Raw genomic sequence first — 46,434 nt, 5'->3', positions numbered from 1 at the left:
CAGCGACTCGTGGCGGTCCAACGAGAGCCCGCTGCTGTTCGACGGCGGCGGCAACAAGAAGGCCGCGTACACCTCGGTCCTCAACGCCCTCAACGGCCCTGGCCCCGGCCCCACCTCACCCACCGGCGGGCAGTCCTCGTCGTCCACCACTCCGCCGCCCAGCGGCGCGAAGCGGATCGTCGGTGCCCAGTCCGGCCGGTGCATCGACGTGCCGAACTCCTCCCGCACCAACGGCACGCGCGTGCAGCTGTACGACTGCCACGGCCAGACCAACCAGCAGTGGACGTACACGTCGAGCCGCCAGCTGACCGTGTACGGCAACATGTGCCTGGACGCCGCCGGGTCCGGCAACGGCTCGGCCGTGCAGATCTACAGCTGCAACGGCCAGGCCAACCAGCAGTGGAACGTCAACAGCAACGGCACCATCAGCGGCGTGCAGTCCGGCCGCTGCCTCGACGTCTGGGGCACCGCCAACGGCCAGCAGGTCCAGATCTACGACTGCAACGGCCAGGCCAACCAGCGGTTCAGTCTCAGCTAGTTTCTTTCGGTGAACGGTGGCCGTGCGGCTTTCCGCACGGCCACCTCTGCTGAGGAGGTCCGCATGCTGCTCGCGAGCGTCACCGTCGACCGGGCCTTCGTCGTCGGGCCGGTGCGCCGGCGGACGTTCGGCTCGTTCGTCGAGCACCTCGGCCGGTGCGTCTACACCGGCCTGCACGACCCGGGGCACCCGACCGCCGACGCGGACGGCTTCCGCGGCGACGTCGTCGAGCTGGTCCGCGAGCTCGGCGTCAGCATCGTGCGCTACCCGGGCGGGAACTTCGTGTCCGGGTACCGGTGGGAGGACGGCATCGGCCCGCGGCCGCAGCGTCCGGCCCGGCTCGACCTGGCCTGGCACTCGACCGAGCCGAACACCGTCGGTGTCGACGAGTTCGTCCGCTGGGCGCGCAAGGCGGGCGTCGAACCGATGATGGCGGTCAACCTTGGCACCCGGGGCATCCAGGAGGCGCTGGACCTCCTCGAGTACTGCAACATCCGCGGCGGCACGGCGTGGTCGGACCGGCGGCGGGCGAACGGCGCCGAGGAGCCGCACGGCATCCGGATGTGGTGCCTGGGCAACGAGATGGACGGCCCTTGGCAGACCGGGCACAAGACGGCCCACGAGTACGGGCGGCTCGCCGCCGAGACCGCGCGCGCCATGCGGCAGATCCAGCCCGACCTGGAACTGATCGTGTGCGGTTCGTCAGGCTCCGGCATGCCCACGTTCGGCGAGTGGGAACGCGTCGTGCTCAGCGAAACGTACGACGTCGTCGACCTGGTCTCGGCGCACGCCTACTACTGCGAGGAGGACGGCGACCTCGCCTCGTTCCTCGCCTCCGCCGTCGACATGGACCACTTCATCGACTCGGTCGTCGCCACCGCCGACGCGGTCCGTGCCGCCCGCAAGGCCACCAGGCGCATCCACCTCTCGTTCGACGAGTGGAACGTCTGGTACGTCGACCGCGCCGAGTCCCGCCCGCCGACCGGCGACGACTGGCCGGTCGCCCCGGTGCTGCTGGAGGACCGCTACAACGTCGCCGACGCCGTCGTCGTCGGCAGCCTGCTCATCTCGCTGCTGCGGCACACCGACCGCGTCCACGCGGCGTCGCTCGCCCAGCTCGTGAACGTCATCGCCCCGATCATGACCGAGCCCGGCGGCCGGTCCTGGCGGCAGACCACGTTCCACCCGTTCGCCCTGACCGCCCGGCACGCCGCCGGCGAGGTCCTCCGGGCCGCGATCGACGCCCCGGTCCACGACACGACCCGTTTCGGCCCGGTCCCTGCCGTCGACGCCGTCGCCACGTATGAGCCTTCGGCAGGCGGCCTGGTCCTGTTCGCCGTCAACCGGTCGGTGTCGGAGCCGGTCGCGCTGACCCTCCATCCGCGCGGCTTCCGCAGCCTGCGGGTCGTGGAGGCGCTGACCCTGTCCGACCCCGACCACACCCGGTCCGCGACGGCCGACGACCCGACGCCGGTCCTGCCGCACCCGAACCCCTCGGCGGCGGCCGACGACGACGGCGTACGGATCACCCTGCCACCGGTCTCCTGGACCGTCCTGCGCCTGCAGGCTGCCTGAGCTTTGCCGCGTGTACGAAGGACCGGACGACGTGGACCGGTCGTCGATGCGGCACGCGTACGGCCCGGCCCGCGAAGTCACCCAGGCCAGGACGTCACCCGGCGTTCCGGGGTGGTGACGGTCCTCGATACCAGCTGTCGAGCGCGGCGGGCGCCCTCGTGCTGTAGTGTCGGTTTGGCGGTCATGTCCTTCAACCACGTGGGAGCAGTCGCCGACGTCACCGCGAGGGGGCTTCCCCGGATGGACGATCAGCGCGCACCCACCACGTTCGTCTCCGCCTCCGACCACCTGCACGTGCAGGTCGTCGCCGCGGCGCCCGGTGAGCGGTGCCACCGGCTGCTGGTCGCCGGTGACCTGGACACGCCGACGGCGGTGTCGCTGCTGATCGCGGGCGCCGACACGTTGAGGCTCGCCCCGCAGGCCGACGTCGCCGTCGACATCGCCGAGGTGCGGCTGCTCGGCTCGCAGGGCATCCGCTGCCTGCTGATGTTCCGCCAGTACGTGGAGCGCCACGGCGGCCGGATGCTCGTCGTCGGCCCGACGCAGATCGTGCGGCAGGTCCTGGAGATCACCGGGCTGCTCGACCTGCTCGAGGTGCCGGCCGAGGCCGAGCGGGACGGGATCAGACCAGGAGACTGAGCAACGCCCCGGGCCGGGGCCGGACGGGGGTCAGGCGGCGGCGTCGAGGGTGACGACGAACACGGACCCGCCGGCGGGGTTGGGCTCGTGGTGGACGTTGCCGCCGTTGGCGTGCACGAGGCTGTGCACGATGTAGAGGCCCAGGCCGGTGCCCTTGACCCGGCTGGCGTCGCGGTCGGCGCGGGCGAGCCGCCCGAACAGCCGGTCGCGGAACTCCTCGGGCACGCCCGGCCCCTCGTCCTCCACCCGGACCTGGACGCGCCCGCCGCCGGGGTCGACGACGCGCACGGCGGTGGCACCGCCGCCGTACTTGCCGGCGTTGGAGATCAGGTTGGTGAGGATGTGCTGGAGGTGACCGGCGTTGACCAGCGCGCCGACGGAAGGCCCGAGGACCGGGATGTCGGTGCCGGCGACGGTGAGCGCGGTCTGGATCTGCTCGTGCAGCCGCACCGGCTCGCGGTGGGCGTGGATGGCGCCGGCGTCGATGCGCACCATCGTGAGGACCTCCTGCACGATGTCGTCGAGGCGGTGCGCCTGCCGCGAGATCCCGGTGATGATCTTCGCCTTGCGGGCGTCGTCGAGGGCGGCCCAGTCGTCGGTGAAGATCTCGGTGTAGCCGAGGATCGCGGCGAGCGGGTTGCCGATCTCGTGCCCGAGCATGCCGATGAGGTCGAGCTTGAGCCGGTTGGCGTCCTCCAGCTCGGTGTTGCGGTCGGCGAGCTCGGTGGCGGCGGCGTCCCGGGCCCGTTCGGCGGCGCGGCGGCGGGTGGTGTCGGTGACGACGCCGATGAAGTGGTCCGGCCGGCCGTCGGGGTCGCGGACGAGCGTGATGGTGGCCTCGATGTCGACCCAGTGCCCGGCGGCGTGCCGGAGCCGGCCTTCCATCGTGAACGCGCCGGCCCGGCCCGCGAGAAGGTCCTCGATGGCGGCGGCCGCGGTCGGCAGGTCGTCCGGGTGCAGCTTGTGCATGCTGCTGGTGCCGATGAGCTGCCCCGGGGCGTAGCCGAGCATGGCGGCGTAGGCCGGGTTGACGTCGGCGAGGCTGCCGTCGAGGTTGCGCACGATCTGGCCGACGGCGGAGTTGTGGAACTGGGCCCGGAAGCGGGCCTCGCTCGCGGCGAGAGCGTCCTCGGCGGCGCGTTCGGCGGTGACGTCGGTGTTGACCTCCAGCACGGTCCCGGCGAGTCCTGGCTGGTCGTCGTGCTGCAGGATCTGCCGGCTGAGGACGATGACGGTACGGCCGGCCGCGGTCACGTGCTCGAGCTGGCCCTCCCAGCGGCCCTCCCGCAGCAGGGCGGCGGTCTGGTCGGCCTCGGTGCCGCCGTCGGGGAAGCCGGTCGCCAGCAGGTCGTGGGTGACCTCGCCGGTGGCGGCGGTGAGGGGCCACCCGTAGAGGTCCTCCGCGCCCTGGTTCCACCACAGGATGCGCCCGTCGAGGCCGCGCACGATGACGGCCGCGGGGATCAGCTGCAGCAGCGTCGCCTGGCGGTGCAGCTGGGCGAGCTCGGCCCGGCGCTGGGTGATGTCCTCGACCTGGTTGACCAGGTAGCGCGGCGTGCCGTCCTCGCGGACGATCGCGACGTGCACGTTGGCCCAGATGGTGTGGCCGTCCTTGTGCCGGTACCGGCGTTCGACCATGAGCGTCTCGCGCTCGCCGGACATCAGCTGGGCGGTGAGCCCGTCCGTGCTGGCCAGGTCGTCAGGGTGCTGCAGGTCCCGGAACGTCATCGTCATCAGCTCGGCGGTGCTGTAGCCGGTGATGGCGGCCATGGCCGCGTTGGCGTGCAGGTACCGGCCGACCTGGCCGGGGTCGAGGCTGGCCAGGACGACGCCGAGCGGGGAGTTGTCGAACGCGAGCTTGAACCGGGTCTCGCTGGCCTCCAGCGCGGCGAGGGCGCGGGTGCGTTCGGCGAGCAGGTCCGCGCTGTGCGCGGCGTCGTCCGCGTGGCGCAGCGCCGAACTGAGACTGTCAGCGAGCAGCGCCAGCTGCTGCTCGTCGGTGTCGTCGAAGGCGCCCGGGCGGGTCGCGGCGACCTTCAGCGCGCCGATGACCGTGTCGCCGGCGAGCAGCGGTGCGATGAGCATGGAGGCGATGCCGAGCCGGGCGCACGTGTCCCGGTTGACCCGCGGGTCGTCGCTGGTGTCGGCGCACGCGGCGGGGGCGCCGGTGGCCAGGACGGTGCCGCTGAGCGAGCCGACGACCGGCACCCGGGTGCCCAGCGACCGGTGGAGCGTGCCGGAGGCCGCGGCGTAGTACAGCGCGTCACCGTCGAGAAGCTCGACGACCGCGCCGTCCGCGGCCGGGAACAACTGGACCGCGCGGTCCGCGACGACCCGGATCGCGCCGTCGCGGTCGGCGGCGGCCGCGGTCACCTCCCGCTGCACGAGCAGCGTGTCACGCAGGCGCTGGAACTCCCGTTCCGTCGCGCGTGCCGCGGCCCGGTCGGCGCTGACGTCGAGCATCTGCAGCACCGCGGACACCGGCCCGCGGGCGTCGGTGATGACCGACGTGTGCGTGGCGACATCGACCCGGTGTCCGTCGCGGTGGCGCAGGACCGACTGGCGCACGGTGCGGCTCGCCCGGCCGTCGGCGAGCGCCGTCAGCGCCTGTTCGAGGGCCGCCGAAGGTTCGGCGAGCAGGTCGATGACCGTCAGCGCGGCGGCCTCGTCGGCGGTGTACCCGAGCAGCCGCGCGAACGCCGGGTTGGCCAGGGTGATCCGGCCGCGGTCCGCGCCGCGCAGCGCGACGACGACCTTCGCGACCGGGCTGTGGTCGAACACGTCGGCGAAGCGCCGCTCGCTGTGCTCGAGCCGTTCCACGGCGGCGAGGGCCTCCCCGCGCTGCGCCTGCAGCTGCGCGTTCGCGGCGGTCGTCGCGCGCAGCAGCGCCTGGTTGCGTGCCGCGTCGTCGGCATGGCGCAGCGCCCCGGTGAGCGCGTCGGCGAGCAGGGTCAGCTGCTGCTCGTCGGCGTCGTTGAACGCCCCGGGCGCCGGGCTGCTCACCACCAGCGCCCCGAGCGGGCCGGAGACGCCGAGCAGCGGCGCCACAATCAGCGACCGGACGCCGACGGCCACGCCCACCGCGGGCGTGATCCGCTCGTCGGCGCGGGTGTCGTCGCAGCGCAGCGTCGACCCGGTCAGGATCGCCAGCCCGGACAGCGACCCGTTCACCGGCATCCGCGGCTCGTCGGCGCCGGCCGTGCCGGTCGCGGCCGCGACCTGCAGCGCCGCCCCGTCGGCGTCGAGCAGCGCGACGACGGCGGCGTCGCCGCCGGGGATCACCTGCAGTGTCCGTTCCGCCATCAGCCGCAGCACGGTGGCCCGGTCGTCGGCGGCGGCGGTCACCTCCCGCTGCACGGCGATCGTCGTGCGCAGCCGCGCCGTCTCCCGCTCGGCGCGCCGCTGCGCCTCGACGGCCGCGGTCACGTCCCGGGCGATGCCGACGACGAGATCCTGGCCGGGCAGCTCGGCACCGTTCCACTGCAGCCACAGGTAGTCGCCGCCGCGGGTCCGGTAGCGGTTGCGCAACCCGGCGGCGGGCCTGCCGCCGGCCGCGGCCGCCTGGGCCGCCGCCACGCCGGAGGCGACGTCGTCCGGGTGGATCAGTGTGGTGACGTCCATGCCCTGCAGGTCGGCCTCGCTCCAGCCGAACAGCCGCTCCCACGAGGCGTTCGCCCGCACCACCCGCCCCTCGGGCGTGCTCACCAGCAACAGGTCGGGGGTGGCGGACACGATCGCGTCGAGCAGCGCCTCGCTGTGACCGCCGGGAGCAGGGGTTGCGGTGGCCGTTGCCGTGGCCGGTGTGGTTCGTGCGGCGAACTCGGCGGCCACGTGCGGCCCGCCGAGCGCGTCATGGATCACCGTGGCCCGGATCGTGACCGGCACCCGCCCGCCGTCCTGCCTGCGCAGCTGCCCGTCGAGCACCAGGTCACGCAGCTCGTGCCGGGCCAGGGCCGCCAGCGCCTCCACGACCGGCGGCCGGTCCGCGGCGCCGAACAGGACGGTGCAGGACCGTCCGAGCAGCTCGTCGCGGCCGTATCCGACGAGGTCGCACAGGGCGGCGTTCACCTCGACCAGGTCGCCCAGCGCACCCTCGTCGAGCGCGGCGACCGCCTTCGCCGCCATGCCGCGTTCGAACGCCTGAGCGAGCAGCCGCAACCGCGCCTGCTCACCGAGCCGCCCCAGCACGCCGACCCCCACTTTGACGTCATCGGCGTGCGAGCGGCCGACCTGAGCAGGTCGGGCCCGGTGTCAGCGCCGGTGTCAGGGCGGGAGCGCTCAGGCCGGGCCGCCGGTGCGGGCGGTGCCGGCCGAACCGGCGACCTTGACGACCCGCTCGGCGATCGCGGTGAGCCGGACCAGGTCCTCGGGGTCCAGCTGGTCGAACAGGACCCGCCGGACCGTCTCCACGTGCCCGGGCGCGGCGGCGTTGATCATCGCGCGCCCCTGCTCGGTGAGCCTGACCATCGTGCCGCGCCCGTCGGTGCGGCACTCGGACCGTGCGACGAGGCCGCGCTGCTCCATCCGCCGCAGGTGGTGGGCGATCCGGCTGCGGTCCCAGCCGATGCCCGCGGCCAGGTCCCGCACGCGCAGCGCCTGCCCGTCGCTCTCGGACAGCGGCGCGAGCACGTCATAGTCGGCGGCGGACAGGCCCGCCTCGGCGAGCTGCCCGTCGATCGCCACGTCGAGCGTCCGGCGCATCCGCAGGAACGCCAGCCACATGCGCTCCTCGTCCCGGTCCAGCCACCGCGGTTCGGTCATATGTCACATCGTACCGATGGATGCTGACACGTCAGCAAAACCGGGCTACGGTTGCTGACACGTCAGCAAAGTGACCGAGGGAGAACCGTGCACACCCTGCAGATCATCATCGCCAGCACCCGCCCGGGGCGGGTCGGCCTGCCGGTCGCCGAGTGGATCCACACGGCGGCGGTCAAGCACGGCGGCTTCGAGCAGGTGGAGCTCGTCGACCTCGCCGAGCTGAACCTGCCGCCCATGGACGAGCCAAACCACCCGCGGCTGCGCCGCTACGAACACCAGCACACCCTCGACTGGAGCGCGACCGTCGACCGGGCCGACGCCTTCGTGATCGTCATGCCCGAGTACAACCACGGCTACACCGCGCCGCTGAAGAACGCGATCGACTACCTCTCCCAGGAGTGGGCCCACAAGCCTGTCGGCCTGGTCAGCTACGGCGGCGTCGCGGCCGGCACCCGCGCCGTGCAGGCGCTGAAGCCGGTGCTGACCGTCCTGAAGATGATGCCGGTCCCCGAGGGCGTGCAGATCCCGTTCGTCGCCCAGTTCGTGGACGAGGACGGCACGTTGCGCCCCAACGAGGTCATGGAGACCAGCGCCGCCGCGATGCTCGACGAGCTGGTGCGCTGGACGGGTGCGCTGGCCCCGCTGCGCGGCCGCACGGCCGGGTGATCCGCTGATACCGGTCGCGGGGCGCCGGGTTCCCGGCGGCCGACCGCTGGGGGAGTGTCCGTGCGCGATCCGCTCGGCCCGCCGTGGCGGCGGTCAGACGCTCGTCAGGGTCGGCTCCGGCTCGGCGAGCCTCGGCTCGGCGAGCTTCGGCGCGGCCTCGGCCGGCATGAGGATCCACAGGATCGGGTAGGCGAGGATCTGCGTGCCGGGAATCGCCAGCAGGACCAGCCCGAACAGCAGCCGGGCCGGCCACGGGTCGATGCCGAAGCGCCGCCCCAGCCCGGCGCAGACACCGCCGAGCACCCGTCCCTGCACCGGCCGCACCAGGTCGTGCTGACGCATCGTGCCGTGAACGGTCTCCATCTCGTTTCTCCTTCGCTCGTGTTCGACCGTTCAACTGTCGCGTCCTGGAGGGTGTCCGGGCATCGGGGAGCGCCCCGGGCAGCCCCCGGATCCGGACCACCTACGGGTCGCCCGGATGGCCGGGCGTGCGGCACGGAAGGCCTATTTCCGGCATTTAGGGCATTGCCGGAGAGGGGTCCGTGGTGTCCTCGGGTGGAGGAGGCGTCGACGGCGACGCCGGACACGGGGGAGACACCATGGGACGCATCGCCCGCAACACCATCGTGACGCTGGTCGCGGCCTGCGGGGTCGCGGCGCTCGCACCGGCCGCGCCCGCCGCGGCCGCACCGGTGCCGTTCGGCTCCGTCACCAAGATCGTGCTGGACCGGTCGGGCGGCTTCGCGGGGCAGCAGGACTCGTTCGTCGTGGACCGCACGACGGTCGGCGGCAGGCCCGTGCTGCGGATGGCCGGGAGCTGGAAGTTCAGGTGGCTGCGCAACTCGTACCAGCCGCAGAACCCCTGCTGCGACCGTTACAGCTACCGGGTGACGGTGTCCTACCGCGGCAGCCACCGCAAGACGGTCACGACCGTCCAGGGCGCGAAGGCCCCGCGCATCCTGTGGGACGTCATCAACGAGACGGAGCGGGTCGGCGTGCGGCCGTTGTCGCCGGCACCCGCGGCCTGACGGCGGTGCGGCCGGACCGTCGCCGGGCCGGCCGCACCACCGCTGTCACTACTGCGGCAGGACCCACTGCTGGGCGGTGTTGCCGGCACAGTCCCAGATCTGCAGGGCGGTGCCGTTGGCCGTGTTGCCGTTGGGCAGGTCCAGGCAGCGGCCCGAGACCGGGTTGATCAGGGTGTTGTTCGGGCCGAGCTGCCAGATCTGGTTGGCGGTGCCGTTGCAGGTGTAGAGCCACACCTTGGAGCCGTTGGTGGTGCCGTAGCCGCTGATGTCCAGGCACATCGAGGTGGCGTTGCGCAGCATGCCGTCGGGGAACAGCTTCCAGACCTGGGGCAGCGGCGCGCCGTGGCAGTCGAAGATCTGCACGGCGTTGCCGTTGGTGGCGGCGCCGCCGGCGTTGTCCAGGCACTTGCCGGCGTAGCCAGAGCGGACGATGCCGATGCCGGTGCCGTCGAGGGTCCAGGACTGGTTGGCGCCGCCGTTGCAGTCCCACAGCTGCATCACGGCGTCCGGTGCCGTCAGCGACGTGTCGAGGCAGCGCCCGGAGACCGGGTTGACCAGGCTGTTGTTCGGGCCCGGCTGCCAGATCTGGTTGGCGGTGAGGTTGCAGTCGTAGAGCCACACCTGGCTGCCGTTGGTGGTGCCGTAGCTGGACACGTCGGCGCACTTGCCCAGGATGCGCAGCGTGCCGTCGCCGGGGACGGTCCACAGCTGGGTGTTCGCGCCGAGGTTGCAGGCGTACGACGTCAGCTTGTTGGTGTTGGCGCTGTTGCCGAACGAGTTGTCCAGGCACTTGCCGGCCAGCCCGGAGTGCAGCAGGCCGGTGCTCCCGGCGGTGTTGGCCACCGGCGCGGCGAACGCACCGGAGCCGGTGTTGAGGTTGGCGTTGATGGCGGCGCGCCGCACGTCGCTCCACAGGTCCGGCCTGCCGTCGCGGTTGATGTCCGCGCCGGTGACGACCGGGTACGTCGCCGCGGGGAACCCGGTGGCGGAGTAGGTGGCGGTCGTGCTGCCGGTCGCACCGGCGTAGACGCCGTTGCCGGTATCGCCGGTGACGAGGTCGACCTTGCCGGTGGCGTCGGTGCGGACGAACAGCGCCGGTTCGGTGCCGTTGAGCGCCGCGGTGATCGTCTTGCCGGTCCAGTCGGTGCTCAGCAGGATCGGGCTCTCGAAGGCGCCGGGCGGGAAGCCGGGCGGGTAGACGTACAGCGCGTCGCCGACGATCGCGTACAGGTCGGGCAGCGGCGAGCCGGTGATGCTCGGCAGCACCGAGGCGGCGATCTGGTCGACGACCTGGTTGCCCTGCCCGCCGTCGATCCTCGGCAGCAGCAGCTTGATGCGCTCCGCGGGGGCGAAGACGGCACCGTCGCCGTACGCGGGGATGACCTCGACGTTGCCGTCGGCGTCACTGCGGGGCAGCCTGACCAGCAGGTCCTGGGCGCCGTCGCCGGTCAGGTCGAGGGCGCCGACGCTGCTGCCGGTCCAGTCCGCGACGGTGCCGACGCTGCCCGCGCCGCCGGTGCCGAGGCCGCCGGCCTGGACCGGCGCGCCGAGGTGGCCGGCGTTGTCGGTCCCGGAGTAGAGCCAGGCACCCGGCCGTGAGGTCGTGCCGACCGAGATCACGTCAGGCTTGCCGTCGCCGGTGAAGTCGCCGAACGCGGCTGGTTGGGCGGGCGCGTCGGTCGTGAAGCGGTAGGCGGTCACCGGGCTCGCGTTGCCCGCGCCGTTGATCGCGTACACGTAGAGCACGTTGGGGCCGAAGCGCCGCGGCGTGAGGCTCACGCTCGTCGGTGCCGTCCCGCCGGCCGCGGGCAGCAGTGTGCCGCCGCGGAACGGCCCGTAGCTGCCAGGGATGACCGCCGGCGGCTCGACGGTGAAGCTGTAGATGTAGCTGATCGGCGGGTCGGTGCCGGCCGGCGGGGTGAACGTGAACGTGCCCGCGGTCCCGACCGCGGCGCCGGTGCCATTGGCCGGGAACGTGGCGGACGTGACCACCGGCGCGACCGGCGTGTTCTTGTTGACGCTGAACCAGCAGGTCGGCGAGACCGGCCCCAGGTCGTGCCCGTCGCTGGCGCGGACGTTCCACGAGTACACGTGGCCGTGCGTGAAGCTGCTGGCCGGCAGCGTGACCGACGCCGTCTGGTTGTTGCTGACCGTCACCACCGGCGTCGCGACCGTGGTGCCCGCGGTGCTGTCGGCGATGGTGAACCCGGCGTCGAGCAGCCCCTGCGCGCCGTCCGGGTCGCTGACCGTCGCCGAGAACGTGACGGCGGTGTTGCCGATCTGGCCACCGCCGCCGCACGGCACGGATGGGCTGGTGCCGTAGTTCGCGGGCGTGTTGGGCACCGCGTTGTACTGGATCGCGATCGTCGGGTTGTTCTCGAACTTGCGCCAGGCGTCACGGTTGGTCTCGGTCGAGTTGTACAGCCCGAGCGTGGCGGTCGACCAGTGCCCGGCGGCAGCGGCGACGATCTCGCTCTTGACGTCGAAGTCGTGCTGCATCGGGTTCGTGCTGCCGTCGCTGCGCCAGTTGCCGGGCAGGTTCGCGCTCGCCACGAGGTTGCCCTGGCACGGCTGCGCGCTCCAGCTGGTCTGGTTGCTGATCCCGCACGTGTGGTAGATGCCGAAGCTGTACACGTTGTTGGTCGCCGACCACACCGATTTCAGCTGCAGCGTCGCCTTCGTGATGTTGGTGCCCCAGATGTTGGTCGGGATGCCGAACTGGAAGAACGAGCGGGCCTTGTAGTACGGGGTCTCCCACCCGGCGTAGCCCGCGCGGGCCCAGTCGGAGCTGTTCCAGTATTTGGTGGTGCTGTAGTTGCTGTTGACGTACGTCCAGGCGTTGCGCGACGCGGCCGCCGGGCTCGGGTTCCACGACGGGTCCACGTACAGCGGGTACGTGATCGACGGGTCCTTCAGCATCGCCGGGTCGGGGGTGATGACCACGGCGTCGCCGGCGACGCTCACCCCGACGCGGTGCTGCCGGGCGACGGCGCCCGGCCCGCGGACCGTGGAGCGGGTCGGCTCCCCGTTGAGGAACGGCGGCTCCGGCGCAGCCGAGCGCAGGCCCGCCTTCGTCGCGGGCGTGGCGGAGTCCCAGGCGACGGGCGCCGGTGCGGTGAACGCGGGCCGCCCGTTGCGGTCCACGGCGGTGAGGTCGCCGTCCTTGCCGGCCTCGACGGTGACGCCCGACGCGACGGTCTCCAGGCGCAGCGCCTTCAGCGCCGGGTTGGCGGCGGCGGTGGCGTCGTGGATGACGAGCACGTGGGAGAACCCGCCCTGTTCGGTGGCGGTGACCGCGAGGTCGACGCCGGGCAGGACCCCGGCGTAGGTGGCGGTGGGCCCGCTGACCGCCGGCGCGGGCAGGTTACCCGGCCACTTGAGGCCGAGCTGCCCGCCGTCGCCGCGCATGGTGGCGAACGCGCCGCTGCCGCCGCCGGAGATGACCAGCGGCGCCGCGGCGGCGGCCGGGCTGTAGCTGCCGTCGGCGTTGCGGCGCAGGGACGCGTCGAGCCCGACCCAGGCGCCGTCGCGCTTGGTGCGCACCGGCCGCGCGTTGAGGTTGGTGGTGAAGGTGCCGTCCGGGTTGGCGAAGGTCTGCTGCGTCGCCGAGGTCGACGACGCCACCTCGACCGGCCGCCCCGTCGCGCGCGCCCGCGCCGCGGCGTCCTCGACCGGCCGGACGACACGCTGCGGTGCCGCCGGCGCGGCGTTCGCCGGGGCGACGGGTGGGGCGAGGACAGCGAATCCGGCGCCGGCGGTGGCGGTGGCGGCGGTGATGACGATGGACAGGCCGCGACGAGCGCGCGGCATGGCTAACCGTGCCTTGGGCATGGTTTCGTTCCCCCGATGCGATAGATGCGTATGCGCCTCTTCGATCGCGGACGGTACGGGATAGGGCGACCCGGATCCAGGGACAGCGATATTGGCGGCCGTTGTTGTACGCTCCGGTTCCCGCCCTGCCGCCGGTATCGTTGTCCCGATGTCGAAGATCCTGATCACCGGCATGTCGGGCACGGGCAAGTCGTCAGCGCTCGGCGAACTCGGCCGCCGCGGCTATCGCGTCGTGGACACCGATGATCCGGGCTGGCGCGAGTATCGCGAGTATGCCGAGTTCTCCGACGAGGTGCACCGCGGGGAATGGCTCTGGGTCGAGGAGAGGATCACCGGGCTGCTGGACTCCGATGATGACCGCTCACTCTTCGTTCAAGGATGCGTGAGGAACCAGTCGAGGTTCTACGACCGTTTCGACGCGGTCGTCCTGCTCAGTGCCCCCGCTGACGTGATCCTCGACCGGGTCGCGCGCAGAACGACGAACGACTACGGGAAGTCTCCGGTGGAACGAGCGATGATCCTGGACGACCTCGCCACGGTCGAGCCACTGCTCAGAGCGACCTGCACACATGAACTGGACGCCGGCCGGCCGCTCGACGCAGTCGTCGCCGACCTGATCGCGATCGCGTCACACCCACACCCCGAACGACACAGCGAGGCAACCGGTTGGCAGTGATGGCGGACGAGCCGCGATACGCGTTCCGGATCGATGAGACCGGGGACGGTGCTCGACGGACGGGACGTGGTCGACCTGGCGAGCTTCTTCTGTGCGCTGGGCGAGGCGGTGGAGGGCCGGTCTCGTCGACGACCCCGGCTGCCGGCGTCGCCGCGCCTGACCCGCGCTACCGCGGCTGGACCGGCTGCCGCCAGGAGCGGCCCGCCACCAGCGCGAGGATGCCGGCGGCGGCGAGTCCGCCGAGCCACTGGAACCACCAGGCACCTTCATCGGAGCCGTCGTAGAGGCCGACGACGACGGCTCCGCCGAGCAGCCCACAGCCCGGCGCCATGACCAGGGCTCTGGTCAAGCGGTCGAGCGTGGCCGGGCCGGGCCGGGTCATGCGGTAGCCGCGGAGTGCGGCGGCGGCGAGCAGCAGGACCGCGGACACCTGCTGGACGGACTCCACGGGCTGGTCCGGCGGCAGGGCGAACGCCACGACCGCGGCGATCAGCGCCGAGACGAGACCGACGACCTCGGCGGGCCGGGGCGCGAGCTTCGGCAGGGTCGTGGGTGGGTGCACCGGTGCGGGCCGGGCCGAGCGGACCGTCCACACGACGACGGCGCCGGTCGCGGCGACGGCGGCAGCGGCGGAAGCGACCTCGTACGACGTCAGGCCGGCGGCCATCAGATCACCCCGCAATGTCCTGGACGGTGTACACGATCAGCAGGAGAGCGCCGGCCGCCGCCGCGGAGAACGCCAGCCAGTCGACGCTTCGCGGGCCGGGACGGCGCAGGCGCCAGCCGCGCCACAGCAGTGCGGCCGTGAGCAGGCCGCCGCTGATGAGCCAGTACCCGTTGCCGCTGGCCTGCAGGTACGCCACGAGCAGGACAAGCACGGCGAAGCCGGCGGCCACGAGTCCGAACAGCTCACCGGACCCGGCCCCGATCCCGGCCGCGGGCCGGGGCGTGGGCGGTGCGGGCGCGGTGAGGGGCGCCAGCGGCGGCCAGGACGGCTCGTCGACCGGCGCCGCGGTGGCGGTCGTGGCCGAGACGACCGGCTCCGGGGGCGGGGCGGCGTCCTGCGTCGGCGTGGCAACGGGCGGCGCGGCGACCGGAGGCGCTCCGAAGGCCGCGGGCGCGGCGGCGGGTGGGGCGGCCGCGGCCAGGGCGGCCAGCTGGAGGGCGCCCTCGGCCACCACCAGCTGCGGCTCCTCCAGGACCGTCGGTGCCACCCCGGTCGCCCGGTGCAGCATCGTCGCGATGAGCGGGGTGCGGGTGCCGCCGCCGACGAGGAACCAGCCGGCGACCGCGTCGGGCCGCACGCGGGCCTCCTTCAGCGTCGTCAGGGCCAGGTCGACGGTGCGGCGCAGCAGCGGCTCGGCGGCCGTCTCGAACTGCTGCCGGGTCAGCAGCACCTCCTCGTCGGCCGCCGGGATGAACAGGCTGGCCGACGACTCCCGCGACAGCGCCTCACGCAGGTGCTTCGCGTCGGTCCACAGCATGGTCGTGTGGCGCAGGTCGGCGGCGGACGACGGCGCCGCCAGCCGCTGCCACAGCTCAGGCGCGCGGGGTTCGACGACCGTCCGCGCGTGGGCGACGACCAGCGCGTCGAGGTCGATGCCGCCGACGTCGTCCAGGCCGCGGCAGGACAGGTCGCGGAACCCGTCGGCGGTGCGCTGCACGACGCTCGCGTCGAACGTGCCGGCGCCCAGGTCGTACACGACGACGCACTGCCCAGGTGCCACCGCGTGGCCGAGGACCGCGGCGAAGTAGGTGGCGGCGGCGACGGGCTCGGCCACCAGCGCCGGCACCGGGAGCCCGGCGAGACGGGCGGCGTCCAGGAGCACCTGCCGGCGGGCGGTGCCCCAGGTCGTGGGGCACGTCATGGTCAACGTCGCCGGTGGGCCGCCGAGGGTACGCAGGGCCTCGGCGCGGACCCGGGTGAGCACGGACGCGATCAGCTCGGGCACCGGCACCCCGCGGTCGCCGAGCAGCACGTCGAGCTCGTCGATGCGCCGCTTGGGGTGCGGCTCGTAGCGGGCCGGGTCGAGCCGCGCGGAGTGCTCCGCGTCCCGCCCGACGAGCAGCCGCCCGGCGGAGCTGGCGAACACGGCGGACGGCAGCAGCGGCGACGAGTCGAACAGCAGCGGCCGGATCCGGCCGTCGGCATGGCGGACGACGGCCACCGTGCTCGAGGTCCCGTAGTCGATTCCGAGCGCGGTGTCCGGCACCCCCGCAGCCTAGGGAAGCGCGAAATCCGCCCGCGATCGTGCGAACGGATCACGCCTGCTGCCCCGTTCGGCGGCGAATCGGAGCCGTGTCGGAGGTTCCGCGGCCCGCGCGGCGGAGCCCAGCGCCGCCGGTGCATCCCGCGACAAGGCCGCCGGACATTCCGCGGCAAAGCCGCCCGGTACATCCTGCAACAAACCTGCACACGGCACGCCTTGTCTCCAGGAAAGCGCTTGCCTTACGGTGGCGTTCATCGATGCGGATCCGCCCCGCTCCCTCCGCCTGGGAGCGCCGCCGATCGCGCTGCCGCACGCCCCGTCGCGCGTGCGTGTCTGTCTTCCGGAGGAACCATGAGTGCACAAGTCCGAACCCGGCCGCGGGCGCGCCGCTGGCTGGCCGCGTCCGCGGCGGTGGCCGCGGTCACCGGTGTGGCGCTGGCCGGGCAGGTCGCGTTCGCCGACACGGCGTTCAGCGCGACGTTCGAGGACGGCTCGACCAGCGGCTGGTCGAAGTCCGGCGGCTCCTGGAGCGTCGTCACCGACGGCAGCAAGGTGCTGCAGCAGTCCAACGCCGGCAGCGAGAACGCCCGCGACTTCGCCGGCGACAGCGGCTGGACCAATTACACGGTGCAGGCCGCGGTGAAGCCGCTGTCGCTGGGCTCGGGCGGCTTCGTCGGCCTGCTCGCCCGGTCGACCGGGTCCACCACGTTCTACCGGCTCGCGCTGCTGCCCGGCAACCAGGTGCAGCTGCAGGCGGTCAACAGCGGCTCCGTGACGGTGCTCGGCAGCGCCTCCCGCACCGTGTCCACCGGCAGCTGGTACACCCTGGCCATCACCGTCAACGGCGGCTCCATCAGCGGCTCCGTCGACGGCGCCCAGGTCGCGTCCGCGAGCAACACGTCGATCGCGAAGGGCCGGATCGGCCTGCAGACGGCGTACTCCAGCGCCAACTTCGACAACGTCACCGTCACCACCGGCGGGACCACCCCGACGCCGACGGCGACCGTGTCACCGACCCCGTCCCGCTCGCCCTCCGGCTCGCCTTCGAGTTCGCCGTCGCAGTCCCAGCCGCCGTCGTCCGCGCTGTACGTGGCGCCGAACGGCAGCGCGAGCAACCCGGGCACGCAGGCCAGCCCGACGACGCTCGCCTCGGCGATCACCAGGGTCACCGCCGGCGGCACGATCACCGTGCGCGGCGGCACCTACAACCTGTCCTCGACGGTCACCATCGCGGTCGGCAACAACGGCACGTCGAGCGCGCCGAAGCGGATCGTCGCGTACCCCGGCGAGACCCCCGTGCTGAACTTCTCCGCGCAGAGCGAGGACCCGGCGAACCGCGGGCTCGCCGTGAACGGCAACTACTGGTACATCGGCGGCATCGTCGTCGAGCGCGCCGGCGACAACGGGATCTTCGTCGGCGGCAGCAACAACACGATCGAACGGGTCGTGACCCGCTTCAACCGCGACAGCGGCCTGCAGATCTCCCGCGCCGCCTCCGACACCCCGCAGTCGCAGTGGCCGGCGAACAACCTCATCATCTCCTCGGAGTCGCACGACAACGCCGACTCCGACGGCGAGGACGCGGACGGCTTCGCGGCCAAGCTGACCAGCGGCCCCGGCAACGTCTTCCGCTACACCGTCTCGCACAACAACATCGACGACGGCTGGGACCTCTACACCAAGACCGACACCGGCCCGATCGGCGCGGTCACCATCCAGGACTCGCTCTCCTACAACAACGGCACCCTGAGCAACGGCACCGTCAACACCAACGGCGACCGCAACGGCTACAAGCTCGGCGGCGAGGGCATCGGCGTCAACCACGTCGTCCAGCGCAGCATCGCCTACCACAACGGGCACCACGGCTTCACGTACAACAACAACCCCGGCTCGATGACGATCTCCAGCAACCTGTCCATCGACAACGCCGAACGCAACTACTCGTTCGACGCGGGCACCCACACGTACCGGAGCAACACGTCCTGCCGGTTCAGCAGCGGCGGCTCCAACGACAAGACCGTCGGCAACGCCGACAGCAGCAACCAGTTCTGGACCGGCACGAACGGCTCCCGCTGCGCCACCTACAGCGGCGCCCTGGCCTGGTCGTTCGCCTCCGACGGCCACCTCGTGGTGACCCTCGGCGGCCGCACGGTCAGCCTGTAACCCCCGCTTCGGGGGCGGGCCGTGGCGAGTCACGCCACGGCCCGCCTTCGCGGCTCAGCCGGTGGGGTCGCCGCCGCCGCCGCTCGTGCCGTGTGGGTCGCCGTTGACGAGCGCCACGGTGGGATTCGGATCAGGGTCGTTCTCGTGCTTCGGGTCGATGGCGTACAGGGCCGCGATGGACAACGCGGCCAGCGCCGCGACGGCGAGCCGTCTGGAACGAACCATGTCGGTCTCCTCGATGAGTTGCGCGTTTCCCGGCATTGTCGGGGGCCCTGTCCAACGGCGGCGTGCAATCCGGTTGCAGGACCGCGTAGCCTCGCGGCGTCATGACGGACTCGAGGATGCGTGCCGCCTGGATCCGGGCCGACTACCCCTGACCGGTGGTGGTCACCGCAGGGCGACCGATCTTGTCCAGCTCGGCCAGGTCGTCGTCGGTGAGCCGGAGCCCGGCGCCGGCGGCGTTCTCGCGCAGGTGAGCCGTGGACGAGGTGCCAGGGATCAGCAGGATGTTCGGCGAGCGGTGCAGAAGCCAGGCCAGGGCGACGGACATCGGAGTCGTCCCCAGCCGCGTGGCGACGCCGGAGAGCGCCGAGGACTGCAGCGGGGTGAAGCCGCCGAGCGGGAAGAACGGCACGTAGGCGATGCCTTGCCCGGCCAGGCGGTCGATCAGGTCGTCGTCGTGGCGCTGTGCCAGGTTGTACAGGTTCTGCACGCACACGATCGGGGCGATCGTCAGGGCCTCTTCGACCTGCTCCGGGGTCGCGTTGCTCACGCCGAGGTGCCGGATCAGGCCCTGCTGGCGCAGTTCGGCGAGGGTCCCGAGGGCCTCGGCGAGCGAGCCGGGCCGGGGCCCCTCGGCGTCGCCGAGCCGGAGGTTGACCACGTCGAGCGCGTCGAGCCCGAGAGCCTCGAGGTTGTCGTGGACGGCCCGGCGCAGGCTCTGCGGGTCCCTGGCCGGCGGCCAGCCGCCCTGCTCGTCGCGGGTCGCCCCGACCTTGGTCACGATGTGCAGGTCCGCCGGGTACGGGTGCAGCGCCTCCCGGATGAGCTGGTTGGTGATCCGCGGCCCGTACGCGTCGGCGGTGTCGATGTGGGTGATGCCGAGCTCGACGGCCGCGCGGAGGACGGCGACGGCGCCGTCGCGGTCAGCGGGCGGTCCCATGACCCAAGGGCCGGCGAGCTGCATGGCGCCGTAGCCGAACCGGCTGACGGTCAGATCCCCCAGCGTCCAGGTGCCGCCGGGAAGTGCAGTGGACGACATGTGCGTTCCTCTGTTCTGCTGCCTGACAGATGCCGCTCCACTATCAGGGGGTAACTTCCTACTGGGAAGTGCGCACTTCAAGGTGCGTAACACACCCGACGGGTTGGAGGAGGGCCGATGGCGACGACGACGGCGGCGCAGCAGCGGGCGCAGACCAGGTTGGAGTACGACGCATTCCTGGCGGCGTGCCCGAGCCACAAGCTGCTCGAGCGGATCTCCGGCAAGTGGGTCGCGCTGATCCTGACCGCCCTGGGCAGCGGCCCGGACTGCGGCGGCGACCCCCGTCCGATGCGCTACTCGGAGCTGTCCCGCCTGCTCGCCGGCGTCAGCCAGAAGATGCTCACGCAGACGCTGCGTGCGCTGGAGCGCGACGGTCTGATCAGTCGCACCGTGACACCGACCGTCCCCGTCACGGTCTCCTACGAGTTGACGGACCTGGGCCTGTCCATGCACGGCCTGGTCCGTGGCCTGAAAATGTGGGCCCAGACCCACATGGACGACGTGCTGGCCCACCGCGCCTCGTACGACGACGCCACCGACTGAAGCAGGAACGTCGCGCACGGGCACCGCGAGGAGCCGGTCCGGCGTTCCCACCGGTCACGGTCAGCGCAGGGCGATGGTGACCACGTGCGTCTCGCCGTCGTCGAGGCGGACGCCGATGCGCCAGTAGTAGCCGGCCTGCTGTTTGGTGGTCTTCCAGTTGTACTGCCACTGGTCGTCGGCCAGGCGGTAGGTCGCGCCGGAGTCGGACGGCAGGTCGTAGACGCTCTCGCCGACGGGCAGGGACGTGGGCGCGCCGCGCTCCGGGGTCAGCCAGATCGGTGCGGAGGCGGGCTGGATGATCTGGCCGTTGGCGTCGCGCAGGGTGAACTTCACCGGGACGGTGGAGCCGGCCTTGAAGACGCTGACGGAGGTCGCGCCCGCTTCCGGGTCGTCGACCGGCTGCCGCAGTCCCGCCCAGCGGTAGACGATCTTGTACTGCACCGTCCGCGTCGCCGTGTTGCCCGCGCGGTCGGTCGCCGTCGCGGTGACGGTGAAGGTGCCCACCCCGTTGGCGTTGCCGCCGGCCACGCTGACCTGGCACGGTCCGGCGAGGCCCGAGCCGCTGTCGGTCGCGGTGCAGGTGGGGGTGACCGTCGTGCCCAGCGGGTACTTCGCGCCGTCGTCGACGCCATGGATGGCCAGTTCCGGCGGGGTCGTGTCGCCAGGAAGGTCGACCGGATCGGACGGGTCCGACGGGCCGGCGGCGTTGATCGCCACCACGGTGAACGTGTAGTCCTGGCCGGGTGTGAGGCCGGTGATGACGCACGACAGCGCGCCGTCCGTGGTGCAGAACTGCCCGCCCGGCGCCGCGGTCGCGCGGTACCCGACGATCGGCAGCTCCGAGGCGGCGGCCAGCCAGTGCAGCGTCACCCGGGTCCCGTCGTCGGGGTCCCGGACCGGCTCCACGCCGTCCACCGGTCCCGGCGGCGGGCCGGGGGTGGCGACGACGACCGGGGTGCCCGTGCCGCCGCCCCCGCCACCCGACGGTGGTGGCGGCGGGCTGTCGCCGGTCGCGTTGCGGGCCGTGACGGTGAAGGTGTAGCTGACCCCGTTGGTCAGGCCGCTGATGGTGCATGACAGGGCGTCCGGCGCGTCGGTCGAGCAGGAGGCGCCGCCCGGCTGTGCGGTCACGGTGTAGCCGAGGATCGGGCTGCCGTGGTCGTCCGGGCGCAGCCAGGTGATCGTCGCGCTGTGGCTGCCGACCGACACGGCGGCGATCACCGGCGTGCCTGGGACGTCGGGGGCGAGCCCGATCCGGGCGACGTACACCTGGTGGTCGCTGGACTCCGGCCGGGCGAGCGAAGTGAACACCAGCTGGCTGCCGTCGGCGGTGAGCTGGACGTCCGGGACCCGGTTCAGGCCGGTGTCGACCAGGACGCGCTCGCCGGTGACGAGGTCGTGGACCCACGCCTGCCCGCGGTGGAGCGGTGAGTCGGCCGGCGCCGACACGTAGTAGGCGACCCGCCGGCCGGTCCGGTCGAACGCGGTGCCGGCCGGGCCGTAGCCGGTGGATCCGCTGTGCAGCGGGGTGGCAGCGCCGGACTCCGTGTCCACATAGGACAGGTCCCAGCCGGAGCGGTCCGCGTTGATCCGGTGCACGAGGGCGTGCTGGTTGTCAGGCGCGAGGGTCAGGGCGTCCACGCCGTCGGCGATCTGCGTGGTCGCGCCGGAGGTCAGGTCACGCCGGTACACCCGGTTGACGTACGTGTTCCCGCCGTCGGTCGTGTAGGGCTCCTGATACGTGACGAAGCGGCCGTCCACGCTCACCGCCGCGTCACGGGCGGCCGCGGGCAGGGTGACCGTCGTGCCCGCCGACCGGTTCACGACGAACCACGCGAAGCCGGCGTCGTAGGGGCTGTTGTAATACGTCATGCCGTTGAACGCGACGACCGACCCGTCGGCGCTCATCGCGTTGGCGGTGACGTACGTGTTGAGCAGTGCGGGGTCACCTACCCGAGCCGTGGTGTGCAGCAGCCGGTCGTGCACGTACTCGAACGTCGCGGCGCCGATCATCTGCGGAGCCTGGAAGTATCCGGGCAGGTTCCTCGCCGATGAGCGGAACAGCACGAACCGGCCGTCGTCGCTGATGGCGTCCGGAGAGCCGCCCCAGTCGGCGATGTCGCCCGCGTCGTTGCGGCTCACGATCTCCATCAGGTGCGCGACCCGGTCGTACACGAACACCTGGCTCTGGCCGGCCGGCACGGGCTCGGTCGGGAGATCCGTGGCGTAGGACGCGAAGGCGATGTAGCGCCCGTCCGGGGTCATCCGCGGGAGCAGGGCCGCTCCGTTGCCGGCCGATCCGGAGGGTGCCGCGCTGATCAGCTGCACGTCGGCCACCACCAGGGCCGCCGACGCGGGCGACGGCGCCACCACCAGCACGGTGGCGCTCAACACGACCGACGCCAGCACCGAGCTTCGCCTCATGGGACCGCCTCACGCGGGAGGGACAGGTATAACCCAACGTAAGCAGTCGATCTCGGGTTGTCCTCATCCCTCGTGGCGTTCGCACCTGCCGATCAGCCATCGAGGCGCTGACGATCGACGTCGCTGAGGACCGTCAGTCGCAGCCCTCCGGCTGGCCGGCCAGTGGCAAGAACCACCCCGGCTGTCCGGGCCCGCTGACCCGCGACGACCTCAACTACATGTGGGACCTGACGGTCAGGGCCACCGGTGTGGTCGACGGGCAGACGGTCACGGTGCAGGTCGAGGCCGCGTACGCCGGATGAAAGTTTCGGGCCCCGGGACGCGTGCGGCGTGCGTCCCGGGGCTCTTCCATTGCCGCCGGGGTGCGGCTTAAGGGTCCGAAAAGCTTTCGCTAAAAGAGACTTCGATTGCTCCGAAAAGGTTTTCGGAGCAGAGTGTTGAGCCATGACCCCCATCAATCTCCGATCGCGCCGGTCGTGGCTGGCGCCGCTGGTCGCGCTCGTCGTGATCGCCGGGGTGCTCGTCGCCCTGCAGACGCGGCCGGCCGCCGCCGCCGCGAAGTCGCTCTACATCCCGGCCCGCTGGACCCAGACCGGCGAGGTGCCGTGGGCCCAGAACCGCACCCGGGAGTCGACGAACTTCATCCTGCTGTGGGGCGAGAAGTCGGGCACCAACCCGGCGTCGGCGCCCTCCCCGTACAACTTCGACCCGAACAGCATCATCACCCAGCTGGAGAACCTGTACTCGTTCTACGTGAACACGATGCAGTTCACGCCGGAGCAGGGGCTGCTCGCCCAGTACAAGATCATCGTGATCGTCACGAACACCTGGAACCGCACCGAGCTCAACGCCTGGGCGACCGGCGGCTCCGTCGACGGCAAGGTCGGCGTCATCAACATCGACCCCAAGGCCGCGCTGCCCGGATCCTGGGGCCTCGCACACGAGCTCGGGCACGTGTTCCAGAACTACACGTTCCTCGGCCGCTCCGGGTACGGCTTCACCGACGCCAGCGCGGGCACCTTCTGGGAGACCAGCGCGGAGTTCATGGCCATGCAGGCGCTGCCAACCACCGCCGCCGGCGACCTGAGCCGCTGGCTGCGCTCGGAGAACCTGTACTACAGCTCCAGCCGCCACCACTACGGCAACTGGATGCTGATGCAGTACATCAAGGACCGCGACGGCCTCGCGATGTTCAACCGCATCTGGAACGAGGCTCGTAACACCGAGCATCCACTGGAGACGTACCGGCGGATCGCCGGGATCACCCAGGCGGAGCTGAACCGGCGCGTGGGCGAGTACGCGACCCGCACCGTCACCTACGACTTCGGCAACAAGTCGACGCTGATGCCGTTCATCAACAGCGTGTACGGCGCCGGCTTCCTCAACAACGCCTACAACGGCGGCAACGTCGAGGCGGTCGACGCCTCGCTCGGCCACTACCGCATCAACGCCCGCGTCGCCCCGTCCGACTACGGCTTCAACAAGATCAAACTGGTGGCGGCGGCCGACGGCGGCCTCGTCAAGGTCCGGCTCAAGGGGCACGCCGAGACCGGCGCGACCGGCTGGACCTTCGGCCTCGTCGCCGTGCGCAACGGCACGCCGCGGTACTCGCCGCTGACGACCGGCACCGACGGCCAGATCGACTTCCAGCTGCAGGCCGGCGAGCGCGAGGTGTGGCTCGTCGTCACCGGCACCCCGTCCACCGTGCCGCACTACGCGTTCCTCGACGGCTACAACAAGGCGCGGCGCTTCCCGTACGAGTTCCGCGTCGCCGGCGCGTCGCCGTCCGGCTTCGAGCCCGGCTACGTGAAGCCGGCCGCCACCAACGGCGGGCACTGGCACAGCAACGGCGGCGGCTGGGTCGCCGGCAACGCCAACGTCGCCGCCACCGCCTACGTCGGTCCGAAGGCCGCCGTCTTCGCCGGCACCGTCACCGGCAACGCCCGCATCGAAGGCCTCGGCTGGGTCAACGGCGGCACCGTCGGCGGCAACGCCGTCGTCAAGGACAACGCGCTCATCCAGAACGGCGCCAACCTCTCCGGCACCATCGTCGTCGGCGGCGACGCCGAGTTCGCGATCGCCTGCTCGTCGGGCACCTACCTGGCGTTCAACCCGGACCGCCGCTGCGACGGCGCCGGCGGCGAGGCCGACGTGAACCCGTCGTTCAGCCCATTCCCGAGCGCGGACCTCGCCATCGGCGGCACCACCACGCCACCCCCACCGACCGGCGGCGTCAACGTGGCCGGCTCCGCGACCCCGTCCGCGTCCTACACCTCGGCGTGGGAGTCCGTCGCCGCCATCAACGACGGCATCGACCCGCCGTCGTCCAACGACACCGTCAACCGCCGCTGGGGCACCTGGCCCAACAGCGGCCAGCAGTGGGCCGAGCTCACCTGGCCCAGCGCCGTCCAGCTGAACAAGGCGCAGGTGTACCTCTTCGACGACAACCAGGGCATCGACCTGCCGTCGAGCTGGAAGCTGCAGTACTGGACCGGCAGCGCCTACGCCGACGTGCCGGGCGCGTCCGCGTACACCGTGACCGCGAACGCGTACAACACCGTCACGTTCACCGCGGTGAGCACCACCCGGCTGCGCGTGGTGCTGCAGTCCAACGGCACCAACTCGGTCGGGCTGCTGGAGGTCAAGGCCTTCACCGCCTGACCCGTCCTGCGGGAAATCCGTCCGGTCCGGACCGGCTTCAGTCGAGGCCGGTCCGGCCGGCGGCCCAGTAGGCCTTGCCGGTCACCTTGGCGGGCGGCGCGGACCACGAGCGGATCTCCCGCCGGACGGCGTGCACGGTGGCCGCGTTGCCCGTCACGACCAGCCGGTACGGCCCAGCCATACCGGACCCGACGGTCCGCAGCCGGTCGAGCAGGTCGGCCGGCTCGCAGACCTCGGCGCCCGGCTGCAGCCCGTCCAGCGCCGCCGGCCGCTCCGCCTCGAACAGGCAGGTGAGCGCGGCACCCGTCGTCCCGAACGCCCGCGCCAGCGCCACGCTGGTGGCGTCACCGACGAACAGCACCTGCTCACCGGCGGCCGGCGGCTCGACCGACCGACGCGGCCCCATCAGCTTGACCCGGTCCCCGACCCGGACCTGCCGGAACCAGACGCTCGCCGGCCCGTCACCGTGCAGGTACGCGAGCAGACTGGTCCGCCCTTCGGCGACGTCCCAGCTCGTCGGCGTGTACGTGCGCAGCCCGCGGCCGTCCCCCGGCGGACGGATCTGCACCTTGGTCCCGGCCACCCACTTCGCGGCCCGGAACGCCGGCGCCACGAGATCGACCCGGACGAAGTCCTCGCCGGCGCCCTCAACGCCCGCGACCTCGGCCTCGGTGAACAGCGCGGCCTCGGCCATGTCGATCAGACGAGCTGCGATCCCCACGGGCGCTCCTCCTAGTCGGTGCTCGCCTCGTATCTTGCAGCACCCGGCGGATGGATCGTCAGCCGGAGCAACAGCTTCCAGGCCAGCACGCTCGTCTGCTCGCTGACGGCACGACAGGATCGATCGGTCTACCTCACGCGGGTGCGATGACGAACGTGACGTCTGCCGTTGACCGTTTGGCGGCCTCGTCGGCGGGCCCCTCGGGCACGGCCGGCGGCGGGTCCGCCCACGTCGCGTCGCAGCTGCGTAGCAGCCGCTGTAGAGTCGGCGTGTGCATTGAGGGGGTATTGGGTGGTGTTGGTCGCCGTCGTCGGGGGACCGTGCGGCGGTATGCGGCCGTGAGGACAACAGATCCGTCGGCGGGCATCGTCAGCGAGGCGGAGCAGCTGCGCCGCTTGCAGGCGGTCAGCGACGCCGCACTGTCCCGGCTCGGGGTCGAGGACCTGCTCAACGAGCTTCTCGTCCGGGTCCGGGAGCTGCTGCACGCCGACACCGCGGCGATCATGTTGCTGGACTCCACCGGCACCGAACTGGTCGCGACCGCGGCCAACGGGCTGGAACGCGAAGTGCTGCTCGGGGTCCGGGTTCCACTCGGTCGCGGGTTCGCCGGCAGCATCGCGGCCAACGCCCAGCCGGTCATCATCGATCACGTCGACGCCACCACCGTGGCAAGTCCGATACTGATCAGCGCCCACCTCACCGCCATGCTCGGCGTGCCGATGCTCAGCGCCGGTCAGGTCATCGGTGTGCTCACCGTCGGCAGCCGCACACCACGCCGGTTCAGCGCCGCGGATGTCGAACTGCTGCAGCTGGTCGCCGACCGCGCCGCACACGCCACCCTGGCCCGGTCGCACAGTCTCGACCGGGCCGCCGCGTACGCCCTGCAACGCAGCCTCCTGCCGGACCGTCCGCCGGCCATCCCCGGACTCGACCTCGCCGTGCGGTACGCGCCCGGCAGCGACGCAGGCGTCGGCGGCGATTGGTACGACGTGTTCACCCTGCCGTCCGGCACCATCGGCGTCGCTGTCGGTGACGTCGCCGGCAACGGGCTGCGTGCGGCGGTGGTCATGGGTCGGATCCGCTCCGCGCTGCGTGCGTACGCGATGGAGACCGACGACCCCGCTGACGTCCTCACGCGGCTGGACCGCAAGGTGCACCGGTTCGAACCGGGCGCCATGGCCACCGTCATCTACGCCGTCATCGACCCCGGCCTCGACACGGTGACATTGTCCAATGCCGGCCACCTGCCACCCCTGGCCGTCGTTCCCGGCGGACCGGCCGAGCTGCTCACCATCGGCCCGGACATGCCCATCGGCGCGTACCCTGACGCGCCCCGCACCGCCGTCATCCGCGAGCTGCCGCCCGGCACGGGGCTGTTCTTCTACACGGACGGGCTCGTCGAGCGCCGCCATCAGTCCATCCTCGTCGGGCTGGACCAGCTCGCCGCAGCCGTGACCGACGGTACCGCCGACCAGCTGTGCGACGCCGCCATGACCAAACTGCTGCAGACCGATCAGCCGGCCGACGACATCGCGATCCTCGCCCTGCGCCGCTCGGCATCCGGCTGAGCGACCGGTCGTCGACATCACCGCGGGCACCGGCAACGGCAGCTCAGATCGCCGGGTCCGGCGAGCTGAGCTCCAGCGGCGTCCGTGGGGTGGAGCCTGAGTTTGTTGCAGCTGACTGGCGATCGCGGAAGACTGGCGTTTACAGGGGATGGTGGCCGAGCTCGCGACGAGCATGGCGGCTGCCGGAGATGCCCCGCCGGGCCAGGGCCCGGCATGCATGGCGGCGACCAGCGCGATGGTCCTCAGCCAGACTGGGCGCCGCCACCAATCATCTTGCTCTCCACCTCATGGACGGGGCGCGCGGGGACCTGGGCGTCCCGGGTGCGGGTTCATGCGCCGGCGGGTGCCGGGGCGCTGCGGCGGCGCCGGATCAGTCCCGTGACGGCGTCGAAGAGCAGGAACGCGACGAGGGTGACGCCGAACGCGGGCAGTGCCCAGCCGATCGCGGCGGTGACGAGGATGCCGGCGATGAGCAGCGGCACGCGGAGCTTGCGCCAAGCGCCGCGGGCCGGTGGGGTGCCGACGGGGGAGCGGCGTTCGCCGCGGGTGGGGCGGCGCTGCCACCACATGCGGTAGCCCCAGAAGATGACGCAGAGCAGGCCGATGGCGAGGGCGGCGAGCAGCAGCTGGTTCGCGAGGCCGAAGAGGTACCCCATGTGCGCCTGGATGCCGAGCGCGGACAGCTTGGCGAGGAACGGCCAGTCGGCGTAGTTCACGCGGTTGGTGACGGTGCCGGCGATCGGGTCCACCGCGATCTTGTCGTAGTGGACGGGCCAGACGTTGTCGCTCTGCACGACGCTCCAGGCGGCGCCGTCCGCGGCGGGTGCGCCGATCTCGATCGGCCCGGTGATGCCGTTGGCGCGGGCGATGTGCAGGACGGTGTCGACCTGTGCTGGGTCGCCGGCCGCCGCCGCGCCGCCTTCATTGTGGTGCCCGCCGCCGGAGCCGCCGGCGGTGGCGCCGGTGGTGACGAGCTCGGGCCGGCTGGCGTCGAGGGAGTCCAGGGCGAGCTTGAAGTTGGCGCCGGCGTAGTCGGACCAGGTGAGGCCGGTGGCGGACAGGAACAGCAGGCCGATGACGAGCCAGACGCCGGTGGCGGCGTGCATGCCGCGGGTGCGGCGCACGCCCTTGGCGGCGGCCGTGTCGTACAGCAGGGTCGCCTCGACCCGGCTGCGCCGCTTCTCGCCGCGGATCCGCCACTGCCGGTTGCACCACAGGATGAGGCCGCCGAGGGCGACGACCCAGAGCCAGCTGGCGGCGGTCTCGGAGTAGAGGACGCCGAGGTCGTCGAGGTGCAGGTGGCGGTGGAAGTCGTCGAGCCAGGTGGTGAGCGGGGTGGACCCCCACCAGGTGACGAGCTGTCCGCGGATTTCGCCGGTGTACGGGTCGACGTAGACGGTCTCCTGCTTGTCGCCGAGCTCGGGGACCATGAACACGACCTTGGTCGTCGCGTCGGGGGCGCCGGCGGGGATGACAGAGGAGAAGGTGCCCGTCGGGTGTGCGGCGATCGCGGCGTCGACCTGCTCGGACAGCGGCTTCGGCAGGCCCGGGCCTACGCGAGCGACGTGGAGTTCCTTGTCGTAGACGATGCTGTCGAGCTGCGGGGTGAAGACGAACAGCAGCCCGGTGACGGCGGCGACGGCGAGCAGCGGCGCGACGAGGATGCCGGCGTAGAAGTGCAGGCGGGTCAGCAGGGGCACCACCGACCATGACCGGGCCGGTGGGGCGCCGGGCCGGCTGCCGGGTTGTGCCGTGGGTTCCTCGGTCGGCGGTGAGACGTCGGTGGCGATGGACATCGGGAACCTCCGGGGCGGTCGACGGTTCGACACGATCGGGACGTGTGGTACTCGCAGACGTCGATGGCTGACGCGCCCACGACGATGTAGTCGTTCGGGGCGCCCAGGAAGTTCCCGGCGAATGTTCAAGTCCGCTGCGCGGCGCGGCGGAGGAAGTCGTTGTACCGGGCGTGCTCCTCGTCCCCGTTGCGGTCGTGGCGCCGCTGTTCGCGTTCATCGGCGCGGATCCACCGCACGACGAGCAGGATCAGGATCGCCACCGCGGGGAGCTCACCGAAGCCCCACGCGAGGCCCGCGCCGACGCGCTGGTCGGCGAGGAGGCTGCCGGCCCACGCTGGGTGGACGGCGGTGTACCAGTCGGCGGCGATGACCGTCCGCGACTGCATGAGCGCGACGCCGAGGAACGCGTGGAACGCCATGCCGGCGAAGTGCACCAGGACGAGGATCGGCGGCGGCACCGGCCGCCGGCCGGGGTCGACGCCGATGAGGACCCAGAAGAACAGGTACCCGGTGAGCACGAAGTGGGTGAGCATGCCGAGGTGTCCGAGGTGATACCGCATGAGCACGCCGAGCAGGTCGCTGAAGTACAGCCCGTACAGGCTCACGACGTACAGGCCGAGCGCCACGACCGGATGTGACAGCACCCGCAGGAACCGGCTGTGCAGGGCGAGCAGCAGCCAGTCGCGGGCGCCGCGGACCGACGGGTCCGCCGGTTTCCGCAGGGTCCGCAGGGCGAGGGTGGCCGGGGCGCCGCCGACGAGCAGGATCGGCACCACCATCGCCAGGACCATGTGCTGCGCCATGTGCGCGCTGAACAGCACGTACGCGTAACGGGCGAACCCGCCGACGGTGAAGAAGCCCAGCAGCAGGACCCCGCCGAGCCAGCTCGCGGTCCGGGCCACCGGCCAGCGGTGCCCCGCGCGGTACAGCCGCCTCACCCCGATCAGATAGGCGCCGGCCGCCAGTACCGACGCCGCGATGAAGAAACCGTCCAGCAGCGGCGGCCAGAACAGCCGCGCCGCGCTGATCGGTGCCGGCGCGGCGAAACCGAGCAGGTCGGTGACCGGGTCGGTGTCCACCGGGTCGGTCGGCACCGGCGTCGGCGTGCGGGACAGCGCGACGGCGAGGCCGAGGGTGGCGGCGAACACGAGCAGTTCGCCGGTGGCGAGCCGCCGGAACGCGCCCGGCGTCGCACGGTCCAGCGCCGGCAGCGTTCGCGTCCGGTGGAGCACGCCGAGCACCCCGACCAGCGCCAGCGCGAGAACCTTGCCGAGCAGGAGCAGCCCGTACCGCGACCGCCACAGCTCATCGAATGCGCCGAGACGCAGGGCGGCGTTCGCGAGGCCGCTCACCGCGACCGCGACCCAGCAGCCGAGCGCGAGGCGGCTGTAGCCGCGGGCCGCGACCCCGAGGACCCGGTCCGAGCGGAGGGTGAGCAGCGCGCCGAGCCCGCCGACCCACAGCGCGGCGGCGAGGATGTGCGCCGCCAGGCTCGTCACCGCCAGCTGGTGGTCGCCGGCGCCGGCCGAGTGACCGGTCAACGCCGGCGGGACGGCGGCCGCGCAGGCGACCACGGCGATCACCGCGGCGCCGGTACGGGTGAGCACGACCCGACCGGCGACGGCGACGGTCGCCGCCAGGACGGCCTGGGCAAGGGCGGACTGGCCCTGGTTCACCGACCACGCGAGGCTTCGCACGCCTTCGAAGGTCACCCGCGACACCGGCTGGCCCAGCAGGTCCGACAGGGTGAGCGGCAGCATGAGCAGGGCGGCCAGGGCCCAGCCGGCGGCCCACCACGAGGCGCGGCGCAGCATCCGGTACCCGGCAGGGCCGAGCAGCTGACCGGCGCCGTGCCGGCCGCCTTCGAGACCGGGCAGCAGGAACGCCGCGGTCACACACCAGCCGATCGTCGCCACGCAGCCGACGTCGACGGCCGCGCGGACCAGCGGCAGGCCCCAGGTGGTGACCGCTCCCGCGTCCGGCAGCCCGACGATCGTCCGGCCGGTGATCCCGCCGCCCCAGCGCAACGCCGCGACGAGGGCCGCGACCAGGGCCGCCGCCCCGGCGGCGAAGACCAAGGGTTTGCGGACCTTTCGGGTCAGGTCGATATAAGTCATGATTTTCGGTGCACTACCGTGAGCATCAACCAGGTAGTCGGTCCGAGGACCCGGTTGGTTCCCGTCGCAGTGCCGCGAATTTCGGAACCCCGGCCACGACTCCGTTGCTCGAGAGGACCCCAGCAGTCATGCGTCTTGCCCACCTGGCCCGTGCCGGTGCCGCCCTGACCGCGGCCGCCGTCGCGGCCCTCGCGCTCCCCGGCGTCGCGTCCGCGCACGTGACCGTCAACCCGAACACCGCCACCCAGGGTGGCTACACGAAGGTCACCTTCCGGGTGCCGAACGAGAAGGACGACGCTTCGACGGTCAAGCTGGAGATCGCGATCCCGACCGACAAGCCGATCGCGTCGGTGTCGCTCAAGCCCGTTCAGGGCTGGACCGCGGTGACCGAGAACGGCAAGCTGGCGACGCCGATCAAGACCGACGACGGTGAGATCACCGAGGCGATCTCGAAGATCACGTGGACGGCGTCGGCGGGTGCGGAGATCAAGCCGCACACGTTCCAGGAGTTCGACGTCTCCCTCGGCCCGCTGCCGACGGCCGACCAGATCGTGTTCAAGGCGCTGCAGACGTACTCCAACGGCGAGGTCGTGCGGTGGATCGACGAGCCCGCCGCGGGGGCGGAGGCCGAGCATCCCGCGCCGGTGCTGAAGCTCGCCAAGAAGACCGACGCCGGCGCCGCGCCCACCGCGGGCGCGAACACGGCGGCGCAGGACGCGGCCGCCACCGCGAACGACGATGACGAGACCGACGGCACCGCGATCACCCTCGGCGCGTTCGCGCTGATCCTCGGCCTGGCCGGGCTGTTCGTCGCCGTCCTCGCGTACCGCAGGGCGGGCCGCACCAGCTGAGAATGCCGGCGCGCCCGGCGGGTACCTCAGTACCGGCGACACCGACCACCTGGTGTGCCGTATGAGAACTCCTGCCAGGCGCGCCGTCGTTCGTCGCAGCAGGGCTGTTCGGCCACTGCGACGCGGGCCGTGCCGCGTCCCCGGCGGCAGCGCCCGATGCTCAGGCGGTCCCGCCGCGGCGGCGCCACCAGAGCGCGCCGCCACCCAGTACCAGCGCGACGACGACACCGAGCACGACCCAGATCAGGCCGCTGGGCCCGCCGTCGCTGGACGCCGGATCGGCCGCGACGGCCGGTGCCGCCGCCGAGGTGGTGGCGGGTGCGGCGCTGGTGGCCGGTGGCGCGCTGGACGGGGCGGCGCTGGTGGGAGCCGGTGCGGCGGTGGTGAAGGTGAGCTGCCCCTCGATCGGATGACCGTCGACCGAGACCGTCCGCCACGCCACCTTGATCGCGCCGGCGGGCAGCGGCTTGACGGGCTGGGTGAGGGTCTTGTCGACGGACTTCGGGGTGCCGTCGCTGTACGAGACGCCGTCGGGACCGGTCACCACAACGGTGCTGAACTGCTGCTTCACCATCTCGTTGAAGGTGAACGTGACCGCAGCCAAGGGTGCGGAAACGGTGGCGCCGTTGGCGGGGTCGCTCTTGACGAGCTTGGCGTGCGCCCAGGCCGGTTGCGGCGGGGCCAGCAGGACGAGCAGGGCCACGGCGGCCGTTGCCAGGGCCGCGCGGAGCGTCGCGTGCAGTCGCATGTGTCCATCCTGGACTCTCCGGCGCCGCATTCGGTGCGTCGGGGGCCGCAATGAATCTCACGGGAACTTTCCCGGCACGGGCGCCGACTATTCCGATGACAACGCTCGCCGTCCAATGCGAAGGAAACCCGATGTCGTTGCGCAACCGCGGTCTGCTCGCCGCCGCTGCCGTGCTGGTGCTGGCCCTGACCGCTTGCGGAGCCGAGAAGTCGCCTGCTGCCGAGGCTGCACCGGCCACCACCAGCGCGAGCGCGCAGCCGGCGCTGATCGTGAAGGACCCGTGGGTCAAGACGGCGAAGTCCGGGATGTCCGCCGCGTACGGCACGGTCATGAACACGACCGGCAAGGACGTCGTCGTGGTCTCGGTGTCGTCGTCGGTGTCGCCGATGATGGAGTTGCACGAGACGACCACCGTCGACGGCAAGATGGCGATGCGGCCCAAGGACGGCGGGTTCGTCATTCCCGCCAACGGATCGCACGAGTTCAAGCCCGGCGGCGACCACTTCATGCTGATGGACGTGAAGACCGAGGTGAAGGCTGGCGACCAGGTGACGTTCACGCTGACGCTGAAGGACGGCGCCACGGTCCAGTTCACCGCCCTCGGTAAGGACTTCGCGGCGGGCAACGAGTCGTACATGCCGGGCATGGACGGCAGCCCGAGCGCCAGCGCGATGACGATGGGCTGACGGTGCCCGACCGTCCACAGTGGCCGGTCAGCAGGCGTGCCCTGTTGGCCGGTGGCGCGCTGTCCATCGGTGGCGTGGCCGCCGCCGGGGTGGCGGCGGTGCGCGGCGGACACGACGGCGCCGGCACCACCCCCACGCCGGCGTCCGACCTCGGTGGGCAGATGGTGCCGTTCTACGGCGCGCACCAGGCCGGGGTCGAGACGGCGGCGCAGGCACATGCCGCGTTCGTCGCGCTCGACCTGGCCGCCGCCGTGGAGCGGGCGGCGCTGCGCCGGATGATGCTGGTGCTCACCGACGACGCCGCCAGGCTCACCCAGGGCCGAGCACCCCTCGCCGACGGTCAGCCCGAGCTGGCGCACCTGCCGTCCCGGCTCACCGTCACGTTCGGATTCGGGCCCCGGCTGTTCGACGTCGCCGGACTCACTGAACAGCGGCCGGCGTCGCTGGCGCAGCTGCCCGCGTTCGGCATCGACAAGCTGCAGCAGCGCTGGTGCGGTGGTGACGTGCTGCTGCAGCTGTGCGCCGACGACCCGCTGACCGTGGCCCACGCACAGCGGATGCTGGTCAAGGACTCGCGGTCTTTCGCCACCGTACGGTGGGTGCAGCGCGGATTCCGCCGGGCCAGAAGCATGCAGGACGACGGGGTGACCCAGCGCAATGTCCTCGGGCAGCTCGACGGCACCGGCAACCCCGCACCGGGCAGCCCCGCGTTCGCGGGTGCGGTGTGGACCGACGCCGGCCCCTCGTGGCTGCACGGCGGGACCACGGTCGTCGTCCGCCGGATCCGCGCGGAACTGGAGGCATGGGACGCCGCCGACACCGCCGGCAAGGAGTTCGCCGTCGGCCGGCGGCTGTCCGACGGCGCGCCGCTCACCGGGCGGCGCGAGCTCGACAAGCCGGACTTCAACGCGAAGAACGCGATCGGGCTGCCGGTCATCTCCGAGTTCTCCCACGTCTCACGAGCGCAGGTGGCGAACGACCGGCTGCGGATCTTCCGCCGCCCGTTCAACTACGACGATCCGCCCGGCGTCGACGGCACCGCGGACAGCGGGCTCGTGTTCGCCTCGTACCAGCGCGACATCGGCGAACAGTTCATCCCGATCCAGCGCAAGCTCGCCGAGGCGGACCTGATGAACGAATGGATCACCCCGATCGGTTCCGCCGTGTTCGCGATTCCGCCCGGCTGCGAGCCGGGCGGCTGGATCGGCGAGGGGCTGCTCGCGTAGCAGGATCCGCGACACCTGGCCACCGTGCTGCAGGAGCGGACAGGTTCGGCCTGGGCACCTCCCGGAGTGCGAACGTCCTGTCCGCCGTCTTCACCGCGGCCAGCGTCACCGCGGCGGATGCCGTGTCCCCGGTGCCCGCTGCTCCCGCCGGCAACGACGGCGGCACAACGTGGCCCGGCCCTGAATGTTTCAGGCCGCGAGCACCGGTTAGTCGATCACGGACGCCGGACAACGAAAGGAGTTCCAGATCATGAACGAACGCGACACGGTACTGCGTTCCATGCACGACGCCGGCCTCGCCGCGTGGTTCGGCGGATCGCTGATGGGCGCGGTCGGCCTGAACGGCGCCGCGGGGAAGGTCGACGACCCGCAGGAGCGGCTGACGGTCTCCTCGGTCGGCTGGGATCGGTGGGCGCCGGTGAACATGGCCGCGATCGGCAGTCATCTCGTCGGCGCCGCCGGCATCCTCGCCAGTGAACAAGGGCGGGTCGCCGGGCAGCGGGGCGTGGGCACGATGAGCGCGGTGAAGACGGCGCTGACCGTCGCGGCGCTGGGCGCCACCGCCTACAGCCGGCGCCTCGGCATGCAGCTCGAGGATGCCGCCCCGGCGCCGGTGGCCGGCGTGACGGAGCCGTCGGAGCAGACCCCGCCGGAGGTACGGTCCGTGCAGCGCCGCCAGAAGGTGGCGCAGTGGGCCGTACCGGCGCTCACCGGTGCGCTCATCGCGGTGACGGCCCTCGCCGGGGAGCAGCAGAAGCCGCGATCGGTGGTTCGCGGGGTGGCCGGCCGGCTGCGCGGCGTGCTGACTCCGGCCTGATCGAGGACGTGCAAGGGCGGCCCGCCATGGTGATCCATGGCGGGCCGCCCGCGGTCGGGACGGTCTTCGTCGGTCGGGGCCGTCTCCGGGAGCGACCCGCCGCAAGCCCGTTGGTAGGAGCGTTGAACGGGCTCAGAGGAAGCGGGCGCTCGGCACCGGGCCGGGCGACCACAGGCGGTCCCGGCGGCCGGCGAGGGGCCATCCCGGCGCCAGCCCCGCGGCGAAGGTCGCGAGGTCCGCCGGGGTGTCGCCAGGGGCCACGTCGTCCTCGTCGGGCGCGGTCTCCAGGACGGCGGCGGCCAGCGCCTCGGCGGGACGCTCGTCCGCCGGGACCTGCTCCGGCTCGCCGCCGGGCGGGAAGCGCATGTGCTCGCCCCACGCGGGCACCAGCGACTGGTACAGCAGCCCGGTCACGTCCGGTGCGACCGGGCCCGGGTTCGTCCACGACGTCGCGTGTTCCACGAGCAGGGCGCCCGGTGCGCGCTCGGCCAGCGTCGGCGGGAGCGCGGCGGGGTCGGACAGGTCGTAGGCGGCGATGATCGTGTCGCGGCGGCCGGCGGCGTACGGCTGGGCGGGCAGGCCCAGAACGGAGGCCAGCGCCAGGCCGAAGATCGAGCTGCCCCGGTCGGGCAGCAGGCTGACGCTCGACGCGGCCGGGCCGGCGGCCTCGAGCACGACGCGGAGGCGGTCGATCGTACGGCGCACCGCGGCCAGGCTGTCGTGCAGGTACGCGTAGCGGCCGCGCATCGGCTCGTCGAAGCCGTGCGGGGAGAGGTGCAGCAGGACGCCGCCGTTGAGCACGTAGTGCCAGGGGCGCAGCGCCTGCTGGTCGAGCGGGCCCGGGACGGTCGCGGCGCGCTCCAGCATGCCGGACAGGCGCCTGTGCGCGTGGACCCAGTCCTGCGGCGCCGGGGCGAGGCGCGCGGCGGCCCGGCGGGCCCGGTCCAGGTCGCCGGACATGACGCTGTAGAAGCCGAGCAGGTAGCGGTCCGGCCAGTCCTCCAGGCCCGCGTCGTTCGCCTCGAGGACGGCGACGGCATCGCGGTAGCGGTAGGCATCCTCGTATGCGGCGGTCAGCTCGGTCACGATCTGGCGATCGCCCGGTGCCGCCGCGAGGGCGGCCTCCAGCACAGGGATGGCGATCTGGGAGATGCCGCGCTCGATGCAGGCCCAGCCCAGTTGGTACAGGAGGGCGGCGTCGCGGGGATCGGAAACCACCGCATCGGCGGCCTCGGACAGGTCGTCGAAGCCGGCCAGGCGCCCGGCGCGGGCGAGGATCACCGCCAGGTCCGCGACCGGCGCGTCGGCCGCGGTGGTCAGCAGCGCGCGGATCGCACCGCTCAGGTCGCCGGCGTCGAGCTTTTCGGATGCCTCAACGAGATCACTCATGATCTCCAACGATATCCGCCGGGCCACCGCAGTCGAGCGAATTTGAACCCGCCTGGCACGCAGCAGGCCTTGTCCACGTCCGATCGCTGCGGTCCCATCCGATCGTGCGTCTGCGCCGGCGCGGTACATCCGACAAAAGCGGCGCAGAAAGTGTTGGGTGATCGGGATCGATGCAGCCGCACGATGGGGGCATGGATGACGCGACCCTGGTATCCCGCTTCCTCCGCGACGGCTTCGTGAAGGTGGAGGGCGCCGTCGCACCGCGCGTGGCCGCGGACTGCGCGCGGCTGCTGTGGCGAGAGACGGGCTGCGCACCGGACGATCCAGCGACGTGGACGCAGCCCGTGCACTGGGTGGCCGGCATGGCGCAGGGGCCGTTCGCCGCCGCACCCAACTCCCCGTTCCTGCATCACGCGTACGACCTGCTCGTCGGCGCGGGACGCTGGGAGCCGCGCTACTCGCTGGGCACGTTCCCGCTGCGCTTCCCGCACGAGCAGGAGCCGGACGACGCGGGCTGGCACATCGAGGGGAGCTACCTGCCGGAGGGGGAGAGCTGGTACTTCACCAATGTGCGCTCCCGCGGCCGGGCGCTGCTGATGCTGTTCCTGTTCAGCGAGGTCGGCGAGGAGGACGCCCCGACCCGGATCCGGGTCGGGTCACACCTCGACGTGCCGAAGGTGCTGGAGCAGTACGGGGAGGACGGAGCGAGCGGGCTGACCCTCGCGCCCGACCTGGTGGCGGCGTCCGACCACCGGCCACTCGCCCTCGCCACCGGTTCCCCGGGCGACGTCTTCCTGTGCCATCCGTTCCTGGTGCACGCGGCGCAACCGCACCACGGGGTGCGGCCGCGCTTCATGGCCCAGCCACCGCTGATGCCGGCCGCGCCGTACGAACTGGAGCGGACCGACGGCGCGTACTCACCCGTGGAGACAGCGATCCGTCAGGGCCTCGGACAGGACACCCCCGGTCTGCACGGGGACGGCACCGACCGCAGCGCCGGGTAGAGGCGGGGCCGGCGGTGGGACTGCGGGTGAGTGGCCGCAATGCGCGGTTCCAGCAGTGGGAGGCGCTCCTCGGCAATCGGACCAAGCGGCGGCGTCGCGGCGAGTTCCTCGTGCAGGGCGTACGCCCGATCACCATGGCCGTCGAACACGGCTGGCAGATCCGGGAACTGCTCTACGACACCAGCGCTCAACTGTCCGGCTGGGCACGCGAGACCCTGGACACGGTCCGGGCCGAGACGATCGCCGTCTCCCCGGAACTGATGCGGGAACTGGGCGAGAAGGCAGACACAGTTCCGGAACTGCTGGCCGTGGTCGCGATGCCGGAGGACGATCTGCGCCGCATCCCGGTCGGGCCGACCATGCTCACCGTCGTGTTCGACCGGCCCACCAGCCCCGGCAACATCGGGACCCTCGTCCGGTCCGCGGACGCCTTCGGCGCCTCCGGTGTCATCATCACCGGGCACGCCGCCGACGTGTACGACCCGAAGGCGGTCCGGGCGAGCACCGGCTCGCTGTTCGCCCTGCCCGTGGTCCAGATGCCGGCACACCAGGCCGTGCTGTCCTGGGTGGCTGACGTCCGCGCCACCGGCATCGGCATGAGCATCGTGGGCACCGATGAGCGCGGCGCCCTGGCCGCCGCCGAGCACGACTTCACGCGAGCCACGCTGACGTTGATCGGTAACGAGACCACCGGTCTCAGCTCCGGCTGGCGCGCGGCCTGTGACCAGCTCGTCCGGATTCCGATGTCCGGGTCCGCCAGCTCCCTGAACGCGGCGACCGCCGCGACGGTCGTGCTGTACGAATCGGCACGCCAGCGAACCGCTGCCGCCCGGCAGTAGCGGGGCGGTACGCGGTCGCGATGGTCCGTAGGGTGTCGGCATGAGCGGGCGCTGGATCCCCGGCCGAGTCGGCGCCGGGCGGCTGTGACGGCCGGCGCGGGCGGCGCGGGCATGCACCAGGCCGCGAGCCCGGACGATCTGCGCCGGGCGTTCGGCAGCTTCCCGACCGGCGTCGTTTCCCCGACGCTGACCGGTGCCGTGCTCCGGAGGGCCTGTCCGACACCCAGGTCGGCCGCGGTGACCCTGCCGAACGCTGAGCCGACCGAGCGATCTGGGCGGGCCGGCGGCGACCCGGGTCGGCGCATGCGACGGCCCGCCGCCCGTGTTGGGGCGGCGGGCCGTTTCGCCGGCGACAGGGTCAGGTGGTGCTGCCGGTGACGGTGCTGCCGGACTTCGTCACGTAGTACGTGACCTTGGTGCCGCTCCAGAAGTGGAACGTCAGGGTGACTCTGGCGTTGTCGTTGACCTCGGCGAAGAAGGCCGGGCGCAGCGTGATCGTGTTCGCGGTGGTGTCCGGGGCGAACGTCACGTCGAACTCCTTGAACGAGGTCCAGTTCTGCGGTCCGGCGTTGCTGCCGTCGGCGTACTTCGCCTCCATGGTGGCGAGCTGGTCGCCGCGGAACTGGGCCGGCAGTGAGAACGCCGCCGTGGTGCCGGTCGCGCCGGCGAGCACCGGCGGGTCGAACGTGATGATGTCGATCCGCCACGGTACGCCGGCGGAGAACCGTGCCTGGAGGGTTGTGTTCACGCCGTACGAGCGCGAACCCACGAGCCTGGTCAACGCGGCGGCGGTCAGGGTGAGCTGGTTGCCGGAGACGGTGTAGTCGGTGCCGCGGACCAGGTCGGTGCTGCCCTGGCGCAGGCTCTGGAACGTGGTGCCGTTGAGGTTGAGCGTGAGGGTCTGCGCCGTGATCGAGCCGGCCTTCGGCACGTAGACGAAGTCCGCCGAGGCGGTGCCGGAGCGGGTGGTCCAGCTCGACTTGATCTGCCCGAACAGCTCCGGGTCGCTCCAGGTGAACGAGGTCCGGCCGAAGTGCTGGCCGTTGTCCCACAGCATCGTGGTGAGCTTCTTCGTGCGGGCGTAGTGGCCGAGGTACTCGAAGAACTTGAGCTTCTCGCCCTGCTCGATGGTGCCGGTGTGGCGGTCGAAGCCGAGCAGCCCGTACTCGCCGATGATCACCGGGATGCCTCGGGCGACGAACGCGTTGGCCACCCGGTCGAACTGCCCGACGAGGTCCTGCTCGACGGCGGAGTCGAACCTGGTGCCGCCGGCGATGTTGACGCTGAACGGCCAGTAGCCGTAGAAGTGCACGGTCGCGATGAGGTTGCGGTCGTTGAGCTGGTTGAACGTCGCGGTGAGCTCGTCGATGCGGGCCTGGTCGGCCGACGTGTGCAGGGTCGGCAGGACGAGCAGGCGGGTCGCGTTGTTGCCGCCCGAGGCGCGGACGATGCGGTGGAACTCCTTGTTCAGCGCCGCCAGCAGTTCGGCGTTCTGGGCATCGCCGGAGGAGCCGGTGAACTGCGGCTCGTTGACGCTCTCGAAGACCAGCTTCGATGACGAGCCGCGGAACGCCGCCGCGAGCTGGGTCCACAGGGCGTTGTACCTGTTCTGGATGTTCGTGCGGTCGCCCGGCATCGTGTTGATCCACTGCCACGAGTCGTGGTGAACGTTGATCATGACGTAGAAGCCGTCGGCGAGCGCCCAGTCGACGACCTCCTTGACCCGGGCGAGCCAGGCCGCGTCGACGGTGTAGTTCGGCGCGCCGCCCATGTGCTGGCCCCAGGTGACCGGGATGCGGACGCTCTTGAAGCCCTGGGCGCGGATGTTGTCGAGCAGGGCGGCGGTGACCCGCGGGTTGCCCCATGAGGTCTCGTCGGCGCCGGTCGCGTCCAGGCTGTTGCCGAGGTTCCAGCCCGGCTGCATGGCGGCGACGGCGGCCATGGCGTCGCCGGGCTGCGGCGGCGTGCTCGGCGACGTGCTGGTGCTCGGTGAGGTGCTGACGCTGGCGCTCGGTGAGGCCGACGTCGACGTGACGCTGCCGGTGCAGGCCGTACCGTTGAGCGTGAACGACGCCGGCACCGGGTTGCTGCCGGTCCACGACCCGTTGAAGCCGAACGACACGGTGCCGTTCGTCGCGATGGCGCCGTTGTACCCGGCGTCCCGGGCGGTGACCTGTGCTCCGGACGCGGTCACGGTCGCGTTCCATGCCTGGGTGACGGTCTGCCCGGCGTCGAACGCCCACCGCAGCGTCCACCCGTTGATCGGCTCGCCGAGGTTCTTCACGGCCACGTCGCCGGTGAACCCGCCGGGCCACTGGCTGGCGACCCGGTAGGTCACCTGGCACCCCGCCGCCGCGTAGGCGCTGGTCGTCACGGCCGCGACGAGGCCCGCCAGCATTGCGACGACCGCACCGATCGCCAACGCCAGCCGGGCCCGGAGTGTGTGTCTTCCGCCGAGCGAACCGGCCATGACGCCTCCAAGTGGTTTCGAAACCCGCCCAGTCCGGACGGCGGGCCGGACAGTAAGGAGGCGTACGAATAGCTGTCAATGCGTCGAAACCCCGCGAACGGCATGGCCACGGTCCGGGCGTGAACGTTTCACGGCCCAGACCCGCGGTTCGTGGCGTCGTTCGCCGCGGCCGCATTGAAGCCAGTTCGTGTCGCGACCCCCGCCTGGATGCGACTTCCAGCCGTCGAAGGTCGCCGGGCCGAGGGCACCTCGGCGGTCGGCTCCGCGGAGGGCGAGACCCTCGGTGTGGTGGCGCAGACCATCACCGGCCTGCACGGCACGCCCGGCAGCGTCAACTCCGGCACCGGCGGCACCGCCGACCGGGGTCCTGCCGGCTGGACCTACGCGGCGGCGGGCGGCGGGCTCCTGCTGCTGCTCGGTGGTGCGCTGCTCCTGCGCCGCGGCGCAGGACGGGCGGCCGGCGGGGTCCGGGCGTGATGCTGGCCCGGTCGAGCAACGGCGCGCCCCCGCAGACTGCTGCGGGGGCGCGCCCCGGCCGGCGGCCTGGGTCGCCGTGATGGTCGGGGCCGTACTGCTCACCGGCGCCGCGGTCGCGGCCTGCGCGCAGCGGCCGGCGCCGACTGTCGGGGCGGCCAGCGCCGTGGCCCTCGCCTCCGCGACGCTCGCGCCCTCGTCCTCCGGCGGTGTGCCGATCGTCGCCGGCGCGCCGCCGTCCGCGGTCGCCGCGGTGCCACCGGCCCGGCTGCGCATCGGGAAGCTGGGGGTCGACGCGACCGTGAACCCGGTGGGCGTGGACGAGCGCACCGGCGACTTCGCGGTGCCGCCGAGCGTCGACGTCGTCGGCTGGTACAAGTACGGGCCCGGGCTGGAGGCCAACGCCGGGTCGATCGTCATCGCCGGGCACGTCGACAGCGCACAGCAGGGCGGCGGTGCCTTCTTCAGGCTGCGTGACCTCGGCCCGGGCGACCGGATCGACGTCACCGGCGGCGACGGCACCGTGCACCGGTTCGGCGTCGTGGCCCGCGAGATCTATCCGAAGACGGCGATCCCGCTGCAGCGGTACTTCGCCCGCGACGGCGCCACGCGACTCACGCTCATCACCTGCGGTGGGCCGTTCGACGGCGCGACCCGGCACTACCGCGACAACGTCGTGATCACCGCCCAGCCGATGGCGGCCTGACCAGCCAGCAGAACCGTCACCGCCGGGGACTGGTGGCGTGTCGGCCGGTCGGCGGGGTCAACGCCGCGCGCACGCGCCGCGTCGCGGGGCAGCGGGCCCACGTCGGCGTGCCGCCCGGCGCGCAGTGCGGCGTGGCGTTGCCCCGGTCCCGGACCGTCCCGCGAGGCCAGCGCATGCGCCACGACTCGTGTCGTGAAGCCGTAGACGCACTTGTGGAGGATGTCGACGGCGAGCTCGCGGCGGGGCCACGACTGCGGCGGCGCGCCAACCCCGGTGGCATTCTCCAGGATGCTGGAGTCGCCGTGCATTGAATCTTGGCCTGCTGCCGGCACATCTCAACCGGTGGTCGTCGCACCGCCGTGGTCCCGCTCCACCGGCAGCTCTTTGAGGAATCCGGCCACTTCCAACACAAGCGTGACGAACTCGTTCGGGTTGCACACGATCAAAACGGTGTTCTGTGCGGCCGCGGCCTTGTGCATCCGCCACAGCACGGCCATCACCTGTGAATCGAGCAGCCGTACCTTCGCCAGGTCGACCCGCAACACCTCCGGGTGGCGCGTGAGCGCCGCCTCGAGGGTCTGCTGGATCGCGTCCGCGACTGAACCGTCCAGTGCCCCGGCGATGCTCACCACCGCGCCGTCCCAAACGTCACGGGTCCCGATAGACATCCCCATCATCGGCCTCATTGCTGATGTACCAGTGACGCCGTGGTGTCACTGTGACGGTTTCATGCGCGGCCGGGCCGGACGTCGAAGGTCGAGCAGGTTCGCCCGGCGTAGTTGCCACGACGGGTGGTGGGCTGAACTACCCGGCCGCAGGTGGCACAAACCCGATGGCTTTCGCCGATGACGTGGCCCGACCCTGGCGGGCACGCTTCTCGTCCGCGTCGGGCGAACGCAGAACCTCGGCTCATGGCCGGTGTACCTGATGCGATGCGCGACACGTGCCTCGGGTCGGAGTACGTGCGCCCGGCATGCCGCCCGCATCGGCTCCATCACGACGTCGTACCGGAAGGTCGTGTCGACGATCGCCGGCCGGTGTTTAGCTCACTTGAGGGGCGGTAGAGGTACCGCCGATGGAGCCGTCGCAGTTGCTGCCCGCGCGTGAGCAGATGGCGTTCACGCTTGGATTCCACATCATCCTCGTGCCGTTCGGGCTGGCGTTCACGTTTCTGATGCTCGTCGCCGAGTGGCGGGGGCTGCGGCACGGCGACCGGGACGCGCTGGTGCTGGCCCGGCGGTGGTCGCAGGTGGCGGCGGTGCTGTTCGCGGTCGGCGCGGTCTCGGGCACCGTGCTCAGCTTCGAGCTCGGCCTGCTGTGGCCCGGGCTGATGGGGCGCTACGGGGCCGCGTTCGGCATCCCGTTCGCAGTCGAGGGGCTGTTCTTCTTCCTTGAGGCGATCTTCGTCGCGGTGTACGTCTACGGCTGGAACCGCCTCTCCGGCTGGCGCCACTTCTGGACCGGGGTGCCGGTCGTCGTCGCCGGCATCGGCGGCACCCTCTCCGTCGTCGCGGCCAACGCGTGGATGAACCAGCCCGGCGGGTTCACCCTCCGCGACGGGCGGGTTGTCGGGGTACGCCCGCTGGAGGTGATGTTCAACGGGGCGTTCTGGTACGAGAGCGTGCACATGCTGCTGGCCGGATACATGGTCGCCGGGTTCGTCACCGCGGCCGTGTACGCGCGCGGGCTGCGCCGGACCGGCAATGATCGCACCGTGCGGCTCGGGCTGATGATCCCGCTGACCATGGCCGCGATCGTCACCCCGGTGCAGATCTTCGTCGGGGACGTGGTGGCCCGGGAGGTGTTCCACCGGGAGCCGGCGAAGTTCGCCGCGATCGAGGCGCTGCCGACCACCGGCACCCATGTGCCCGAGGTCCTCGGCGGTGTCTACAGCAACGGGCGGGTCCTTGGCGGCATCCCCGTTCCGAACGGCGCATCACTCCTGTCCGGCTACCGCGCCGGCACCCGCGTCCAGGGCATCGACGCGATCCCCGAGGAGGTGCGGCCGACCGACCGGCAGGTGACGATCGTGCACCTTGCCTTCGACGTGATGGTCGGCGCCGGGATGTATCTGCTGGCCCTGTCGGCGTGGTTCGGCCTGGCCTGGTGGCGCCGCCGCGGCCCGCCCGGCAGCCGCTGGTTCCCGCCCGCCGTGATCGCCGGCGGCATCCTGGCCGTCGTTGCCCTGGAGGCCGGGTGGGTGGTCACCGAGGTCGGCCGCCAGCCCTGGACCGTCGTCGGGCACCTGCTCACCCGGGACGCGGTCACGCGCTCCGGCAACGTGTGGTTCTTCTTCGCCGCCACGCTCCTGCTGTACGCCGCGGTTGCCTTCGCGACCGTGCACGTCCTTCGGGTGTTGCGTCGCCGCTGGCGGGACAGCGGCGACGATCTGGCGGACGTGCCGTACGGCCCGGCCCGCGCCGACGAGTCCGCGGCGGCCGACGGATGAGCACGGTCGCCGCGGCGGTGCTGTTCGCCGGCGTGCTCGCCTACGCCGTCCTGGGCGGCGCCGACTACGGCGCCGGGTTCTGGGACCTCACCGCCGGCGGTGCGGAGCGCGGGCGCCGGCCGCGGCATCTCATCGACGCCGTCCTGGCCCCGGTCTGGGAGGCCAACCACGTCTGGCTGATCTTCTGCCTGGTGATGCTGTGGTCCGCCTTCCCGCCCGCGTTCGCGGCCATCATGACCACGCTGTACATCCCGCTGGGCGTGGCCGGACTCGGTGTCGTGCTGCGCGGCTCCGGTTTCGCGTTCCGTAAGGTCCTCGTCGTCACCGATCACCAGCGCGCCGCCGGCGCCGCGTTCGCCGCCTCCTCGGTCATCACCCCGTTCTGCTTCGGCACCGTCGCCGGCGGCATCGCCTCCGGCCGCGTCCCCGCCACCGGCGGCGGCGACCCGGTCCGTTCCTGGCTCAACCCGACGAGCGTGCTCGGCGGCATCCTCGCGGTCCTGGTCTGCGCTTTTCTCGCCGCCGTGTTCCTCACCGCCGAGGCCCGGCTGCGCCGCGACGAGCCGCTGCGCCGCTGGTATGCCCGCCGCTCCCGCCTCGCCGCCCTGGTGACCGGCGCCGTCGCCCTGGCCGGCATCGCCGTGCTGCACGCCGATGCGCCGCGGCTGTCGCACGGACTGCTCACCCGCGGCCTGCCCCTCATGATCGTATCCGCACTGTGCGGGCTGGGCTCGCTGACCCTGCTGCGCCACGCCTCGCCACGCGCCGCCCAGGCCGCCGCGGTCGGCGCCGCCGGCACGGTGGTCGCCGGCTGGGGCGTGGCTCAGTACCCGTACCTGCTCGGCGATCACCTGCGCATCGCCGAGGCCGCGGCGCCGGCGCCGACGCTGTGGGCGTTGACGGTCGTGGCCGCGGCCGCCCTGCTGCTCGTGGTGCCGTCGATCGCCCTGCTCTTCGCCCTGCACCAGTCCGGCCGCCTCGACAGCCACTGACGCGGTCCTCCAGGGCCCGGCCCTGCCACGGCGGCCCGGGCCGGCCGAGGCGCCGCGGGCGCGATCCTCGACGACGTCACCGGCGTCGTCGTCACGCACGTGCGTCCGGATCGCCACGGGCTCAGTAGCCGGCTTCACGAGCGCGAATGCCGCCGGCGCGTCACCTCCTCGGTGTGGGCCGTGCCGTGAACGCCGCCGGCGACCCCGGCCTGGCCCATCCGGAACGGGCTCTTGCGGCGTGACCTGCCTGCGCATGATTATCCGTATTAGCGTCTTGACGGCGTCCGATCGGAGCCGCGAAACTCATTGATCGACCGACCGGCCGAATGGTCGGACGGGAGGTCGGGGACTCTGAGTGTCATGCGATCCGCAGCGTCCCGGACGGAACCGGATCTCGGATCGGCAGGTGCTGTGCGGAACCCCGTACGTGCTGCATGCCGGCATCCAGCGGGACTTCCCGCTCCAAGAGCTCGGGTTCGGGTCAGCCACGTGAAAGGGCAACACATGCGTCGTCTGCTCTCCGCCCTTGCGGCATCCGCCGCGTCCGTGGCGCTCGTCGTGACCGCCGCGCTCGTCGTCCCGGCGGCAGCCGCTGACGACACCCC

Annotated in this window: 37 protein-coding genes; 20 read left to right on the top strand and 17 right to left on the bottom strand. The window is 72.2% G+C overall.

What is annotated here, in order from left to right; translation table 11 throughout:
* The 3 genes from ACFY3L_RS53175 to ACFY3L_RS53165 all read left to right on the top strand — a co-directional run.
* On the top strand, positions 1-538 hold a 538-nt coding region (locus ACFY3L_RS53175; protein WP_389343171.1), incomplete at its 5' end, for a ricin-type beta-trefoil lectin domain protein.
* Between the two features lie 63 nt (positions 539-601).
* The gene (locus ACFY3L_RS53170) at positions 602-2,113 is read left to right on the top strand and encodes an alpha-N-arabinofuranosidase (RefSeq protein WP_389343168.1); all 1,512 of its coding nucleotides are present in this window, start codon (positions 602-604) and stop codon (positions 2,111-2,113) included.
* Between the two features lie 240 nt (positions 2,114-2,353).
* A complete protein-coding gene (locus tag ACFY3L_RS53165; RefSeq protein ID WP_389343165.1) occupies positions 2,354-2,752 on the top strand; it encodes an STAS domain-containing protein in 399 nt (132 codons plus the stop codon).
* Between the two features lie 30 nt (positions 2,753-2,782).
* Here ACFY3L_RS53165 and ACFY3L_RS53160 read toward each other — a convergent pair whose 3' ends face one another.
* Together ACFY3L_RS53160 and ACFY3L_RS53155 are read right to left on the bottom strand one after the other, a co-directional pair.
* A complete protein-coding gene (locus ACFY3L_RS53160) occupies positions 2,783-6,952 on the bottom strand; it encodes a PAS domain S-box protein (RefSeq protein ID WP_389343162.1) in 4,170 nt (1,389 codons plus the stop codon).
* Positions 6,953-7,030: 78 nt separating this feature from the next.
* A complete protein-coding gene (locus ACFY3L_RS53155; protein WP_389343159.1) occupies positions 7,031-7,513 on the bottom strand; it encodes a MarR family winged helix-turn-helix transcriptional regulator in 483 nt (160 codons plus the stop codon).
* Between the two features lie 87 nt (positions 7,514-7,600).
* Here ACFY3L_RS53155 and ACFY3L_RS53150 point away from each other — a divergent pair, with 87 nt between their 5' ends.
* Positions 7,601-8,179, top strand: coding sequence for an NADPH-dependent FMN reductase (locus tag ACFY3L_RS53150; protein ID WP_389343156.1), 579 nt, complete (start codon positions 7,601-7,603; stop codon positions 8,177-8,179).
* Positions 8,180-8,272: 93 nt separating this feature from the next.
* Here the strand turns inward: ACFY3L_RS53150 and ACFY3L_RS53145 are convergent, their stop codons facing one another.
* Entirely contained in the window at positions 8,273-8,542 is a 270-nt protein-coding gene (locus tag ACFY3L_RS53145) for a PspC domain-containing protein (protein ID WP_389343153.1), read from the bottom strand.
* Positions 8,543-8,778: 236 nt separating this feature from the next.
* Here ACFY3L_RS53145 and ACFY3L_RS53140 point away from each other — a divergent pair, with 236 nt between their 5' ends.
* Entirely contained in the window at positions 8,779-9,207 is a 429-nt protein-coding gene (locus ACFY3L_RS53140; RefSeq protein WP_389343150.1) for a hypothetical protein, read from the top strand.
* A 48-nt stretch (positions 9,208-9,255) separates the two neighbouring features.
* On the opposite strand, the gene ACFY3L_RS53135 is transcribed toward ACFY3L_RS53140, so the two are convergent.
* Positions 9,256-13,017 (bottom strand): ricin-type beta-trefoil lectin domain protein, encoded by a 3,762-nt coding sequence (locus tag ACFY3L_RS53135; protein WP_389343142.1) that lies wholly within the window; start codon positions 13,015-13,017, stop codon positions 9,256-9,258.
* Positions 13,018-13,186: 169 nt separating this feature from the next.
* On the opposite strand from ACFY3L_RS53135, the gene ACFY3L_RS53130 reads away from it, so the two are divergent.
* Positions 13,187-13,714 carry an AAA family ATPase gene (locus ACFY3L_RS53130; RefSeq protein ID WP_389343139.1) on the top strand — a complete coding sequence of 176 codons (528 nt, stop codon included), beginning with the start codon at positions 13,187-13,189 and terminating at the stop codon, positions 13,712-13,714.
* 166 nt (positions 13,715-13,880) lie between these two features.
* Here the strand turns inward: ACFY3L_RS53130 and ACFY3L_RS53125 are convergent, their stop codons facing one another.
* Both ACFY3L_RS53125 and ACFY3L_RS53120 read right to left on the bottom strand, forming a co-directional pair.
* Complete coding sequence (locus ACFY3L_RS53125) at positions 13,881-14,381, bottom strand: hypothetical protein (RefSeq protein ID WP_389343136.1); 501 nt, start codon at positions 14,379-14,381, stop codon at positions 13,881-13,883.
* A 4-nt stretch (positions 14,382-14,385) separates the two neighbouring features.
* Positions 14,386-15,927 (bottom strand): Hsp70 family protein, encoded by a 1,542-nt coding sequence (locus ACFY3L_RS53120; protein WP_389343133.1) that lies wholly within the window; start codon positions 15,925-15,927, stop codon positions 14,386-14,388.
* Positions 15,928-16,275: 348 nt separating this feature from the next.
* Between ACFY3L_RS53120 and ACFY3L_RS53115 the strand changes: the two genes are divergently transcribed.
* A complete protein-coding gene (locus ACFY3L_RS53115; RefSeq protein WP_389343130.1) occupies positions 16,276-18,087 on the top strand; it encodes a family 16 glycoside hydrolase in 1,812 nt (603 codons plus the stop codon).
* 54 nt (positions 18,088-18,141) lie between these two features.
* Here the strand turns inward: ACFY3L_RS53115 and ACFY3L_RS53110 are convergent, their stop codons facing one another.
* Complete coding sequence (locus tag ACFY3L_RS53110; protein ID WP_389343127.1) at positions 18,142-18,312, bottom strand: hypothetical protein; 171 nt, start codon at positions 18,310-18,312, stop codon at positions 18,142-18,144.
* Positions 18,313-18,454: 142 nt separating this feature from the next.
* Positions 18,455-19,348 (bottom strand): aldo/keto reductase family oxidoreductase, encoded by an 894-nt coding sequence (locus tag ACFY3L_RS53105; RefSeq protein WP_389343124.1) that lies wholly within the window; start codon positions 19,346-19,348, stop codon positions 18,455-18,457.
* Positions 19,349-19,465: 117 nt separating this feature from the next.
* On the opposite strand from ACFY3L_RS53105, the gene ACFY3L_RS53100 reads away from it, so the two are divergent.
* Complete coding sequence (locus tag ACFY3L_RS53100; RefSeq protein ID WP_389343122.1) at positions 19,466-19,891, top strand: winged helix-turn-helix transcriptional regulator; 426 nt, start codon at positions 19,466-19,468, stop codon at positions 19,889-19,891.
* A gap of 60 nt (positions 19,892-19,951) precedes the next feature.
* Here the strand turns inward: ACFY3L_RS53100 and ACFY3L_RS53095 are convergent, their stop codons facing one another.
* Positions 19,952-22,315 (bottom strand): PxKF domain-containing protein, encoded by a 2,364-nt coding sequence (locus ACFY3L_RS53095; RefSeq protein WP_389343119.1) that lies wholly within the window; start codon positions 22,313-22,315, stop codon positions 19,952-19,954.
* Between the two features lie 444 nt (positions 22,316-22,759).
* Here ACFY3L_RS53095 and ACFY3L_RS53090 point away from each other — a divergent pair, with 444 nt between their 5' ends.
* Positions 22,760-24,976, top strand: coding sequence for a DUF6055 domain-containing protein (locus ACFY3L_RS53090; RefSeq protein WP_389343116.1), 2,217 nt, complete (start codon positions 22,760-22,762; stop codon positions 24,974-24,976).
* A 37-nt stretch (positions 24,977-25,013) separates the two neighbouring features.
* Here the strand turns inward: ACFY3L_RS53090 and ACFY3L_RS53085 are convergent, their stop codons facing one another.
* Positions 25,014-25,697: a siderophore-interacting protein gene (locus ACFY3L_RS53085; protein ID WP_389343114.1), complete on the bottom strand. Its 684-nt coding sequence runs from the start codon at positions 25,695-25,697 to the stop codon at positions 25,014-25,016.
* 146 nt (positions 25,698-25,843) lie between these two features.
* Here ACFY3L_RS53085 and ACFY3L_RS53080 point away from each other — a divergent pair, with 146 nt between their 5' ends.
* Positions 25,844-27,265, top strand: coding sequence for a PP2C family protein-serine/threonine phosphatase (locus tag ACFY3L_RS53080; protein ID WP_389343111.1), 1,422 nt, complete (start codon positions 25,844-25,846; stop codon positions 27,263-27,265).
* A 329-nt stretch (positions 27,266-27,594) separates the two neighbouring features.
* Here the strand turns inward: ACFY3L_RS53080 and ACFY3L_RS53075 are convergent, their stop codons facing one another.
* A complete protein-coding gene (locus tag ACFY3L_RS53075) occupies positions 27,595-29,061 on the bottom strand; it encodes a PepSY-associated TM helix domain-containing protein (protein WP_389343108.1) in 1,467 nt (488 codons plus the stop codon).
* A gap of 125 nt (positions 29,062-29,186) precedes the next feature.
* Complete coding sequence (locus ACFY3L_RS53070; RefSeq protein ID WP_389343105.1) at positions 29,187-31,178, bottom strand: cytochrome c oxidase assembly protein; 1,992 nt, start codon at positions 31,176-31,178, stop codon at positions 29,187-29,189.
* Between the two features lie 128 nt (positions 31,179-31,306).
* On the opposite strand from ACFY3L_RS53070, the gene ACFY3L_RS53065 reads away from it, so the two are divergent.
* On the top strand, positions 31,307-32,029 hold the full coding sequence (locus ACFY3L_RS53065) for a YcnI family protein (RefSeq protein WP_389343102.1): 723 nt from the start codon (positions 31,307-31,309) through the stop codon (positions 32,027-32,029).
* Positions 32,030-32,189: 160 nt separating this feature from the next.
* Here ACFY3L_RS53065 and ACFY3L_RS53060 read toward each other — a convergent pair whose 3' ends face one another.
* Positions 32,190-32,777, bottom strand: a complete 588-nt coding sequence (locus ACFY3L_RS53060; RefSeq protein WP_389343099.1) for a copper resistance protein CopC — start codon at positions 32,775-32,777, stop codon at positions 32,190-32,192.
* A 131-nt stretch (positions 32,778-32,908) separates the two neighbouring features.
* On the opposite strand from ACFY3L_RS53060, the gene ACFY3L_RS53055 reads away from it, so the two are divergent.
* From ACFY3L_RS53055 to ACFY3L_RS53045, 3 genes are all read left to right on the top strand, one after another.
* Positions 32,909-33,463 carry a copper chaperone PCu(A)C gene (locus ACFY3L_RS53055; protein WP_389343096.1) on the top strand — a complete coding sequence of 185 codons (555 nt, stop codon included), beginning with the start codon at positions 32,909-32,911 and terminating at the stop codon, positions 33,461-33,463.
* A gap of 2 nt (positions 33,464-33,465) precedes the next feature.
* On the top strand, positions 33,466-34,689 hold the full coding sequence (locus tag ACFY3L_RS53050; RefSeq protein WP_389343093.1) for a Dyp-type peroxidase: 1,224 nt from the start codon (positions 33,466-33,468) through the stop codon (positions 34,687-34,689).
* A 250-nt stretch (positions 34,690-34,939) separates the two neighbouring features.
* Complete coding sequence (locus ACFY3L_RS53045) at positions 34,940-35,506, top strand: hypothetical protein (protein WP_389343090.1); 567 nt, start codon at positions 34,940-34,942, stop codon at positions 35,504-35,506.
* 132 nt (positions 35,507-35,638) lie between these two features.
* Here ACFY3L_RS53045 and ACFY3L_RS53040 read toward each other — a convergent pair whose 3' ends face one another.
* Positions 35,639-36,895: a tetratricopeptide repeat protein gene (locus tag ACFY3L_RS53040; RefSeq protein ID WP_389343087.1), complete on the bottom strand. Its 1,257-nt coding sequence runs from the start codon at positions 36,893-36,895 to the stop codon at positions 35,639-35,641.
* Between the two features lie 191 nt (positions 36,896-37,086).
* On the opposite strand from ACFY3L_RS53040, the gene ACFY3L_RS53035 reads away from it, so the two are divergent.
* Both ACFY3L_RS53035 and ACFY3L_RS53030 read left to right on the top strand, forming a co-directional pair.
* A complete protein-coding gene (locus ACFY3L_RS53035) occupies positions 37,087-37,899 on the top strand; it encodes a phytanoyl-CoA dioxygenase family protein (RefSeq protein ID WP_389343084.1) in 813 nt (270 codons plus the stop codon).
* Positions 37,900-37,919: 20 nt separating this feature from the next.
* A complete protein-coding gene (locus tag ACFY3L_RS53030; RefSeq protein WP_389343174.1) occupies positions 37,920-38,738 on the top strand; it encodes a TrmH family RNA methyltransferase in 819 nt (272 codons plus the stop codon).
* Between the two features lie 358 nt (positions 38,739-39,096).
* Here the strand turns inward: ACFY3L_RS53030 and ACFY3L_RS53025 are convergent, their stop codons facing one another.
* Complete coding sequence (locus ACFY3L_RS53025; protein WP_389343081.1) at positions 39,097-41,208, bottom strand: cellulase family glycosylhydrolase; 2,112 nt, start codon at positions 41,206-41,208, stop codon at positions 39,097-39,099.
* Positions 41,209-41,415: 207 nt separating this feature from the next.
* Between ACFY3L_RS53025 and ACFY3L_RS53020 the strand changes: the two genes are divergently transcribed.
* Positions 41,416-41,685 (top strand): hypothetical protein, encoded by a 270-nt coding sequence (locus tag ACFY3L_RS53020; protein ID WP_389343078.1) that lies wholly within the window; start codon positions 41,416-41,418, stop codon positions 41,683-41,685.
* 79 nt (positions 41,686-41,764) lie between these two features.
* The gene (locus tag ACFY3L_RS53015) at positions 41,765-42,388 is read left to right on the top strand and encodes a class F sortase (RefSeq protein ID WP_389343075.1); all 624 of its coding nucleotides are present in this window, start codon (positions 41,765-41,767) and stop codon (positions 42,386-42,388) included.
* On the opposite strand, the gene ACFY3L_RS53010 is transcribed toward ACFY3L_RS53015, so the two are convergent.
* Together ACFY3L_RS53010 and ACFY3L_RS53005 are read right to left on the bottom strand one after the other, a co-directional pair.
* The gene (locus ACFY3L_RS53010) at positions 42,343-42,696 is read right to left on the bottom strand and encodes a hypothetical protein (protein WP_389343072.1); all 354 of its coding nucleotides are present in this window, start codon (positions 42,694-42,696) and stop codon (positions 42,343-42,345) included. The genes ACFY3L_RS53015 and ACFY3L_RS53010 overlap by 46 nt on opposite strands.
* A gap of 27 nt (positions 42,697-42,723) precedes the next feature.
* A complete protein-coding gene (locus ACFY3L_RS53005) occupies positions 42,724-43,020 on the bottom strand; it encodes an STAS domain-containing protein (RefSeq protein ID WP_389343069.1) in 297 nt (98 codons plus the stop codon).
* A gap of 443 nt (positions 43,021-43,463) precedes the next feature.
* Here ACFY3L_RS53005 and ACFY3L_RS53000 point away from each other — a divergent pair, with 443 nt between their 5' ends.
* Both ACFY3L_RS53000 and ACFY3L_RS52995 read left to right on the top strand, forming a co-directional pair.
* Entirely contained in the window at positions 43,464-44,837 is a 1,374-nt protein-coding gene (locus ACFY3L_RS53000) for a cytochrome ubiquinol oxidase subunit I (protein ID WP_389343066.1), read from the top strand.
* The gene (locus ACFY3L_RS52995; protein ID WP_389343063.1) at positions 44,834-45,829 is read left to right on the top strand and encodes a cytochrome d ubiquinol oxidase subunit II; all 996 of its coding nucleotides are present in this window, start codon (positions 44,834-44,836) and stop codon (positions 45,827-45,829) included. The genes ACFY3L_RS53000 and ACFY3L_RS52995 overlap by 4 nt, the downstream gene beginning before the upstream one ends.
* The last annotated feature ends 605 nt before the right edge of the window (positions 45,830-46,434 follow it).

This window comes from Dactylosporangium sp. NPDC000521, from assembly GCF_042898305.1.
Lineage (GTDB): Bacteria > Actinomycetota > Actinomycetes > Mycobacteriales > Micromonosporaceae > Dactylosporangium.
Note: the sequence above shows the minus strand (reverse complement) of the source record. Positions and strands in the feature narration are given on the sequence as shown.

What these genes read in the sequence shown, in the direction of transcription:
- ACFY3L_RS53170 (WP_389343168.1), top strand. Translation starts at nt 602, where the DNA reads ATGCTGCTCGCGAGCGTCACCGTCGACCGGGCCTTCGTCGTCGGGCCG.
- ACFY3L_RS53165 (WP_389343165.1), top strand. Translation starts at nt 2,354, where the DNA reads ATGGACGATCAGCGCGCACCCACCACGTTCGTCTCCGCCTCCGACCAC.
- ACFY3L_RS53155 (WP_389343159.1), bottom strand. Translation starts at nt 7,513, where the DNA reads ATGACCGAACCGCGGTGGCTGGACCGGGACGAGGAGCGCATGTGGCTG.
- ACFY3L_RS53145 (WP_389343153.1), bottom strand. Translation starts at nt 8,542, where the DNA reads ATGGAGACCGTTCACGGCACGATGCGTCAGCACGACCTGGTGCGGCCG.
- ACFY3L_RS53140 (WP_389343150.1), top strand. Translation starts at nt 8,779, where the DNA reads ATGGGACGCATCGCCCGCAACACCATCGTGACGCTGGTCGCGGCCTGC.
- ACFY3L_RS53135 (WP_389343142.1), bottom strand. Translation starts at nt 13,017, where the DNA reads ATGCCGCGCGCTCGTCGCGGCCTGTCCATCGTCATCACCGCCGCCACC.
- ACFY3L_RS53130 (WP_389343139.1), top strand. Translation starts at nt 13,187, where the DNA reads ATGTCGAAGATCCTGATCACCGGCATGTCGGGCACGGGCAAGTCGTCA.
- ACFY3L_RS53125 (WP_389343136.1), bottom strand. Translation starts at nt 14,381, where the DNA reads ATGGCCGCCGGCCTGACGTCGTACGAGGTCGCTTCCGCCGCTGCCGCC.
- ACFY3L_RS53115 (WP_389343130.1), top strand. Translation starts at nt 16,276, where the DNA reads ATGAGTGCACAAGTCCGAACCCGGCCGCGGGCGCGCCGCTGGCTGGCC.
- ACFY3L_RS53110 (WP_389343127.1), bottom strand. Translation starts at nt 18,312, where the DNA reads ATGGTTCGTTCCAGACGGCTCGCCGTCGCGGCGCTGGCCGCGTTGTCC.
- ACFY3L_RS53105 (WP_389343124.1), bottom strand. Translation starts at nt 19,348, where the DNA reads ATGTCGTCCACTGCACTTCCCGGCGGCACCTGGACGCTGGGGGATCTG.
- ACFY3L_RS53100 (WP_389343122.1), top strand. Translation starts at nt 19,466, where the DNA reads ATGGCGACGACGACGGCGGCGCAGCAGCGGGCGCAGACCAGGTTGGAG.
- ACFY3L_RS53095 (WP_389343119.1), bottom strand. Translation starts at nt 22,315, where the DNA reads ATGAGGCGAAGCTCGGTGCTGGCGTCGGTCGTGTTGAGCGCCACCGTG.
- ACFY3L_RS53090 (WP_389343116.1), top strand. Translation starts at nt 22,760, where the DNA reads ATGACCCCCATCAATCTCCGATCGCGCCGGTCGTGGCTGGCGCCGCTG.
- ACFY3L_RS53080 (WP_389343111.1), top strand. Translation starts at nt 25,844, where the DNA reads ATGACGAACGTGACGTCTGCCGTTGACCGTTTGGCGGCCTCGTCGGCG.
- ACFY3L_RS53075 (WP_389343108.1), bottom strand. Translation starts at nt 29,061, where the DNA reads ATGTCCATCGCCACCGACGTCTCACCGCCGACCGAGGAACCCACGGCA.
- ACFY3L_RS53070 (WP_389343105.1), bottom strand. Translation starts at nt 31,178, where the DNA reads ATGACTTATATCGACCTGACCCGAAAGGTCCGCAAACCCTTGGTCTTC.
- ACFY3L_RS53065 (WP_389343102.1), top strand. Translation starts at nt 31,307, where the DNA reads ATGCGTCTTGCCCACCTGGCCCGTGCCGGTGCCGCCCTGACCGCGGCC.
- ACFY3L_RS53060 (WP_389343099.1), bottom strand. Translation starts at nt 32,777, where the DNA reads ATGCGACTGCACGCGACGCTCCGCGCGGCCCTGGCAACGGCCGCCGTG.
- ACFY3L_RS53055 (WP_389343096.1), top strand. Translation starts at nt 32,909, where the DNA reads ATGTCGTTGCGCAACCGCGGTCTGCTCGCCGCCGCTGCCGTGCTGGTG.
- ACFY3L_RS53045 (WP_389343090.1), top strand. Translation starts at nt 34,940, where the DNA reads ATGAACGAACGCGACACGGTACTGCGTTCCATGCACGACGCCGGCCTC.
- ACFY3L_RS53040 (WP_389343087.1), bottom strand. Translation starts at nt 36,895, where the DNA reads ATGAGTGATCTCGTTGAGGCATCCGAAAAGCTCGACGCCGGCGACCTG.
- ACFY3L_RS53035 (WP_389343084.1), top strand. Translation starts at nt 37,087, where the DNA reads ATGGATGACGCGACCCTGGTATCCCGCTTCCTCCGCGACGGCTTCGTG.
- ACFY3L_RS53025 (WP_389343081.1), bottom strand. Translation starts at nt 41,208, where the DNA reads ATGGCCGGTTCGCTCGGCGGAAGACACACACTCCGGGCCCGGCTGGCG.
- ACFY3L_RS53020 (WP_389343078.1), top strand. Translation starts at nt 41,416, where the DNA reads ATGCGACTTCCAGCCGTCGAAGGTCGCCGGGCCGAGGGCACCTCGGCG.
- ACFY3L_RS53015 (WP_389343075.1), top strand. Translation starts at nt 41,765, where the DNA reads ATGGTCGGGGCCGTACTGCTCACCGGCGCCGCGGTCGCGGCCTGCGCG.
- ACFY3L_RS53010 (WP_389343072.1), bottom strand. Translation starts at nt 42,696, where the DNA reads ATGCACGGCGACTCCAGCATCCTGGAGAATGCCACCGGGGTTGGCGCG.
- ACFY3L_RS53000 (WP_389343066.1), top strand. Translation starts at nt 43,464, where the DNA reads ATGGAGCCGTCGCAGTTGCTGCCCGCGCGTGAGCAGATGGCGTTCACG.
- ACFY3L_RS52995 (WP_389343063.1), top strand. Translation starts at nt 44,834, where the DNA reads ATGAGCACGGTCGCCGCGGCGGTGCTGTTCGCCGGCGTGCTCGCCTAC.